Genomic DNA, 52752 nt, shown 5'->3' with positions numbered 1-52752 from the left:
GGGGGCGCCGCGTGAGCGCCACCCCGGATACGGCGGTCCTGGAAGAGGCCGCCGGCTGGCTGGTGCGCTTCCAGTCGGAGACCCTGTCGGCCGCGGACCGTGCCGCCTTCGAGCGCTGGCGCGGCCGCAGCGCGGCGCATGCCGCCGCCTGGGCCCGGGTGGAAGACATGCTGCGCAGCTTTGGACAGGTGCCGCCCGATCTGGGCGCGCGCACGCTGCGGCAGCTGGAGCGGCCCGGCCGGCGCCAGGCGCTGCGCAGCGGGGCGGGCCTGCTGCTGCTGCTGGGGCCGGCGGCCTGGCTGGCCTGGCGCGAATTGCCGTGGCACGAATGGAGCGCCGACGCGCGCACCGCCACCGGCGAGCAGCGCCGCATGCAACTGGCGGACGGCACCCGCCTGCTGCTGAACACCGCCACCGCCGTCGACATCCAGTACACCGCCGAGCAGCGCGTGATCTGGCTGCGCGCGGGCGAGATCCTGCTGACCACCGGCAAGGACCCGGCGCCGGTCCATCGGCCGTTCATCGTGCGCACCGCGCAGGGCTCGGTGCAGGCGCTGGGCACGCGCTTCATGGTGCGGGACGAGCGCGACGGCATCCGCGTCGCGGTGTTCGAGGGCGCGGTGGCGATCCGGCCGGCCGCCAGCGACGCGCAGCGCGTGTTGCGGGCGGGGCAGCAAACCGTGTTCGACGCGCAGCGGATCGAGCCCGAGTCGGCCGTCGATACCGCCCTGGTGTCCTGGGAGGACGGCATGCTGGCCGCGCGCAACTGGCGCCTGGCCGACCTGGTGGCGGAACTGGCGCGCTACCGCCGCGGTTTCCTGCGTTGCGATCCGGCGGTGGCCGAGCTGCGCGTGTCGGGCGCCTTTCCCTTGAACGACATCGACGCCGGCCTGCGCCTGCTGGAGAAGACGCTGCCGGTGCGGATCCAGCGCATGACGCCGTACTGGGTCACCGTCGCGGCGCGCTGAGGGCGCGGCCGTTACAAATTAATCGCCGAGTCCCTGACACTTTTTCGGCCTTCGTTCGGTGTACCGGGTGAATCGTCGCGGCGCGACCGCGATGCCCCGCCCACGAAGGATCCCTCATGGCAAGCCGTTACTCCCGTTCCCTGTCTGTCCGCCGCGCGCGGACCTCATCGTCGTCCACGCGGGCCGCGGTGCGCGCCCTTGGCCTGGGCGTGGCGCTGGCGCTGGCGTCGGCGGCCGCGCAGCCGGCGCGCGCCGCCGATGCCGTCAGCGCGGCGAGCGGCAAGCCCTATGCGATTCCCGCCGGCCCGCTGGGCGACACGCTGGCCCGCTTCGCCGCCGCCGCCGGCGTGCCGCTGTCCTTCGATCCGGCCCTGCTGGCGGGTCAGCATAGTGACGGCCTGAACGGCGTCTACACGGTGCGCGAGGGCTTCGCGCGGCTGCTGTCGGGCTCCGGCTACGCGCTGGCGGAGCAGGGCGGCGGCGCCTATTCGCTGCGCAAGCTGCCGCCGCAGGGCGAGACCACGCTGCTGCCGAACGTCGTGGTGACGGGCGCGGACGCGCATCCCTCGGCGTTGCCGGCCAGCTACACGGGCGGCCAGGTGGCGCGTGGCGGCCGCCTGGGCCTGCTGGGCAACCGCGATGTGATGGATACGCCGTTCAGCGTCGCCAACTACACCTCGGACCTGCTGGCCAACCGCCAGGCGGTGACGCTGGCCGACGCGCTGAACGTCGATTCCTCGGTGCGCTTCACCGGCCAGATCGGCGGCGTGACGGACTCGTTCTACATCCGCGGCTTTCCGATAGGCGAAGGCAACCTGGGCGAGATCGCCTTCGACGGCGTCTATGGCGTGGCGCCGAATTACCACGTGTTCACCGACTACATCGAGCGGGTCGAGGTGCTGAAGGGGCCGGCCGCGCTGCTGTACGGCATGTCGCCCAACAGCGGGGTGGGCGGCGTCATCAACATGGTGCCCAAGCGCTCGCTGCCGCAGGACCTGACGCGGGTGTCGGCCGATTACGCGGGGGCGTCGCAGTTCGGCGGCCGCGTCGACCTGAGCCGGCGCTTCGGTGACGATGGCGCCTGGGGCGTGCGGGTCAACGGCCTGCACCGCCAGGGCGACACGCCGCTGGACAACCTGCATTCGCGCACCGATCTGGGCGCGCTGTCGCTGGACTACCAGGGCGAGAAGCTGCGCGCCTCGCTGGACCTGCTGATCCAGAACGAGAAGGTCGACGCGCCCACGCGTCCGTTCCTGGTGGCCACGGGCCTGCGCGTGCCCGACGCGCCGGACGGCCGCCGCAACGCGACGCAGCCGTGGGGCTGGTGGAAGTCCGAAGGCGAATCCGCGCTGCTGCGCGTCGAGTACGACATCAGCGACCGCCTGACGGTGTTCGCCGACGCGGGCGGCTCGACCACCACCATCAACCGCCTGTCCGACCAGACGCCGACTATCGTCAACGCCGCCGGCGATACGCTGGTGACCCCCCAACCATTTCAAGTTCCAGGTCGATCGCAGCACCTACAACGCCGGCCTGCGCGCCAAGCTGGACACCGGTCCGGTGCGCCATGCCATCACCTTCATGGGCACGCTGTACAGCGACCGCAATGCCCAGGCCAGCGTGAACGGCACGCCGCTGTCGTCCAACATCTATCACCCGGTGACGCGGCCCCGGCAGGACATCGCGGCACCCGCCAGCGTGCCCAAGGTGTCGTCCTCGGACCTGAGCGGCTTCGCGCTGGCCGACACGCTGAGCGTGCTGGACGAGCGGGTCCAGTTGACGCTGGGCGCGCGCCAGCAGCGGGTCGAGTCGCGCAACTTCAATGGCGTCACGGGCGCGCGCACCCTCAGCTACGACGAAAGCGCGATTACGCCTCTGGCCGGCCTGGTGCTCAAGCCGTGGCGGAACGTCTCGTTCTATGGCAACTACATCGAGGGCCTGAGCAAGGGCGACGTGGCGCCGGCCACCGCCACCAACGCCGGCCAGGTGTTCAAGCCGTACAAGTCCAAGCAGAAGGAAGTCGGCGTCAAGGTCGATTTCGACAGCGCCATGCTGACCCTGAGCGCCTTCGAGATCACCAAGCCCAGCGGCCAGCTGACGGGGGGCGTGTATGCGGCGGACAGCGAGCAACGCAACCGCGGCCTGGAACTGAACCTGTCGGGCGAGCCGCTGCGCGGCCTGCGCCTGCTGGGCGGCGTGACCTTCCTGGACGCCGAGCTGACGCGCACCAGCAACCCCGCCACGCGCGGCAACCAGCCCGTGGGCGTGCCGCGCTTCACCGCCAACCTGGGCGCGGAATGGGATACGCCCTGGGTCGCCGGGCTGACCCTGACCGGCGGCGTGATCCACACCGGCAAGGAATACGTCAATCAGGCCAACACGCAGTCGGTGCCCTCGTGGACCACGTTCGACCTGGGCGCGCGCTACGTCACGCGCATCGACGGCAAGGAAGTGACCCTGCGCGCCAATGTCGTCAACGTGTTCAACCGCGCCTATTGGTCGGGCGTGGCGTCCTACGGCACCATCTCGCAAGGCGTGCCGCGCACGCTGATGCTGTCGGCGTCGATGGACTTCTGAGGGGCCGGCGGCGGGCCGCCAGGCGGCCCGTGCGTAGTGGCTTGATCCGCCGGCGGCCTAGGTTGTCAGGATGCCGCGGATGCGCGCCAGGTTGTCGAGCGTGCTGCGCAGGTGGCGGGCCAGCGCCTCGGCGGCCGCTTCGTTGCGTTCGCGCTCCAGCAGGTCGAGGATTTCCAGGTGCTGCTCGCAATGCTGGCGATAGCGGCTGCGGTCCTGCATCGAGCGGTACGACAGCAGCCGCCGCACGCGGTTGACGCGCTTGATGGTGTCGATGAAGAACGGGTTGCCCGAGGCCTCCACCAGCGACTCGTGGAAGCGCACGCCGCGTTCGTGCAACTGGTCGGCGCTGTCGCTGTCGATGCCGCCGTCGAGCAGGTGCCGCTCGGCGGCGCGGCAGCGCGCCAGCACGGCCTTGTCGATGCGGTAGGTGGGTTCGAGCAGCGCGGCCGGTTCCAGCGCCAGGCGCAGGCGATACGACTGCAGCAGGCTGTCGGGCGTGGTCATCATCGACGAGAATTCCCAGCCGTAGCCGGGGCGCCGCTGGGCCCAGCCTTCCTGCGCCACGCGCGCCAGCAGCGCCTGGGTCTGCGCTTGCGTCAGGCCGTAGCGGGCGCGCAGCAGCGCTTCGCTGCACTGCATCGGCAGCGCGCCGCGCAGCAGTTCGTCGGCCAGCCGGAAATAGCTTTGCGTGACGATGTCCTCGGCGGCGGGCGGCGCCAGCTCGGCGGACGTGCGCGCCAGCGCGTCGTGGTCCAGCTGCAGGAAGTAGCCGCGGTTGGGCTTGCGCGCGACGATGCCGTGCGCTTCCAGCAGGCCGAGCGCGTCGTTGACCGGCGAGCGCGACAGGCGCAGGCGGTCGGCCAGTTTCTGCGCGCTCAGGTGCGCGCCGCCGGTCAGGCGGTCTTGCCGGATCAGCTCCAGGATCTTGCTGGCGGTATGGGTCTGCGCGCTCATGGGGGATGCAAAGTGGGACTCAGCCCGGCGGGGCCGTCTCGGACGGCGCCGAGGTCGCGGCGCCAAGCGTATCCGCGAGGATAGCCGGAATCACGCCGCCCATCCGCAGCAGATGCAGTTCCAGTTGCGTTTCCACGGCGGCCGTGGCCTGCAGGGCCTGCTCGCGGCCGTCGGCGCGCAGCAGCCGCACTGCGACCGGCTGGCGTGGCGCCAGGCGCTGCGGCGGACAATCGATCTCGAAGCGGTCGCCCGGCTGGATCGCCAGGCTGTGTGGCGTGACGCCCGCCGGCAGGCGCAGCGGCAGGATGCCCATGCCGATCAGGTTCGAGCGGTGGATGCGCTCGAAGCTGACCGCCAGCACCGCGCGGATGCCCAGCAGGCGCTGGCCCTTGGCGGCCCAGTCGCGCGACGAGCCGGTGCCGAAGCGCTCGCCCGCCAGCAGCACCACCGCGTCGTCGTCGCGGCGATAGTGTTCCGCCGCTTCCCAGATCGGCTCGATGGCGCCGCTGGGCGCGTGCAGCGTATGGCCGACCGGGGCGTCCGGGCACAGCAGGTTGGCCAGGCTCTTGCTGTAGAAGGCGGCGCGCATCATCACCTGCCAGTTGCCGCGGCGCGAGGCGAACACGTTCAGGTCGTCGCGGTCGTCGCCCTGCGCCACCAGGAAATCGGCGATCAGGCTATCGGGCGGTATGGCGCTGGCCGGCGACAGATGATCGGTGGTGACGTCGTCGCCCAGCACCAGCAGCGGATAGGCGGCGTAGCGGCCCAGCTGGCTGGCGGGGCCGGCGCTGGCGAACGGCGGCCGCCGCAACGCCGTCGAGGCCGGGTTCCAGGGAAAGCGCGGCGTGTCCGGCGACGCCAGCGCCTGCCACTCGGGGTTGGCGGCGGCGATGCGGAAGGCGCGCTGGAAATCGTCGGCGCGCAGGCCCTGTGCCAGGGCCGCGTCGATCTCGTCCGCGCGCGGCCACAGCTCATGCAGATGCACCGCGCGGCCGTCCGGCGCGATCTGCACGGGCTCGCGGCTGAAGTCGCGCTCGGCGTCGCCGGCCAGCGCGAAGGCGATGACCAGCGGCGGCGACATCAGGAAGCCCAGGTCCAGATCGGGGTGGATGCGGCCGGTGAAATTGCGGTTGCCCGACAGCACCGCCACCGGGTGGATGGCGCCGGCGGCCATGGCCGCGCGCACCGCGTCCGGCAGCGGTCCGGAATTGCCGATACAGGTGGTGCAGCCGTAGCCGACGATGCCGAACCCGACCGCCTGCAGGTCGTCTAGCAGGCCGGCGCGTTGCAGATAGTCGGCGGCGGCGGGCGAGCCGGGGCCGAGCGAGGTCTTGACCCAGGCTGGCACGGTCAACCCTGCCTGGCGCGCCTTGCGCGCCAGCAGCCCGGCCGCGACCAGCAGGCGCGGATCCGAGGTGTTGGTGCAGCTGGTGATGGCGGCGATGGCGATGGCATGGCGCGGCAGGGGCGAGTCGGCCTTGGGCGTGAACGCCAGGCTGGCGAGGAGCTCGCGGGTCTGGCCATAGGGGCGCAGGTCCTGCGGCCGCGTCGGGCCGGCCACGTGCATGTGCACCTGGTCCAGCGCGATCTCGATGACCCGGGTGTAGCGCGGCGTGGCCGCCGGATCCAGCGCCAGGCCGGCGCTGGCGGCATAGGCGCCGACCCGCGCGACGTGGGCCGGGTCGCGGCCGGTCTGGCGCAGGTAGTCGAGGGTGGCCTCGTCGATCGGGAAGTAGCCGGTGGTGGCGCCGTATTCGGGCGCCATGTTGGCGACCACGCAGCGGCTGCCGGCCGACAGCGTGGCGACGCCGGGGCCGAAGAACTCCACGAACTCGCCCGACACCTGGATCGCGCGCAGCCGCTGGGTGACGGTCAGCGCCAGGTCGGTGGCGGTGACGCCGGTCGAGAGCGCGCCGCTCAGGCGCACGCCGATCACGTCCGGAATGCGCAGCATGGTCGGCATGCCGAACATCACCGTCTGCGCTTCCAGGCCGCCCACGCCCCAGCCGAGCACGCCGATGCCGTTGATCATCGGGGTGTGGCTGTCGGTGCCGATCATCATGTCCGGATGCAGCGCGCCGTGGTCATCGCACACCACCGTGGCCAGTTGCTCCAGGTTGATGGTGTGCATGATGCCGGTGCCGGGCGGATGGATGCGCACGTTCGACAGCGCCTTGGAGGCCCAGCGCAGGAAGCGGTAGCGCTCGGCGTTGCGGCGCAGCTCCAGGGCCAGGTTGCGCGCCGCCGCGTCGGGCTGCGCATAGGCCTGCACCGCCAGCGAGTGATCCACCGAGACGTCCACCGGCAGCACCGGATTGAGCGCGCGCGGATCCACCCCGGCCTCGTCCAGCGCGTCGCGCATGGCGGCGATGTCGACCAGCGCCGGGGTGCTGGTGGTGTCGTGCATCAGCACCCGGCCGGGCTGGAAGGCGATCTCGGCTTCGCTGGTGCCGTCGGCCAGCCAGGCGAACAGCGCGGCCACGGCGGCGTCGCGCTCGGCGCCGCGCATGTTGCGCAGCGCGTTTTCGAGCAGCAGCCGCAGCACCACCGGCAGGCGGTGGTAGTCAGGGCCGTACATGCCGGCCATGTCGATGTGGGTGTAGGCGGCGCCGTCGAGCGTGAAGCTGGCGTGGCGCAGGGCGGGGGCAGGTTTTTCCATGGCTGCTAGTTTTGCATATTGAATATGTAAAATGCAATCTAGAAAAACGGGTCGATCCGCCAGGCGATGCGTTATCCGGGGACGGACCGGGGGGGGCGTCCAGGGGTAATTCCAGGCCACGGCGTTCGCCGTCGCGCACCCGGCTGACGGCGTGGCGCAGGGTGGCGCGGTAGTCATCGCGCGCGCCCCGGATGGGGCGGTGGGCGCAGGCGATCAGGGCGGCGTCGCCCAGGCCCAGCGGCAGCACCAGGGGGGCGGGACTGCTGGCGCGGGCGTTGCTCGGTCATGACGAACTCGCCGCCGCTGAAGTCGTGGGCGGGATCGGACAGCAGCGCCACCAGCAGGATGGGAAACGCCGTGTCGTCGTGCGCGTGCCGCAGCGCTTCAAAGCCGTCCTGGCGCAGGCGGGTGAGGGCGGCCGGCTCGGCGTGCGGCGCGGCCCGCCCGGCATCCGGGTCCGGCGGATAGCGGATGTCGCGGCCCAGCCGCTGCGCCCAGGACTGCGCCAGCGGCGCCAGCCGCGCATACAGGGCGCGCGGCAGGTCGCGCAGCAGCGGTGGCGCGGGCAGGCGCAGCGCGCGGCGTTCGTCGCGTTCGCCGCCGATGCGCACGGCGGCCGGGTCGTCGAAAGCCTGCGCCAGCGCGCGCCTGCGGCGGGTCGAACAGCGCGGGCAGCGGCGCCCAGCCTTCGGCGTCCAGCTGGCCCAGGATCCGGGTCCAGTCGTAGCGGTCCAGCGGATGGCCGGCGGCGTTCATGGCGTTGTCGCCGGCGCGGCGGGCAGGCGCCACAGGTACCACGCCGCGATCGTGCGGTACGGGCTGAAGGCTGCGCCGATGGCCCGCATCTGGGCCGGCGACGGCGCCTTGTCCAGGCGCTTCAGGCGGCGGTAGCCCTCGCGCACGCCATAGTCGTCCACCGGCAGGATGTCCATGCGTTCGAGCGTGTAGATCAGCAGCATCTCCACGGTCCAGCGGCCCACGCCGCGCAGCGCCACCAGGCGTTCGATCAGGGCCTCGTCGCTCATCGCCAGCGCTTCCTCGCGTTCGGGGATCACGCCGTCCAGCGCCGCCTGCGCGATGCCGCGGATGGTGGCCAGCTTGGACGCCGAAAAGCCGCAGGCGCGCTGGAGCTCGGGATCGGTATCCAGCAGCGTGCGCGGCCGCGGAAAGGACTGGCCGGGATACAGCGCCAGCAGGCGGCCGAGGATGGCGTCGCCGGCGCGCGCATGCAGCTGCTGGTAGGCGATGGCGCGCACCAGCGCTTCGTAGGGCTCGCGCGCCGGGCGCGAGGCGTGCAGGCAGGGGCCGATGGCCTGGACGTGGCGGGCCCAGTCGGCGTCCAGCGCGGCCAGGTGGCGGGCGGCGCGCTCGAACAGGGCCGGCGTCGGCGGGGTTGCCGGCGCGGCGGCCTTGCGGGGCCGGCGCCGGGCGGCGGTCGGGGCGGTATCGGGTGGCGTCATGGAGGGCGGGAAGCGGTGGACAGGGCGGGGCGCCGGCGAAGGACAGCATAACGGCTCGCGCGGCCGCGGGCACTCCGTTGCTTGCGGCCGCGGCGCGCGCCCGTGGCCGGGGCGGGGATGGGCCGTGCAGTATGCTTGTGGGCTTCATGGACCCCTTTCCCGCTGCCTGCAATGACTGATTTTCCCTTTGACGCCGTGCTGTTCGACTGTGACGGCGTCCTGGTCGATTCCGAGCCGATCACCGCCCGCGTCCTGACCGAGATGCTCAACGAACTGGGCTGGGCGATCACCTTCGAAGAAGCCACCCGCATCTTCACCGGCAAGGCGGTGCGCGACGAACTGCCGCTGATCCAGGCGCGCACCGGCGTGGCGCTGTCGCCCGACTGGTTCGCGCAATTCCGCGAGCGCCGCAATGCCGCGCTCGACCTGGAACTGCTGGAAATCCCCGGCGCGCCCGACGCGGTGCGCGCCCTGCACCGGACGCTGGACGGCCGCATCGCGGTGGCCTCGGGCGCCGACCGCCGCAAGGTCGAGCTGCAGCTGGCCAAGGTCGGCATCGCCGACTGCTTCAGCGAACGCGTCTTCAGCGGCCACGAAATGCCGCGCAGCAAGCCCTATCCCGATGTTTATCTGGCCGCCGCCAGCGCGCTGGGCGTGGACCCGCGCCGCTGCGCCGTGGTCGAGGACACCGTCACCGGCGCCACCGCCGGCGTGGCGGCGGGCGCCACGGTGTTCGGCTACAGCCCCAGCGACAACGGCCACAGCGGTCCCGAGGCGCTGCGCGACGTCGGCGTGGCCCACGTCTTCACCGACATGGCGCAGTTGCCGGCGCTGCTGGCCGGCTGGGCCGCGGCGCGCTGACGCCGACGGGTCAGCGGCCGGCGTACTGCTCGCCGCCGTCCAGGTCGATCACCGTGCCGCTCAGGTAGCCGGCGCGCGGCGAGGCGCCGAACACCACCATGTCGGCCACCTCGCCGGCTTCCATCAGGCGGCCGAAGGGCAGGTCGTGCAGGGTTTCCTGCCAGCGCGATTCATCGCCCCAGCGGGCCTGCGCGCGCTGCTTGGCCAATGTCAGCACGCGGTCGGTGCGGGTGCGCGACGGATTCACGCCGAACACGCGCACGCCATGGCGCGGCCCGTCGCCGCCCAGGGCGCGCGTGAACGCGATCAGGGAGGCGTTGGCGGCCGCGCCGCAGATGTAGTCGGCGTGCGGCGCCGCGCCGGCCATGCCGATGATGTTGGCGATGACGCCGTTGCCGGCGGTCCGCATCAACGGGTAATAGTGGCGCGCCAGGTCGATGTAGCCATGCACCTTCAGGTCCCAGCCGGCGCGCCAGCGTTCGTCCTGCACCTGGTCCAGCGCGCCGCCCGGCACCGCGCCGGCGTTGTTGACGAGGATGTCGATGGCGCCGGTGTGTTCGACCACGCGCGCCGCCGCGCCCGGCTGCGCCAGGTCGACCGCCAGCGTGCGGGCCTGCCGGCCGGTCTGCGCGGCGATCGCGGCGGCGGCGGCCTGCAGCGCCGCGTCGTCGCGCGCCGCCAGGATCGGCTCGGCGCCTTCCCGCGCGAACGCCATGGCACAGGCCAGGCCGATTCCCTTGGACGCGCCCGTGATCAGTACGCGTTTGCCCTCCAGCTGCAGATCCATCCCAAGCTCCTCGCGATCGCGTCCGTCGTAGCGCGGACCAGGATGACGTTGTAAACCAGATGGCCGGCGCCGCGCCAGCGCCGGCCTGCTATGCTGGACGCGCACACCCTGCACGCGGGAGACGGCGATGGCGGAAATCTGGCTGGAAGTCTGGAGCACCTTGCGCAGCGAATTCGCCGACATCCCCGATGTCGGCGAGGCCACCCGCATCGTGCTGCGGCTGGGCATGGCGGTGGTCCTGGGCGGCCTGCTCGGCTACGAGCGCGAACGCAGCGGCAAGGCCGCCGGGCTGCGCACCCACATGCTGGTGGCGCTGGGCGCGGCCATCTTCGTGCTGGTGCCGCTGCAGAACGGCATGGAGGTCGGCGACCTCAGCCGGGTGCTGCAGGGCGTCATCGCCGGCATCGGCTTTCTCGGCGCCGGCGCCATCATCAAGCTCAGCGACGAACGCGAGATCCGCGGCCTGACGACCTCCGCCAGCATCTGGATGACCGCCGCCATCGGCGTGGCCGCCGGCATGGGCCGCGAGGCCACCGCCGTCGCCAGCACGGCGATGGCGTTGTTCGTGCTGGCGGTGCTGCGGCGGGTCGAGGCGCGCATCGCCGCCAGGAGCGAGAAGCGGCTGATCGGGCCCGACCGTTCCTGAACCGGCTTCAGATCCAGACGTCGTTGGGCGCGCTGCGCTCGCCGCCCTGGTCGCCGGTATTGCGCACGCCGCGCGGCTCGATCAGCATGGCGTGCACCTCGTGTTCGGCACAGGGCTTGTGCTCGACGCCCTTGGGAATCACGGCCATCTCGCCAGGGCCCAGGTCGATGTGGCCGTCGCGCAGCTCGATGCGCAGCCGGCCTTCCAGCACGATGAAGGTCTCATCGGTGTCGGCATGGGCGTGCCAGACGAATTCGCCGTGCAGCTTGACCAGCTTGAACTGGTAGTCGTTCATCTCGGCGATGACCTTGGGCTGCCAGGGCTCCTGGATCAGCGAGAGCTTGCGGGCCAGGTTGATGGCGGTGGCGGACATGGGGGCTCCTTTGGGGGGCGATGGGAAACCCCCAGCTTAGGCGCGCGCCAGCCGGCCGTCTTGTACGTTTGTGCGGCGCGCGGTTGCGTCGCGGGCCACGGGGCGGGCGGACTACGGCTTGCTCTGCACCAGCACGAACTCGTTGCCGTACAGGTCGATGAAGTGCGCGTACACGGCGTTGCCGTCGTCCACCGGTTCCTTGGTGAAGCGCACGCCGCGCCCGGCGAAACGGGCATGGTCGCGGGCGACGTCGTCGGTGTAGAACACGCCCACCGGCTGGCCGCCGGTCTGGTCGCCGACGCGGTCGCGCTGGGCCTGGGTCTGGGCCTGCAGCAGCCAGACGCCCACCGAAGGCTGCTCGTGCAGGCGCAGGTGCACATAGCGTTGCTGCCCCACGGCCATGTCGACGAACACCTCCATGCCCAGCTTGTCCTGGAAGAAGGCGATGGCGGTGTCGTAATCGTTGACGAGCAGGACGAGGCGGCCCAGCGAATGCATGTCGAGACTCTTTTGAAAGTTTTGCTTGCGGCTATGCTAACCGGTCTACGTTAATCCACTTCGCGCAGCAGCCGGAATCCGACCAGCGGATAGCGCGTTTCCACCGTATTCCAGTTGCGGTAGGCCGAGCGCACGTACAGCGCCCAGGTGTGCCAGGAGCCGCCGCGCCGCACTTTGACGTTGCCGCTGGCGGGGCCTTGCGGGTCATCCTGGGGCGAATGCGCGTAGTAATCCTCGCCATACCAGTCGGACACCCATTCCCAGGCGTTGCCGTGCATGTCGTACAGCCCGAACGCGTTCGGCGCGTAGCTGGCCACCGGCGCGGTGAAGGCATGGCCGTCGCGGCGCGCGGCGGCGAACGCCTGCCACTTTGGCCACAGGGGCGCGGCGTCGGCGTCGAACGTGTTGGCCACGTCCGGCAACGCGGCCGGATCGTCGCCGTTCTGGTAACGGCCGCGGCCGCCGGCGCGGGCCGCGTATTCCCATTCGGCCTCGGTGGGCAGGCGGTAGACGCGGCCTTCCTCGCGGCTGAGCCAGCGCGCCATCGCGGTGGCGTCGTTCCAGCTGACGTTGACCACCGGATGCGCGTCGGTCTGGGCGAAGCCGGGGTTGCGCCACGAATAGCGGCGATCACGCCCCTCGAAGGCGTCGCCGCGCTCGCTGGCCTCGGGGTCGTAGGCGGCGTTGTAGCCGTAGCCGCCGGTGCCGTCGGCTTCCGATTCCGGCACGTAGCCCGAGGCCTCGATGAAGCGCCGGAACTGGCCCACGGTGACTTCCGTGCGCGCCATCAGAAAGGGGCGGGTGATGCGCACCGTATGCACCGGCGCTTCGTCGAACAGCTGCGCAAAGCGTTCCTTCGGGTATTGCGGATAGTCGCGCGCCAGCGCTTCGGGCGTCTCGTCGCTGCCCATCTGGAAGGCGCCCGCCGGCAACGGCACCAACACCATGCCAAGCGAATTCTCGATCGGTGTCGGCGGTTCGGCGGCCGCGACGGACAGGCTGGCCAGCGTAGACAGCAGGGCGAAGGCAAGGCGCATGGAATTCCTGGGAAGGGCGCGAGGGTGCCCGATAGTAGGGCCGCCGCGCGGCCGCCGCCAGTTCTGGGGAACCCGCATGGCGGGCGGCCTCAATCGTCCGGTCGTTCCCGCCAGGCGCGCGGCGAGGCGCCCAGCTTGCGGCTGAAGGCGCGCGACAGCGCCGAGGCGTTGGCGTAGCCCAGCTCGGCCGCGATCGACTTGACCGGCCGCCCTTCGCGCAGCCGCGCCTGGGCCAGCGCCAGGCGCCAGTCCGCCAGGTAGTCGGCCGGCGGCTGGCCGACCGTTTCGTGGAACGCGGCGGCGAACGCGCTGCGCGACATGCCGGCCTCGGCGGCCAGCGCGGCCAGGCTCCAGGACGCGCCGGGCGCCTGGTGCATGGCGACCAGCGCGCACGCCAGCCGCGGGTCGGCCAGGCCGGCCATCAGCCCGGCCTGGATGCCGGCCTGTTCGGGATGGTCGATGAGCCAGCGCAACAGCTGGATCAACACCACCTCGAACAGCTTGTCGGCCAGCAGGCGCTGGCCGCAGCGCACCGATTCGGTCTCGGCGAACAGCAGCGCCAGGGATTGTTCCAGCCCCTCGACCCGCGCCAGCGGCAGGGCGATCAACGGCGGCAGCGCGCGCACCAGCGGATTGCGCGCGCCGCCGTCGAAATCGAGCGTGGCGCAGGTGAAGTCCGAACCGTCCCGCGGCGGATTGTGGAAGTCGTGCCGCGCCGGCCGCGGATAGAACAGCAGCGTCGGCTCGGCCAGCGCCAGCCGCCGCGGCAGGCCGCCGCCCGGCGGATGGCGCACCTCCATGCGGCCGCGCCGCAGCACGTGCAGAAAGCCCCGGCCGGTTTCCGGCGGGAAGCGGGTCAGGCCGCACATGGCGCCGCTATGGAACAGCCGGGCGCGGGCGCGGAACTGCTCCAGCAGGGAAGACAGGCGGTCGACGGGAGGCGTCATGGCGGGCTTGGACGATTGGATATGTTTGATGGACGTTGAGTATCCAATGGTACTGCGGGAAGGGGAATACTGGGTGCCAGGCGCCGGCCGTCTGTGCCGGTGTCCCGCCCACTTCCCTTCATTCAAAGGAAACCATCATGTCCCGCGTTCCCCTGCTCGATTCCGCCTCCGCCCCGGCCGCCAGCCAGGACCTGCTGCGCCAGATCCACGGCGCGTTCGGCGCCACGCCCAACATGTTCCGCGCGGTCGCCAATTCGCCCGCGGCGCTGGCCAGCATGTGGGCCGCCTTCGGCGCCCTGGGCGGCGGCACGCTGTCCGCGCAACTGGGCGAGAAGATCGCCGTGGCCGTGGCCGACAGCAACCGCTGCGAATACTGCCTGGCGGCGCATACCGCGCTGGGCCGCAAGGCCGGCGCCAGCGCCGAGGAAATGGCCGCGGCCCAGGCCGGCCGCGCCGATGACCCGCGCACCGCCGCGGCGCTGGCGTTCGCGCTCAAGCTGGTGCGCGATCGCGGCCAGGTGGGCGATGCCGATGTGGCCGCCTTGCGCCAGGCCGGCTTCGACGACGGCCAGATCGTGGAGCTGCTGGCGCACGTGGCGCTGAACCTGTTCACCAACTACGTCAACGTCGCTTTCGACGTGCCGGTGGACTTCCCCAAGGTGGCGTTGCGCGCCGCCTGAGCGGCGGCCGGGGCGGCCTGGGTCGCCTCAGCCCGCCTTGCGGATGGTGAAGTTGATCCGCACGCTGCCCAGCGTGGGGTGGGGGGCGGTCTTTCAGCGGCAGCACGCCGTGATAGCGCAGGCGGTCGACGCCGCCCCACACCACCACGTCGCCATGGAACAGCGGCACGTGCACGGCCTTGTCGCCGCGCTCGTGGCCGCCGAACAGGAACACCGCCGGCATGCCCAGCGACACCGAGACGATGGGCGCGTCGTAGTCGCGCTCGTCCTTGTCCTGGTGCAGCGACAGGCGCGAGCCAGGCTGGTAGCGGTTGACCAGGCAGGCGTCCGGCGCGAAGCCGGGAAAGTCCGCCGCCAGCGCGGCCTCGCGCGCCAGCGTGTCGAAGGCCTCCGGCATCGCCGGCCACGGCTGCCCCGTGCGCGGGTCCTCGCGGGTGTAGCGGTAGCCGCGCTCGTCGCTGGTCCAGCCGAAGTCGCCGCAGTTGGTCAGCGCCACCGACATGGGCAGGCCGCCGGGCGTGACCATGTGGCGAAAGGGCGCCTCCCGGCGCACCGCGTCGACGCCGGCCAGCAGCGCCCGCGCCGCCGGCAGCGCGAAACCGCGCAGCACCACCGACTGCGCGCCGATGCGCTCGCGGCCGGTCTGCGCGGTTTCCTCGTCGTCAAACAGGTTCAGGCTGGTTCCCATGTCAGGTCGCGTCGTGGAAGATCACGCCGAGCGTGTGGCGCTGGCCATCGCGCAGCGCGCTGACGCCGTGGCGCATGGCCACGCGGCGCCAGCCGCGCGCGCCGGCGACCGGGCGCTGGTTGACGGTGAAGACCAGCGCGTCGCCCTGGCGCAGCGGCAGCACTTCGGCGCGTTGGCCCGCGCTGTCGGTCTCGGTCATGACGAACTCGCCGCCGCTGAAGTCCTGGTCCGGCCGCGACAGCAGCACCGCCACTTGCAGCGGGAATACGTGTTCGCCATACAGGTCCTGGTGCAGGCAGTTGTAGTCGCCCGGCCCGTAGCGCAGGATCAGCGGCGTCGGCCGGCGCTGGCCGGCCTGGTGGCAGCGCGCCAGGAAGTCGGCATGCGCATCCGGGTAATCCACCGCGATGCCCATCTGCCGGTTCCAGCGGTTGGCGATCGGCGCCAGGCGCGGATACAGCGCGGTGCGCAGGTTGTGCAGCAGGCGCGGCAGCGGATAGGCGAAATACTTGTATTCGCCGCGGCCGAACCCATGGCGGCTCATGACGATGCGGCTGCGGTAGCGGTGCTCGTCGTCGTAGCCGGCGGCCAACGCCTGGCATTGCGCCGGCGTCAGCAGGCCGGCGGCCACGGCGTGGCCGCGCGCGTCCAGGTCGGCGGCGATGCGGGTCCAGTCCAGGGTGTCCAGCTTGCTCATGGGGGGCGATGCGCAAAAAAAAGGCGACAGGGTCCAGTCTAGCGCCATCGGGCCGGCGCCGAACTCCGTAAGTTGCCGCAGCCTACAACAGCGATTCGATCGGCAGCAACGACACGAACCACACCGAAAAGCGCTGCCAGGCGGTGGTGCCCGGTTCGGTGTCGTGGCGGATCGTGCGGCCGTCGCGCTGTTCCAGCCAGTAGAGCCGGCCCTTGTCGTCCAGGCAGACGCGATAGGCGCTGCGCGGGATGTCGTGCTCGAAGGCGTCGGCGATGTGGCGCGCCAGGGTCGGGCTGTCGATCACGAAGCCCAGCTCGGTGTTCAGCCGCGCCGAGCGCGGGTCGAAATTGAACGAGCCGACGAACACGCTGCGCCCGTCCACCGCGAAGGTCTTGGCGTGCAGGCTGGAGCCGGAGCTGCCGAACGGCCCCAGGCTCTTGTTGCGCTCGACCTCGGCCGCCTGGCGCTTCATCTCGAACAGTTCCACGCCGGCGGCCAGCAGGTCGTGGCGGCGCGAGGCGTAGCCCGAATGCACCACGGCCACGTCGGTGGCCTCCAGGGCATTGGTCAGCACCCGCACTTTGACGCCGCCTTGCGCCATGCGCGCAAAGGCCTCGGTGCCGCTGGCGGTGGGCACGAAATAGGGCGAGACCAGCTCCAGGTCGGTCGTCGGCGCGCCGACGATGTCGTGCAGCTGGTGCGGCAGCATGGCCTCGGGCGGCGCGGTGCCCAGCGTCTTGCGCGGATCGTCGCTGACCATGCGCGTATCGGCCCACTCCAGCGCCAGCTCGCCGCGCAGCAGTTGCTGGATGAACGGCAGCGCGCGCATCGCCTCGGCGTAGGCGGCGGCCTCGGGCGACTGTTCGACGGCGCTGGCCTTGCGTTCCAGCGCGGCCAGCGCATCGGGGCCGGCGGGTTTGAGCAGCGCGGCTACCGGATAGGCCGACTCGCTGGCCCAGTAGCGGTCGAAATCGGCCGAGACGTCCGGCACCACGGCGCCCACGGCCAGCACGTCCAGGTCGGTGAACAGCACGCCGTTGGTGGCGCCGAAGTATTCGTCGCCGATGTTGCGGCCGCCGACGATGGTGGCCTGGTTGTCGGCGGTGAGCGACTTGTTGTGCATGCGCCGGTTCAGGCGGCGGAAGTCGGTCAGGTAGCCGATGGACTTGGGCCAGCGCACCACGAATGGGTTGTACAGGCGCACCTCGATGTTCGGATGCGCGTCCAGCGCCGCCAGCACCGTGTCCAGCCCGGCGGTGCCGTTGTCGTCCAGCAGCAGCCGCACGCGCACGCCGCGGTCGGCCGCCGCGTGCAGCGCCTCCAGCAGCATGGTGCCGGTCATGTCGTCGTGCCAGATGTAGTACTGCACGTCCAGGCTGCGCTGGGCGGCGCGCACCAGCATCATGCGCGCGGCGAAGGCGTCGTGGGCGTCGGCCAGCGGGTGGATGCCGGATTTGTCCGGGTGCCGCGCCGCCAGCGGCGCGATGGCGCGGCCCAGCGCCGTGTCGCGGGCGACGTCGGGCGCCAGCGCCTGCGAGGCATTGCGCGATTCCAGGGGCGGCAGGCTGCAGCCCGTCAGGATGCCCAGGCAGAGGACGGTCATGGAAACGAATCGGGCTGTGTGCATACGCCGTATTGTGCCGAATTGCCGGCGGCAGCGTCGGGGTGCGGGAACGCCCGGGGTGATTGATGATTTTCCATATTTGAGATAAATTCTCTCATATGGAAAATTCATCCGCTCCCGATATCGACCTGGACCAACGCCTGGCCGGCCGCCTGAAGGCCTTGCGCACCGAGCGCGGCTGGCCGCTGGACGAACTCGCGTCGCGCGCCGGCATCAGCCGCGCCACGCTGTCGCGCCTGGAAAACGCCGAGGTCAGCCCCACCGCCAGCGTGCTCGGCAAGCTCTGCGGCGCCTATGGCATGACCATGTCGCGCCTGATGCGCATGGTCGAAGACGACTTCGCGCCGCTGGTGCCGGGCGCGGCGCAGGCCGTGTGGGTCGATGGCGCCACGGGCTTCCGGCGGCGCTCGGTGTCGCCGCCGTCGCAGAAGCTGGCCGGCGAAGTGCTGGCCTGCGAATTGCCGGCCGGCGCCCATATCGAATACGAACAGTCGCCGCGCGCCGGGCTGGAACACCACCTGGTGATGCTCGAAGGCGAGCTCTCCATCCGCGTCGACGGCCAGGCCCATGCGCTCGGGCCGGGCGACTGCCTGCGCTACCAACTCTATGGCGCCAGCGAGTTCGATACCCCGCCGCACAGCGGCGCCCGCTACCTGTTGTTCATCGTCTGAGTCCGCCATGTCCATCGAAACCCCTGCATTGACCGCCGTTACCGCCGATGAGGCCCACGCCCTGCTGCCCGGCCTGGGCGACCTGCTGCATGCCTGCGTGCAGGACGGCGCCAGCGTCAGCTTCGTGCTGCCCTTCGGCCCCGAGGCGGCGCGCGCGTTCTGGCTCGACAAAGTGCTGCCGCCGCTGGAAAGCGGCGGCCTGGTGCTGTGGGTGGCGATGCGCGAAGGGCGGGTGGCCGGCGCGGTGCAGCTGGACTGCGATACGCCGCCCAACCAGCCGCATCGCGCCGAGATCCGCAAGCTGCTGGTGCACCCCGACTTCCGCCGTCGCGGCATCGCCCGCGAACTGATGCAGGCGGCGGAGGCCACGGCCGTGGCCTCCGGCCGCAGCCTGATCGCGCTGGATACGCGCACCGGTGACAACGCCGAGCCGCTGTATACCTCGCTGGGTTACCGCACGGTGGGGGTGATTCCGGGATTCGCCCGGGATGCGCGCGATCCGAACCGGCTGGACGGCACGACCATCATGTACAAGCCGTTGTAGCCAGGCCCGGCGGGCGCCGGGCGGGCAGGGCCGCTCAGGCGAGCGGCTTCAGGCCCACGCTGTAGGGCGGGGCGTTGCCGCGCGCGGGGGCCTTGATCTTCAGCATCGAGCCGCCCGGCGTGAATTCGAATTCCTGGAACGGCACTTCGAACCATTGGTGGAAGCTGGTGCGCGAGAACTCGGGCACCCAGACCTTGGGGCGCTTGCTGTCACAGTGGAACTCCACCAGGGTGCAGTCGATGCCCAGCGGCCGGGTGTTGCCGATGCGGTAGCTGGCGCGCAGTTCGGCGCTCTGGGTGCGGCCGGGCTGCCAGGTCAGGCCGATGGATACCATGAAGTGTTCGATCGCCTCAATGCCGCGATACATAGCTGACTCCGAATGCTGCCGGGCGCGAACGCCCGCAAGAAGCCGCCGCGAGGGCGGCGGGAAATACCGCGATTATCCGCCATTCCCCGTTTTCCTGCCGGGCGCCGCGCCGGCCCGTCAGCGCGCGGCGGGCCCGTCCGCGTGGAATTTCAGCAGCGCGGCGGCCACCGCCTGCGGCGCTTCGCGCTGCGGAAAGTGGCCGACGCCATCCAGCACCCGCCGTTCATAGCCGCCGGTGAAATAGTGCTCGCGGCCTTCTGACGTCGCCGGCAGGTTGCAGGTGTCCGCGCCGCCGTGCAGCACCAGCGTGGGCAGCGCCAGTGTCGGCGCGGGCGTGAGCCGCGCGCTGTCCTCGGCGTAGGCCGGGTCGCCTGCCTCGAAGCCCCAGCGCTGGCGGTACGAATGCAGCACCACCGCGGGCCAGTCGGGGTTGTCGAAGGCGCGCGCGGCCTCGTCGAATTCGTCCGGCTGGTACCAGCCGGGCGGCGACCAGGTGTCCCACAGATAGCGCGTGAAGGCCCGGGCCTGCCCGCGCACGGCCGCCGCGCCGCGCGGCGTGGCCATGAACCAGTGGTACCAGTAGTTGCGCGCCTGCGGCAGCGGCAGGGCCTGCGCCGGGTCGTTGGTGCCGTAGCCGACCGACAGCAGCGCCAGGTGCGAGGCCACGCCGGGTTGCAGGCCGCAGGCGTTGGCGGCGGCGCGCGCGCCCCAGTCGTGGCCGACCAGCAGCGGCCGGCGCAGCCCGAGCGCGGCGATGAAGTCCAGCAGATCGCGGCCCAGCGCCGCCAGTTCGCCGCTGCGCGGCGTCGCCGCGTCCAGGAAGCGGGTCGGGCCGAAGCCGCGCAGCGCCGGGCACAGCACGCGGTAGCCCTCCGCCGCCAGGCGCTGCGCCACCGGGCGCCAGCATTCGGGGCTGTCGGGCCAGCCGTGCAGCAGCACGGCGACGCGCTCGCCGCCGGGATTCCATTCGAGGTAGGCGATCTCCAGCCGGGGCGTGCGGAGGGTGGCGTAGGCGGTCATGGTCGTGCGTCCTTGCGGTATCGGGAAAGGCCACGATAGCGGCGCCGGCAATCACGATTGGTGAATAATGTGAAGTTATTATCAATGAATCACGTATTGAGGAATCGCCCATGGACACCCCCGCGGCGCCGGCCGGCGCGGTGCTGGACCTGACCCTGCTGCGCACCTTCCTGGAGGTCGTGGACCATGGCGGCTTCGCGCTGGCGGCCGATGCGCTGGCGCTGACGCCGTCGGCGGTCAGCGGCCACATCAAGCGCCTGGAGTCGGCGGCCGGCGCCGTGCTGCTGGAGCGCACCACCCGCAGCTTCGAGCTGACCGCGGCGGGCGAGACGCTCTACGCCTACGCGCGCAATATCGTCGACCTGGAACGCGAGGCCCGCGCCCGCCTGCGCGGCGCCGGCCTGAAGGGACGGTTGCGCATCGGCTCCTCGGAAGACTTCGCCGGCGCCTGGCTGGCCGAGGTGCTGCGGGCGTTCCATCGCGCCCATCCCGGCGCGTCGATCGAATTGAAGGTGGGCGTCACGGCCGACCTGCTGCGCCAGCAGGAACGCGGCAAGCTCGACGTGGTGTTCGGCAAGCGCTGCGCGCGCGTGCACGATGACGGCGAACTGCTGTGGGAAGAGGAACTGGTGTGGGCCTGGGGCGAGGACAAGCCGTGGAAGCCGGGCGAGCGCGTGCCGCTGGCGGTGTTTCCCGATCCCTGCGTCTATCGCGAGGCCGCGATCGCGGCGCTGGGCAAGGCGCGGCGCGCCTGGCTGCCGGCGTTCGAAAGCGCCAGCATGGCGGGCTGCCTGGCGGCGGCGCAGGCCGGCTTCGCGGTGGCGCCGGTGGCGCGCAGCCAGTTGCGCCAGGGCCTGCGCGCGCTGTCGCGCGAGGACGGCATGCCGGCGCTGCCCAACGCGCGCTTCTACGCCTTTGCGCGCTCGGCCGAGCCAGCGGTGCGGGCCTTGGTCGCGGCCGTGCGCGAGACCGGGCAGCGGCGCCGGTTCGCGCGCTGAGCCGCGGGCTTGCGTTGTTTCAATCGCCCTGATTGAGGAAACCAAATGGACGCGTGGCGCCGCGTCCCGCACGATGGTGCCCATGTCTTCTATAAGACCGGCGCAGCCGCCGCCGGTCCAGGCATCTGAATCCAAGGAATCATCATGGCAAATTTCCTGCTTGCATTGGTCACCGCTGAACTCTCCCTCTTCGGCGTCGACGCCGCCGCCGCGCCCGTGGCCGCCGCCCCGGCCGAGGCGCCGGCCGCCGACACCTCGCCGCGCTTCGACAGCGAGCACTACCGCAGCGCGCTGGGCTGAGGCGCAAGGCTGTAGAAATAGGCAGGTTTCACGCAAGAACGAGCCTGTACGCTGCACCACGCGATTCTTAATATCCCTCTCACGCCCGGGGTCGATGGTTTCCGCGTGAATCCATGGACGACGGCGGGTCGCCGGCGTGTTGCCGGCGGCTGCAAGCAGAGGGAGATCGCATGAGCACCGAAAAAATCTGGTTTGTCACAGGCGCCGCGGGCGGCCTGGGTCTGGCGCTGGTCAGGATGCTGCTCGATCAGGGGTGCCACGTCGCGGCCACGGCCGACGATGTGGATGTGTTGATGGAGGCCGTGGGCGCCAAGCTCGAAGGCCGCTTCCTGCCGCTGGAAGTGGATCTGGCCGATGAAGGCAACGTGCGCCGCGCGGTCGACACCGCCATTGCCGCGTTCGGCCGCATCGACGTGGTGGTCAACCACGCCGGCCACGGCCTGTCCGGGCCGCTGGAAACGCTGTCCGACGACGCCTTGCGCGGCAGCTTCGATGTCAACGTGTTCGGCGTGCTGAACGTGGTGCGCGCGGTGATGCCGCGCCTGCGCGCCCAGCGCGCGGGGCACGTATTCAATATCTCGTCGATCCTCGGTTTCGATGGCGGCCGCGCCGGCTGGGGCGCCTACAGCGCCGCCAAGTTCGCGGTCAGCGGCCTGACCGAGGCGCTGGCGCTGGAAGCCGCGCCGCACGGCGTGCGGGTGTCGCTGGTCTACCCGGGCGCGATGCGGGCGGGGGGCCGACGAGCGCGGCGACCATCCCGAAGCGGGACAGGCCGCGGCGGCGGGATATCCGGCCGCCGGCGATCCGGCCAAGGCGGCGCGCGCGCTGATCCAGGCGGCCGACGGGCAGTACGCGCCGCTGCATCTGTTCCTGGGCCGCGACGCCTTCGACCAGGCGCGCGGCAAGATCCAGTCGGTGCAGCAGGAGCTGGCGCGCTGGCGCGAGATGTCCGTGTCGATCGGCTTCGTCGACGAACGGCGCATGGCGGCCTGAGCGCCGGGCGGCGCCTACCCGGCCAGGCCCTGCGCCACCTGGTAGGCGCCCAGCAGGGCCAGGCTCACCATGAAGCATTGCTTGAAGGCGCGCGGCGACAGCCTGTCGCGCAGCCATTGTCCCAGCGCCATGCCGGCCAGCGCCGGCAGCAGCATCAGCACCGAGGCGCCGGCCGCGTCCGGGCTGTAGCTGCCGGTCAGCCACAGGCCCGCCGCCAGCGCGACGGTCGAGACCGTGAACGAAATCCCCATGGCCTGGATCAGCCCATCCTTGCCCAGGTTCAGCGCCTGCAGATATGGCACGGCGGGAATCACGAAGACGCCGGTGGCGGCGGTGATGAGGCCGGTGACCACGCCGACCGCCGCGCCCAGCGCGCCCTCGTGGCGCGCCGGGACCGCGGGCGGCTTGCCGAACAAGCCCCAGGCCGCGTAGGCCACCAGGGCGACGCCCAGGCAGACGCTGGCCCAGTGGCCGGCCGGCGCGCCCAGCCAAAGCGCGCCGCCGATCGTGCCCGCGCACACGCCGAGCTGCATCGCGCCGATGCGGCGCAGCACCCGCATCAGCGTCGGCCACGGCCGCGCCTGCCAGAGATTGGTGATGAGCGACGGCACGATCAGCAGCGCGGCGGCCTGGGCCGGCGCCATCACCAGCGCCAGCATGGCCATGGAGATGGTCGGCAGGCCCAGCCCCACCACGCCCTTGACCACGCCGGCCAGGACGAACACGGCGGCGGTCGCCATCAGCAGCGCCGGCGTGGCGATGCCGGACAATTCGTGCAGGTTCATGCGGCCTCGCAATGCGCGGTGAGCGGGTCGCGCGGCCGGCCGAACAGGGCATAGGCGACGTCGTCGGCGCCGCCCTGGCTGGCGGCGCGCAGCAGCCACTGGCGGCCTTCGCACAGGTCGGCGGGCTGGCTGGCGCCATACAGCGCGGGGCCGCCGATCAGGGCGATGCCGAGCATGCGCTGGGCCGGCGCATGGCCTTCGCGCGCCGCGGCCCGCAGCCACGTCAGCATGGCGGGATAGTCGCCCTGGGTCTGGGCCTCCAGCGCCAGGGCGTATTTCTGCACCGGGGTGGCGTAGGCCGACAGGCCGTTGCTGGCTTCGGCGCGGCCTGAGGAGTGCAGCGCCAGCGCGATCAGCAGCGCGGCCGGCCAGGCCACGGCCATGCGCCGCGTGAGGGAGTGGTTCATGGAAATTCCCCGTGATGGATGATCGACAGCCCGATTCTGCGCGCGGCGGGCGATGAACCCATATCGGGATCTCGCTGAGTCTGCCTATGGAACAGCCTGAGCCTGGCGTGCTACGCTTTTCGCATGCGCTTCGACCTGACCGATCTGCGGCTCTTCCTCAATGTGCAGGAAACCGGCTCCATCACGGCGGGCGCCCGTCGCTCGCACATGACGCTGGCGTCCGCCAGCGAACGCATCCGCGGCATGGAAGAGACGCTGGGCGTGCCGCTGCTGCTGCGCGAGCATCGCGGCGTGCAGGCCACGCCCGCCGGCCGCACGCTGGCGCATCACGCGCGCCTGGTGCTGGCGCAGATGGACCGCATGCGCGGCGAGCTGGACCACTACGGCCAGGGGCTCAAGGGCCACGTGCGGGTGCTGTGCAACACCACCGCGCTCAGCGAGTACCTGCCGCAGGTGCTGGGCGCCTTCCTCAAGGACCACCCGCGCGTCTCGGTCGACCTGGAAGAACGCCTCAGCTACGAAATCGCCGACGCCCTGCGCGCCGGCACCTGCGACATCGGCGTGCTGGCCGATTCCACGGATCTGCACGGCCTGCGGGTGCTGCGCTTTCGCCATGACCCGCTGGCGCTGGTGCTGCCGCCAGGCCATCGGCTGGCGGGGCGCGAGACGGCGCTGCTGGCCGACGTGGCGGACGAGGAATTCGTGGGGCTGGTGGAAGGCAGCGCATTGCAGGAGCACATCGCGCACCATGCGCGCCGCGGCGGCAAGGCGCTGTCGTACCGCGTGCGGCTGCGCAGCTTCGACGCCGTCTGCCGCATGGTGGGGCAGGGCGTGGGTATCGCCATCATGCCGAAGGTGGCGGCGGTGCGCTACGGCCGCGCGGCCGGCGTGCGGCGGGTCGCGCTGGTCGACGACTGGGCCGTGCGCGACCTGGTGCTGTGCGTGCGCGGCGAGCTGCCGGTCTATGCGCAGCAGCTGGTGGCCTACGCGCTGCGCGACGCGCCCAAGACCTAGCGGCCAGCGCGTGGCGCGTGTTGCCGTGAGCCAGCCCCGCGCGTCCTCAGCGTTGCGCCAGCCCGGGCTTGCGCAGGTGCCCCCGCTCGAACCATGAGCCCGACGCCACGGCGGTCAGGATGACCAGGCCATACAGGCACATGGCGGCCGCGGCGATCAGGAAGAACAGCGTCAGCGATCCGGTCAGGTGCAGCGCCACGCCGCCGATGCCCGCGCCCACCGCCAGGCGCAGGAAGCCGGCCCACAGCGGCCATTTCAGGCGGCCCGCGCCCTGCGAGGCGAAGTACATCGAGAACCCAAGCGCGAAGAAGCCGTACACCGGCCCGACGATGCGCAGATAGGCGCTGCCGGCTTCCAGCATGTGGTCCTCGGCGCCGAACAGGCGCAGCCACACTTCGGGAAACAGCGCCGCCGCCAGGCCGAGCGCCTCGGCCAGCGCGAACGCCATCGCGCCGCCCGTGAGCGCCACGCGCAGGGCGCGTTCCGGCTGGCCGGCGCCGATGTTGGAGCCGACCATCGCGACCATCGGCGCGCCCAGGCCGAACGCCAGCGGCATCATCAGGTATTCCAGCCGCACCGCGATGCCGTAGCCGGCCACCGCGGCGGTGCCGGCATAGGCGCCCACCAGCGCCGCCGTCAGCGCCACCAGGCCGTTGGTCAGCAGCGGATTGAGCGTGGCCAGCGCGCCGACGCTGAGGATGTTGCGCATCAGGCCCAGGTGCAGGCGGCAGCGGGTCAGGCGCGCGGCGTTGCGGCCGCTCAGGCAATAGCCGCCCAGCACCAGCGTGCCGACGGCGTAGTAAGTGACCAGCGCCCAGCCGCCGCCGGCCACGCCCAGCGCCGGGAACGGGCCCCAGCCGAAGATCAGGCACGGCGACAGCGGCACCAGCAGCAGCGCGCCGCCGCAGATCACCGCGCCCGGCACCAGCATGTTGCCGGTGCCGCGGATGACGCTGGCGAACGCGTTCATCAGCCACATCAGCACGATGCCGCCGAAGATGACGTTGGAATAGGCCAGTGCCGCCTCCAGCGCGGCGCCTTCGGCGCCCAGGGCGCGGTACAGCAGCGGCCCGAAGGCCAGCAGCAGCACGCAGAACAGCAGGCCCAGCGCGGCGTTCAGCACCACCGCGTGCAGCACCAGCTGGTCGGCCTCCTGCTGCCGTCCGGCGCCCAGCGTACGCGCCACTGCGGCGGAGATGCCGCCGCCCATGGCGCCCTGCGACATGTTCTGCATCAACATCAGCACCGGCACCACCAGCGCCACGCCCGCCAGCACCGGCGTGCCCAGCCGCGCCAGGAACCAGGTCTCGATCAGGCCGGTGGCGGACTGCGCCAGCATCATCAGGATGTTGGGCCACGCCAGCCTGGCCAGCGTGGGGGCGATCGGCGCGTGCAGCATGGCCTGCAGGCGGGCATTGGCGGGGCGGGGCGCGGAAGAGGCGGACATGGCGGACGGCCGGAGGGGGAGTCCGCAAAATTTACGTGCATATGCCAATATCTGTCAAGATTGCGCTAGACTCGAACCCGGCGCGGCAGTAGCGTTATGGGCTCGCCAGCGGCCCCTTTCCTGGCCGCGCCGGCGCGCGCCGCCCCGGCGTACCTTTTTCCCTTGCCGTCCGAAGCCATCATGTCCGACGCCGATTCCTCCGCCACTCCCCAGGACCCGCTGGTCTGCAACGGCGCCGCGCTGCGCAAGGCGACCCGGCGCGTCTCGCAGCTGTACGACACGGTGCTCGCGCCCTGCGGCCTGAAAGTGTCGCAGCACTCGATCCTGGTGCACATCGCCCGCGCCGGCTCGCCGTCCATGACCGACCTGGCGCGCGCCATGGTGCTGGACCGTTCCGCGCTGGCGCACAACCTCAAGCCGCTCGAGCGCGATGGCTACGTCCACATGGCCTGCGACGAGCGCGACGGCCGCAGCCGCCGCGTGGCGCTGACCGACGCCGGCCGCGACAAGCTGGCCGAATCCAAACGCCTGTGGAAGGACGCGCAGCGCCGCTTCGAGGCCGCCTACGGCGCCGAGCGGGCCGCGGCGTTGCGGACCTCGCTGGCGGACATCTTCTCCGACGAGTTCGCGCTGGCGTTCAGCCGCGGCTAGCGCGCGCGGGCCAGCACCAGCACCGCGCCCAGCACGCAGGCCATGCCGGTCAACTGGCTGACCGACAGCGCCTCGCCCAGCAGCAGCGCGGCCAGCAACACGGCCGAGACCGGCGCGATCGCGGTGAACAGCGCGGCGTCCGAGCCGCTGACGCGTTCGGCGCCGGCGTACCACAGCACGAAGCCGCCCACGGTCGGCGCCAGCGCGTAATAGGCCACGGCCAGCAGCGCGTCCACCGGCACCGGCCGCGTCCAGGGCGCTTCGGCGAGAGCCGCCGGCAGGCACACCGCCAGGCCGATGGCGACCATCAGCGTCGACAGCGCCAGCGGCGGCACCGGCGCCCGCAGCCGCTTGTGCAGCAGGATGAACAAGCCCTCGCACAGCACCGCGCCCAGCACCAGCGCGTTGCCCGGCAGCGTGCCGCCATCCTGCGCCACGCCGCTTCGCGTCATCAGCCAGACGCCCCCCGCCGCCACCGCGATGGCCAGCAGCGTGGCCTTGCCGGGCCGCTCGCCCAGCAGGGCGATGGCGATGCCGGCCGACACCAGCGGCAGCGTGCCCAGGATCACGCCGCCGTCCACCGCCGACGTGCGCTGCAGGCCGACGATCAGCAGCGTGGTGTAGCCGACGCTGCCGGCGATGGCCTGCGCCGCCAGCAGCAGCCAGTCGCGCCAGGCCAGGCGCGGCAGGCGCGCGCCAGTCAGCTTCCACAGCACGGCGAAGCAGGGCAGCGCCAGGGCGAAGCGCAGCGCGGTGGCGCTGAACGGCGGCAGGCCGGCGGCGATGATCTTGCTGGCGACGACGGTGCTGCCGACCAGCGCCATCGCGGCGGCCAGGCAGCAATAGCCTTGCAGGGTACGGTTCATGAGGATGCGGCCATGACGGAGAAGGCCGCAGCGTAGGCGCGGACAGGGGCCGCGGTCTTGAACGAAATTGCGCGGCGCCGACTCAGCCGGCGGCGGCCAGCGCGTAGCGCCCGGGCGAGACGCCGTAGGCGCGCGTGAACAGCCGGGTCATGTGGCTCTGGTCGGCAAAGCCGGCGCTGGCGGCCGCGTCGGCCAGCGCCATGCCCTGGCGCAGCAAGCGGCGCGCCAGCAGCAGCCGGCGCTGCACCTGGTAGGCGTGGGGCGTCATGCCGGTGGCGCGGCTGAAACCGCGCAGCACCTGGAAGTGGCTCAGGCCGCAGGCCTGGGCCAGGTCGGCCAGCGACAGCGCGGCGGCCGGGGCGTCGTCGATCAGGCCGAGGGCATGACGGATGGCGGCGGGCGCGCCGTCATCGGCCGGCGCGTTTCGCGCCAGGCCGCCGGCGCGCGCCAGCACCCGCGCCAGCAGCACGTCGCGCGCCAGCGCGTCGCCGCCCATCACGGCCAGCGCATACAGCGCCAGCAGGTCCGCCGCCAGCGCCGGGGCGTCCATCACCGGATGTTCGAATTCAAAACCGCGGGCGGCCGGCAGCGCGTCGGCCGCGCCCGCCACCACCGCGGGATCCAGGTACAGCATCTGCCAGGCGCGTTCGCCGCCGATCGGCGCGCCGTCATGCACCTCGCCGGGATTGACCGTGATGACGTGGCCCGGGCCGGCCTCGACCTGGCCGCGGCCGCTGTGCGACACCTGCGCCCCGTGGCGGATCACGCCGATGCCGTACTGGTCGTGCGTATGCCGCGCGAAGGCCCGCCCGCTGCGCGCGGCCACGGCCTGCACGCCGGCAAGGGCGCTGCGCGACATGACGAACTGGCTGGCGGGCATGGCAGGGCTCCGGGTTGGCGGCGGGATCAGGGCCGCCCGCCGCGGCTGAAGACCTCGCGCAGCGCCGCCGCGAACAGGGCGTCGACGTTGCGGCGCAGGCCGTCGGCGCGGGTGAACAGCGAGATCGGCGGCAAGGTCCAGTCGAAAGAATACGGCACGATCGCCGCGCCGGCGATGCGCGCCAGCTCGTCGGCGATGTCGGCCGGCAGGATGGACACGGCGCGGTCGCTGGCGACGATCATTTCGCCGATCAGCTTGGACGAATCGCTCTGCACCGAGGGCGTGGGCGGCGCCAGGCCGGCGCGCAGGAAGATGTTGGCCACCTGTTCGCGGATCGGGCTGTCCGGCGTGCCCAGGATCCAGTCCAGATCGGCCAGCATGTTCCATTCCAGCCGGGCGCGGCCCAGGCGCGCCGCCAGGCGGCGGCTGGCGATCAGGCGCGGCGGCTGGTGGTACAGCACCTCGAAGTCGATCTGGCCCAGGTCCACCGACGGCGTGGCCCAGCCCGCCACTACGTCCAGCGTGTGGTCGCGCAGCTGGCGCAGCAGCGCGGGGCCCTGGCCCTCGTGGATGGTGGCGGTGATGCCGCGCCCCTGCGGCATGGTGCGGGCGATGGCGGCCGACAGCATCTGCCCCGAGACGAACGGAATCACCCCGATGTGCAGGTGGGCGGCCTGGCCGGCGGCCACGGCCTCCATTTCCTGCACCAGGTGGCCCAGGTCGTGCACCAGCGCCCGGGCCCGCGCCAGCACCACCGCGCCCAGGGGGGTGGGGGGTCATGCCGCGCACCGAGCGTTCGAACAGCGGCACGTCGAACATGCTTTCCAGTTCGGCCAGCGCGTTGGTCACGGCGGGCTGGCTGGTGGCCATGTGTTCGGCCACCCGCGTCAGCGAGCCGTGCTGCTCGATCTGCAGCAGCAGCATCAGGTGCCGCATCTTCAGCCGCGAGGTCAGTTTCCGGAGCACCTCATCCGGGGAAAACGGTGTCATAGACAAGGCATAAGATAAAAGTGATGTGACAATATTAAATCTGAATGAACACCTTATGCCTGCGGCCCTAGAATTTTCCCTATTCAAGACTAGGAGGCGCCGCCCCATGAATTCGCAAGCAGACCGCCAGGCCGCTCTGGACTACCACGAGTTTCCCACCCCGGGAAAGATCTCCGTCGTGGCGTCCAAGCCGCTCACCAACCAGCGTGACCTGGCCCTGGCGTACTCGCCCGGCGTGGCGGCGGCCTGCGAAGAAATCGTGACGGATCCGGCCAATGTGTTCCGCTACACCGGCCGCGGCAACCTGGTCGGCGTGATCTCCAACGGCACCGCGGTGCTGGGCCTGGGCAACATCGGCGCGCTGGCCTCCAAGCCGGTGATGGAAGGCAAGGCGGTGCTGTTCAAGAAATTCGCCGGCCTGGACGTGTTCGACATCGAGATCAACGAAACCGATCCGGACAAGCTGGTCGAGATCATCGCCGGCCTGGAGCCGACCTTCGGCGGCATCAACCTCGAAGACATCAAGGCGCCCGAGTGCTTCACGGTCGAGCGCAAGCTGCGCGAGCGCATGAAGATCCCCGTCTTCCATGACGACCAGCACGGCACCGCCATCACCGTTTCCGCCGCGTTCATCAACGGCCTGAAGGTCGTGGGCAAGCAGATCGACAAGGTCAAGGTCGTGACCTCCGGCGCCGGCGCGGCCGCGCTGGCCTGCCTGGATCTGATGGTGGACCTGGGCCTGCCGCTCGAGAACATCTGGGTCACCGACATCGAGGGCGTGGTCTACGAAGGCCGCACCGTGCTGATGGACCCGGACAAGGCGCGCTTCATGCAGAAGACCGACGCCCGCAAGCTGGCCGAGGTGATCGAGGGCGCGGATGTGTTCCTGGGCCTGTCGGCTGGCGGCGTGCTCAAGCCCGAGATGGTCGCCAAGATGGGGCCGCGCCCGCTGATCCTGGCGCTGGCCAACCCCACCCCGGAAATCCTGCCGGAAGTGGCGCACGGCGTGCGCGACGACGTCGTCATGGCGACCGGCCGTTCGGACTACCCGAACCAGGTCAACAACGTGCTGTGCTTCCCGTACATCTTCCGCGGCGCGCTGGATGTGGGCGCCACCACCATCACGCGTGAAATGGAAAAGGCGGCGGTGTATGCCATCGCCGAGCTGGCCGAGGAAGAGCAGAACGAAGTGGTGGCCGCCGCCTACGGCACCTACGACATCTCGTTCGGCCCCGAGTACCTGATTCCCAAGCCCTTCGATCCGCGCCTGATCGTGCGCATCGCGCCGGCGGTGGCCAAGGCCGCCATGGAAGGCGGCGTGGCCACGCGTCCGCTGGCCGACCTGGAAGCCTACGAAGAGCAGCTGCAGCAGTTCGTGTACCACTCCGGCGCCTTCATGAAGCCGCTGTTCTCCGCGGCCAAGCGCATCGTGCGCAACGGCGGCAAGTCGCGCATCGTCTTCACCGAGGGCGAAGACGAACGCGTGCTGCGCGCGGTGCAGGTCATCGTCGACGAAGGCGTGGCCCGCCCGATCCTGGTCGGCCGTCCCGCCGTGCTGCTGTCGCGCATCGAGAAGTTCGGCCTGCGCCTGCGCCTGGGCGAGGATGTCGAGGTCACCAACCCGGAATACGACGAGCGCTTCCACCAGTACTGGACCACGTACTGGGAACTGATGTGCCGCCGCGGCATCACCAAGGAAATGGCGCGCGTCGAAATGCGCCGCCGCCTGACCTTGATCGGCGCGATGATGGTGCACCTGGGCGACGCCGACGGCATGGTCTGCGGCACGGTCGGCGCGTACCACGACCACCTGCGCTTCGTCGACGAAGTGATCGGCCGCCGCCCCGGCGCCAACGTCTACGCCGCCATGAACATCCTGCTGCTCAACGAGCGCACGGTGGTGCTGGTGGACACGCACGTCAACGACGAACCCACCGCCGAGCAGATCGCCGAGTTCACCATCGCCGCCGCCCGCGAAGTGGGCCGCATGTTCCTCGCGCCGAAGGTGGCGCTGCTGTCGCGCTCGAACTTCGGCTCGGGCAGCTCGGCTTCCGGCGCCAAGATGCGCCGCGCGCTGGAACTGGTGCGCGAAGCCGCGCCGGAACTGGAGATCGATGGCGAGATGCACGGCGACTGCGCGCTGGACGAAGCCCTGCGCCTGCGCATCCTGCCGTCCTCGACGCTCAAGGGCGAGGCCAACCTGCTGGTGTGTCCGAACGTGGATGCCGGCAACATCGCCTACAACCTGCTCAAGACGGCGGCCGGCGGCAACGTCGCGGTCGGTCCGATCCTGCTGGGCGCCAACGCGCCGGTGCACATCCTGACCTCCAGCTCGACCGTGCGCCGCATCATCAATATGACGGCCCTGACGGTGCTGGACGCCAACCGCGTCGAAGCCTGATCGCCGCGCGGTCGCGCGCGACCGCAAGGCAAAACGCCCGCTTCATCGCATGATGAAGCGGGCGTTTTTCATTGCCGGCAAAGCCGGCCGGCGGCTCAGTTGGCGCTGGCCTTCCAGGTGCCGTCGGGCTGCTTGCAGAACCAGAACTTCCAGGTTTCGGTGGTGCTGGTGCGCGCGAAATCGCCTTCCAGCAGGCGGCAGGTGCGATCGCCCGCCGTGCTGGTCTGCAACGGCGTGATCTTGGCCGTGATCGGCGCGGCCTTGCGCTTGGGCGTGCTGGACCAGTTCACGCTCTGGCCGTCGGCGGCGCTGTTCAGCGCTTGCGCCACCGCCTCGTGGAAGGCCGGTTTGTCGGCCTTTGAGATCTGCGTGATGAGGGCGTTGTTCAACATGACGGCGGGCGCCGCCAGGACCGGCCCGGACGCGACGCCGGCGGCGAGTGCGAAAGCGATGAGACGGATGGTTTTCATTGCGGACTCCCTCGTTGTTGTCAGGGCCGCGCGGGCAGCCCATTGATGGTCAGGACCGATGGTACGCGAAGCGTCGGTGTCTTGTCTCGATTCGCCCGCGGCCAGGGGGCGCGGCTTGCGCACACGCAAAAAAAGCCGCCCGGCAGGGGCGGCCAAGGTACAACAAGGGGAGGGGTAAATCGATCGGCGCCGACTCAGTTGGCGCGGTGGTAGGCGCCCGAGAACGGCATGTCGTTGGGTTCGACGTTCGAGACCTGGCCGGCGGCCTTGGCGGCGGCCAGTTCGGCTTCCACCTGGGCGCGGGTCACGCCCGATTGGGGGGGGGCGCCGTACACGCCCTGGAACGGCATGTCGTTGGGTTCGACGTTCGAGACCTGGCCAGCGGCCTTGGCGGCGGCGAGTTCCGCCTGCACCTGGGCACGGGTCGGGCCTTCATACGGGGTGCCGTAGACGCCCTGGAAGGGCACGTTGTTCGGTTCGATGTTCTGCGAGGCGTAGGCGCCGGCGCTCAGGGCGGCCAGGGACATCAGCAAAGCGGTGGCAAGGGTCTTTTTCATGGTGAATCTCCGATTTCAGAAGCCGGGGAGCGAATCGGCGGCCTATCCGTCGTAGTTCGTTGTTGTTTCCCGATGGCTCTATAGTGCGCCGGATATCACTAGGGATAAACCCGTATATCGGTAAAAGATCTTTCCATAAATGGAAGGAATAATTAATTTCGAGCAATTAGTCGCCATCAATGGCAGCGATAGCCGGCGCAACGCCTTGCTGGAGCGCGGCGTGGAGAAGGGGGGAATGGCACGATGCCGGCAACAGGCGGCAGGCGATCCGGGCAGGCCGGGCGAGCTGTGGCGGGTGGGGGCGTTGGGGCGGACGGGAGCGACGGGACGCCCTGGAGCGGCCGGGCGGCCGCCCGCGGCCGGGGTCAGTAATGCGGCGGCAGTTCGTCGCGCAGGCTGCGGAACGGCGCCGCGCCCTCGGGCGCCTGCTGGCGCAGGTCGGCCACCTCGCGTTGCAGGCGGTCGATCTGTTGTTGCTGGCGCACGATGATCTGGTTCAACTGTTCCAGCAGGTCGTCGGCGAAACTGGCCTTGACTTCCAGGTCCAGCAGCCGGCGTTCGATGTCTTGCGAGTTTTCCATGGGAGTATTAGAACCCATTCCCCGCGACCCGCGCGCAAGGAGATCCGATTGACCGACGCACGACGCCGCCGTGGCGTGTTGGCCCGCCCGATCCTGCACAGCCTGCTCGGCATGGCGCCGGCCGTGGCCGCCATGGCCGAATCGCAGGCGCCGCAACTGGCGCCGGTCGTGGTGAGCGGCACCCGCCTGGGCGCGTCGCCCCTGGAAACCCCGGCCTCGGTGGACATCGTCGAGGGCGCGGAGATGCGCCGCGCCCAGCCGGGCATCAACCTGTCCGAGGGCCTGGCGGGCGTGCCGGGCCTGCAGATCCAGAACCGGCAGAACTACGCGCAGGATCTGCAGCTGTCCAGCCGCGGCTTCGGCGCGCGCTCCACGTTCGGCGTGCGCGGGGTGCGGCTGTATGTGGACGGCATCCCGGCCACCATGCCCGACGGGCAGGGCCAGACCTCCAACATCGACATCGGCTCGCTTGGCCGGGTCGAGGTGCTGCGCGGCCCGTTCTCGGCGCTGTACGGCAATTCCTCGGGCGGCGTGATCCTGGCCTATACCGAGGACGGGGCGGTGCCGTCCGAAATCGGCGCCTCGGCCTGGGCCGGCAGCGACCACACCTGGCGCTACGGCGCCAAGGCCTCGGGCACGTCCGGCGACCTGGACTACGTGCTCGATCTGTCGCGCATGACCACCGACGGCTACCGCGACCACGGCGCGGCGCGCAAGAACCTGGGCAACGCCAGGCTGGGGGTGCGGCTGGACGACGCCAGCCATTTGACGATCGTGGCCAACAGCGTCGACCTGACGGCGCGGGACCCGCTCGGCCTGACCTACGCGCAGTTCCAGGACGCGCCGCGCAGCGCCGACCTGGCCGCGCAGTACGACACCCGCAAGACCGTGCGCCAGACGCAGGGCGGACTGGTCTACGAACGCCACGTCGACGGCGCCAACACCTTGCGCCTGATGCTGTACTACGGCCAGCGCGACACCACCCAGTTCCAGGCCATCCCGCCCGCGGCGCAGGCGGCGCCGACCCAGGCGGGCGGCGTGATCGACCTGCGGCGCCGCTATGGCGGCGCCGATCTGCGCTGGACCTCGGAGCTGGGGCCGGCGCAGCGGCCGCTGACCCTGGTCGGCGGCTTTGCCTACGACACCATGCGCGAGAACCGCAAGGGCTACCAGAACTTCACGGGCGAGGGCGCCAGCCGCCAGCTTGGCGTGCAGGGCGCGCTGCGGCGAGACGAAACCAACACGGTCTACAACGCCGATCCCTACCTGCAGGCCTCGTGGCGGGTCGCGCCGCGCTGGACGCTGGACGCCGGCCTGCGCTACAGCACGGTGGACTTCCGCTCGCGCGACCACTATGTCGCGCCCGGCAATGGCGATGACAGCGGCGACGCGCGCTACCGCCGCGCGCTGCCGGTGGCCGCGGTGCGCTACCAGCCCGATGCGCGGACCAGCCTGTATGCCTCGTACGGCCGGGGTTTCGAAACCCCGACGCTCAATGAACTGTCGTACCGGCCGGGCGGCCTGCCCGGCCTGAATTTCGCGCTGGCGCCGGCGCTCGGCACCCATGCCGAAGCCGGCGTGAAGACCGGCCTGGCCGGCGGCCAACTGACCGCCGCGGTGTTCCATGTGTCGACCGAAAACGAAATCGTCTCGGCCGGCAGCACGGGCGGCCGCGCCACGTTCCGCAACGCCGGCCGCACGCGCCGCGACGGCGTGGAGCTGGGCTGGTCCGCCGGGTTCGCCGGCCATTGGCGCGCGCAGCTGGCGTACACCTGGCTCGATGCGCGCTATCGCGATGACGGCGGCGGCGACATCCGCGCCGGCAACCGCATCCCGGGCATCGCGCGGCAGTCGGCCTACGCCTCGGTCGGCTGGGCGCCGCCGCAGGGGTGGCAGGCGGGCATCGAGGCCCGCTACCTGAGCCGCCTGTGCGCCAACGATGCCAACGACGCGGTCGCGCCGGGCTATGTCGTGGCGGCGTTGTCCGCCGGCTACGTGAAACAGGCGGGGCCGTGGGAATGGCGCGCCCATGCGCGGGTCGACAACCTGTTCGACCGGCGCTATGCCGGATCGGTCATCGTCAACGAGAGCAACGGCCGCTACTACGAACCGGCGCCGGGACGCGGCGTGGGCGTGGGGCTGGGGGCGACGTATCGCTATTGAGGCAGGCGCTGGCGCGGGACGCCGCGGCGCGCGGATGCGAGGAGAGCGGGTCTGACGCCGAAATGTCGGACGGTTTGCCGGGTCGAGGCTTTAGGGGTGACCGATAAAATAGTTTTTACATTCTGATCATCCGGGAGCATCGATCGTGGCTGCAAGACTGAAGGGGCCACGCGCCTGGATCGCGGGGCTGGTTGCTGTCCTTGCGCTGTTGCCGAGGCTGGGGCATGCGCAAGCGGGTGTGCAAGGATGCAGATTGCTCGATGGTGGCGACACCGTGACGTTCCAAATACCGCCGTCGGTCAGTTTCGATCTTGATCGCCAGTTGCCCGGCGGCTCCATTATTTACATCAGCAAGAGCTATGAGTTCAGGTATCGCTGTTTCAACAATGCCACGACTCCGAAGCGGGTGGCGCTCGTGGTCCTTGGCGACTATGAGCCGATCAGGAACTCCCTGAGAGAAGCCTCGTTGAGGCTGTCAATCGTTTACGACAGCCTTTTTAAGGGGCAATGGAGCCCGGATCCCTTGTATCCGACGTACTTACCCTACTTCAGTGTCGATGAGCCTTACCTGGGGGATACCGGCGAACGCATCGGGCGCATCCTCATGGTTCTGAATTTGGAACAGAGGGTCTTGAAGCCCCTGCGTGCGTTCCTACCCGCCACGCATGCGTTCAAGTTGGTCGCGGATGAAAGCTCCTTGACGGCGCCTGGCATTTTCTTGAACACCACGCCCTCGCGTTTCCAGTATGTCCCCTCCTGCGTCGGCTCGGTCAATGTCGATAACACGGTCACATTCGACACGGTGTTGACGACGGCAAGCTACAACGGCAAGTTGCCGCAGGCCAAGCCGTTCAATCTGACGGCGCGCATCAATAGTCCGGCGGTCTGCCCGGGGTTGGAGTCGCTGACAGGCCCGCCGGCTTCCAGCAATCCCCTGGACGGGTTCTTCTTGCCTACTGTCGTGTCATTCCTGCCGCAAAGCGGCGAACGCACGGATATTTTCGACCGGGAGATTTTCCTGAAGAATGCCAATGGTCAGGAGAACGGCCTGAAACTGAGCATCACCAATGCCGCCAACCAGCAGGTCAAGTTCGGTCCCGTTCCGATGGATCAGTACGGCATATCAGATGTCCGTTACGTCGGCAATGCAGGCCCGACACTGTACGGCACCAAATTGTCAGCGACCCAGGCGTACACGGCGCATCTCGAACGGACTGGCGCCGAGCTGAAGACCGGTAGCTACAGCGCGCAGGTGCTCGTCAAGCTAACCTGGTTCTGAGCCGGCGCAGGGCGCAGGCGCCGCGCGCCCTCAAGCGCCGGCTCAACGCGGGCCGCCATCCCCATAGCAGAACCCATGGTCCTCGCAGTCCGCACAGCCGGGCGCGGCGGCGGCGGGCTGGCCGGCATGCTCGAACGCGGAATACGCCAGGAACTTCTTCCAGCGCAGATTTTGCGTGTTGCGCGCCACCAGGCCGGGATAGTGGCGCGTCAGCAGCGCGGTGACGTCCTCGCGTCCGTTCAGGCCCAGGTCGCGCCACAGGTGGTCGGGGCGCAGGCAGGCTTGCGCCAGCACGCTGGTGACCCAGGCGGTGGTCGAGGCCTGGCCGCTACAGGCGTCGAGCAGCACGCGCAGCAGCCGCGTGAAATCCGCTTGCGGGCTGGCCAGGCCGCGCGCCGCGTAAGCCAGCAGTTGCGCCCGCAGGTTGGCATAGGCCGGCGCGGAGCCGGCCTGCGCGCCAGGGAACAGGTTGGCCAGCACTTCGGCCAGTTCGGTCGGCGACAGGCCGGTGCGGGCCAGGTCGCGATGCGCCAGGCTCTTGCCGATCACCGTCGCGAAAAAGCGGGTGTCGGGATGGCCGGGCACGGCCTGCTCCAGCAGGCTACAGGTCAGGGCATCGATGTCCCGGGCGGGCGGGGCGGCGGTCAGGACGGCATCCATGGCGGTTCAAGGCAAGATTTGAAGGAATCGTTATATGCTGAAATATATAACGAAGGGGGGATGACCCTTTCTGCGATGTGTCAAAGCCGCCGGCATCGGGCGCGGCGGCGGACAGATGGGGCGGTATCATCGGCCCGCTTCCCATTACAGGTCCCCACGATGTCCCGTCTTGCCCCTCTTGCGGTTCCCCGCCGTTTCGGCGCCGTTGCGCTGGCGCTGGCCGGCCTGTTCGCCATGTCCGCGCCGCCGCCCGTCGCGGCGCACGACATCGGCGCCGCCATCGAGGCCATGCGGCTGGGCCGCTATCCGCTGCGCGAGCCCGAGCGCCGTGTCTGGGGCACTGAAAATGCCAAGGACGCCTTGCTGGTCGGCCAGCTGGAAAACCGCCTGTTCCTGTATCGCTATCTGCGGCCGGGCGGCGCGGGCTCGCCGTCCGAGCTGGCGTTCCGTTCGCGGGCGCTGGTGATCGACCCGGCGGCGTGGCGCGCCGACCGCGCGGAAAATGTCAGTGTCACGGCGCCCCGCGACGGCCAGGTCTTCTATTGGGTGACCTACACCTATCCCGATGCCGCCGAGGGCCGCGCCGATGGCTTCCTGGTGGATGCCTCCGGGGCCGTGATCCGCGTGCAGGCCGATGCCGCACGGGTGGTGGCGACGGCCGACCAGCCCTGGGACGAGACGCGCCGCGCGCAGGCGCTGGCCACGCTCAAGCCGGCGCTGGCGGGGTATCCGAGCCGCTTGCCGGCGTGGCCCGCGGACGTGCGCTTCGAGACGCGGCCGGCGGGCGATGTGCCGGTCGCGTTTCGCGCCTTGCACCAGGCGGTGCGCGCCATCCCGCGCGCCAAGGCCGCCGAGTTCGGCCGCGCGCTGGCGGACCTGCGGCGCTTCATGCTGGAACACGACTATCGCGAGATCGACCCGGCGGGCAAGGACGCCGAGGCGCTGACCGCGTTGAACGACTATGGCTTCTGGCTGGGCGAGTCGGGCCGGGGCGGCGAGCTGGCCGAAGCGGAGCGGGTGCTGGGCGAGGTGCTGCGCCGCGACCCGGCGCGCACGCCGGCCTACCTGAACCGCGCCGATGCGCGCCTCAAGTTGCGCGACCGGCAGCGCGAACTGCGCGACTATTACGAGACGCTGGCGCGGGAGGACTTCCGCCAATACTGCTCGCGCCGCCTGGCGGCGGGCGAAGCGATGCCGGCGAACGTGGCCGCCCGTATCGGCGCTGCCCTGGACGCCAGGACGCTGGATGCCGCGGCGTGCCGGCCGCGGCTGGCGATCTTCGAGGCCATCCGCGCGGGCGACCTGGACGCGGTGCGCGCCGAACTGCGCGGCGGCCAGGATCCGAGCGGCGTCAACGAGTACGGCGTGTCGGCGCTCAGCGCCGCCACCTATGGCCGCCAGCCCGGGATGGTGCGGGCGTTGCTGGCGGCCGGCGCCAAGGTCGACGGTCCCAATCGCGGCGCGCCGCTGCTGGCCGCGGCCCTGCCGCCGTCGGGCGACAGCCGCCCGGCGGCCGAGCGCTATGCGTTGGCCGACGTCCTGATCGCCGCCGGCGCTTCGCTGGAGGCGCCCGACTCGAATGGCACGCCGCTGCTGCTGCGGCGGGTGTCGTACTCGGCCGAGGACAAGGACACGCTCGACTACCTGCTGGCCAAGGGCGCCAACCCGAACGGCCGCGACAAGAGCGGCCGCTCGGTGCTGCACGCGGCCATGGGCAGCCCGTCGAAGTTCTGGTTCGCCGACAAGCTGCTGGCCAAGGGGGCGGACATCAATGCCGTCTACATCCGCATGTATTACGGCGACCAGGCCATGTGGGAAACGCCGTTGCTGGAAGCGCTGCGCGAGTCGCCCAGCGGCGAGCTCTCGCCGCAGACCGTGTATCCGGTGTCCGAGCGCGTGGCGTTCGCGCTGGCGCACGGCGCCGACCCGACGGTGGGCGGCTATGGGCCGAAGGGCGGCCAGCAGCGCGCCGGCATGGACGAGGCCCTGAGCCTGGCGGCGCGGCAGATGTCGCCGGAACTGGTGGACCGCCTGGCGCAGGCCGCCGCCGGCAAGCCGCGCGCGCCGCTGACGGCGGCGCCGCTGTCGAGCCTGCTGCGGCAATGGAACGAGGTCGAGAACCGCGCCGACGCGCAAGGCAATGGCCCGCAATGGGATGGCCTGCGCGCGCGCTTGCGCGCCACCGCCGAGCGGCTGCTGGCGGCGGGGGCGCCGCTGGCCTATGACGGCAACCCCTCGGGCGTGACCCGCCGCGATGTCGCGCCGTTGTCGCTGCCCTGGCTGCCCGACGATCTGTACCTGGCCTGGTTGCAGGCGGGCGCCAATCCGTCGGATCGCAGCGACGGCGACCTGCGGCTGCGCGGCGTGGTGGACGCGGACGCCTTGCCCCTGGTCATCATGCTGCGGCTGGGCAACGATGCCAAGGCGCGCATGCTGCTGGAGCACGACGCCGGCCTGTACGCCACGCCGGCGCGCTGCGGCATGGCGGTGGCGGACATGCTGGCCTGGAAGCTGGGCGACAACGGGCCGCTGGGGCCGTCGGCCGCGCGGGCCTTGCGGCAGGTGCTGGATGGCGCGGCCCGGGCGCCGGCCTGCGACCTGGAGCAGGGCGCGCGGGTGCAGCCGTTCGTCGGGGTCAGCGCGCGTGAACTGGCGCAGCGCGCCGGCGTGACGCTGACGGTGAAGGCGCCGGACTGAGCCTCGGGCCATGTCCGCCCGGTTGCGGGCGCGGCCCGCCAAAAAAAAACAGGCGCCTCGCGGCGCCTGTCTGTCGTCATCGGATGACGGGTCTTACATGGCGTGGCCCATGTTGACGTTCATGTTGTACAGCACCCAGGCCGAACCCCCGACGATGATGGCGATGATCATCACGGTGAAGACGAACGTGGCCAGGTTGTCGCGGGCCGATTTCGAAGCGCCCATGTGCAGGAAGTACACCAGCTGCACCAGCAGCTGGAGCACGCACAGCGCCACCACGCCGATGATGGTGATGGTGTGGGATAGCGCGCCGCTCATCACCAGGCCGAACGAGCCGAAGGTGAGCAGGAGCGAAAGCACGAAACCGATGATGTAGGACTTCACGGTGCCGTGGTCGGCGGCGTGATCGTCGTGGCCGTGTGCGGCCGCAGCGGAGTGCGACATCAGAGGGCTCCCAGAAGATAGACGAAGGTGAAGACGCAGATCCAGACGATGTCCAGGAAGTGCCAGAACAGGCTCAGGCACGCCAGACGACGCTTGTTGATCGAGTCCAGGCCATGGCGGCGGATCATGTCGATCATGACGACGATCCAGATCAGGCCGAACGTCACGTGCAGGCCGTGCGTGCCGATCAGCGTGAAGAACGCCGACAGGTAGGCGCTGCGGCCGGGGCCCGCGCCTTCGGTGATCAGGTGATGGAATTCATAGACTTCCATCGCGATGAAGCCCGCGCCGAACAGGAACGTGACCATCAACCAGCCGATTGCGCGGCTCTTGTTGTTGGCGTGGACGTTCAGGTTGGCCATGCCGAAAGTGAAGCTCGAGAACAGCAGCAACAGGGTTTCGACCAGCACGAACTTCAGGTCGAACAGTTCCTTGCCGGTGGGGCCGCCCGCGGTGGCGTTGGCCAGCACCGCGAACGTCGCGAACAGCACCGAAAAGATCAGCAAGTCGCTCATGAGGTAGACCCAGAAACCGAAAACGGTCTTGGATCCATCGTCATGGTGCGCGTGATCGTCGTGACCCGCGTGGGGGTGAGTGGCTACGGCTTGAATCATGGCTCAGGCGGCCTTCTGCATTTTTTCAAAGTGGGCGTTTTCGATGCGTTCGACTTCCGCGGCCGGGACCCAGTAGTCGACGTCGCGGTCATAGGCGCGGACGATGAACGAACCGATCATGCCGACGAAACCGACGATCGACAGCCACCGGATGTGCCAGATCAGGGCAAAGCACATGACCAGGCCGAACGCGCCGATGAAGACGCCGGCGGCGGTGTTCTTCGGCATGTGGATGTCTTCGTACTTGGCCGGGCGCTTGTAGGCCTTGCCGCTCTGCTTGTCTTCCCAGAACTGGTCCAGTTCATCGACGTGAGGAACATGGGCGAAGTTGTAGAAAGGCGCGGGCGACGAGATCGACCATTCCAGGGTGCGGCCATCCCAGGGATCGCCGGTGATGTCCTGGTTCTGCTTGCGCTGGCGCACGGACACGAACACTTGTTGCAGCAGGAACCAGATGCCCAGCATGATCAGCGCGGCGCCGGCCAGCGCGACCAGCAGGTAGGGCTGCCATTCGGGGTTGTCGTAGTGGTTCAGGCGACGCGTCATGCCCTTGAAGCCCAGGATGTACAGGGGCATGAAGGCCAGGAAGAAGCCGACGAACCAGCAGTAGAACGAGTAGCGGCCCAGGCGTTCGTTCAGCTTGAAGCCGAAAGCCTTGGGGAACCAGTAGGTCATGCCGGCGATGCAACCGAACACCACGCCACCGATGATGGTGTTGTGGAAGTGGGCGATCAGGAACAGGCTGTTGTGCAGCACGAACGACACGCCGGGGATGGCCAGCATCACGCCGGTCATGCCGCCGATGACGAACACCAGCATGAAGCCCAGCGTCCACAGCACCGGCGTGGTGATGCGCAGGCGGCCGCGGTAGATGGTGAACAGCCAGTTGAAGATCTTCGCGCCCGTCGGGATCGAGATGATCATTGTGGCAATGCCGAAGAACGCGTTGACGTTGGCCCCCGCGCCCATGGTGAAGAAGTGGTGCAGCCAGACCAGGAACGACAGCACGCCGATGGCGGCCGTGGCGTAGACCATGGACTTGTAGCCGAACAGGGTCTTGCGGGCGAACGTGGCGACCACTTCGGAGTACACGCCGAAGGCCGGCAGCACCAGGATGTAGACCTCGGGGTGGCCCCAGATCCAGATCAGGTTCACGTACATCATGACGTTGCCGCCCATGTCGTTCGTGAAGAAGTGCGTGCCCAGGTAGCGGTCGGCGGTCAGCAGCGCCAGCGTGGCGGCCAGCACCGGGAAGGCGGCCACGATCAGGACGTTGGTGACCAGCGAGGTCCAGGTGAAGATCGGCATCTTCATCAGGGTCATGCCCGGCGCGCGCATGCGCAGGATGGTGACGATGAAGTTGATGCCGCTGAGTGTTGTACCCAGCCCGGAGATCTGCAGCGCCCAGATGTAGTAGTCGACCCCGACACTTGGGCTGTAATCGAGCCCGGACAGCGGCGGATAGGCGAGCCAGCCGGTCGCGGCGAATTCACCGACGAACAGCGAGATCATCATCAGCGCGACGCCGGCGCCGAACAGCCAGAAGCTCAGCGAGTTCAGGAACGGGTAGGCCACGTCGCGGGCGCCGATCTGCAGCGGCACCACGATGTTCATCAGCCCGGTGATGAAGGGCATCGCCATGAAGAAAATCATGATGACGCCGTGGGCGGTGAAGATCTGGTCGTAGTGGTGGGGCGGCAGGAAGCCGGCGGAGTCGGCCGAGGCGACGGCCAACTGGGTACGCATCATGATGGCGTCGGCGAAGCCGCGCAGCAGCATGATCAGCGCGACGATGATGTACATCACGCCGATGCGCTTGTGGTCGACGGAGGTCAGCCATTCCGTCCAGAGGTACTTCCACTTGCCGAAGTAGGTGACGGCGCCGAAGACCGCCAGGCCTCCCAGGCACACGGCGGCCAGCGTAACCATGACGATGGGTTCATGGTACGGAATGGCCTCTAGGGTGAGTTTCCCGAACATTATTGATTCAATCCTGCGACAAGATTATTCGACGTGGGGGTGCACGTGGCATCGTCGACGCCGGCCATCTTGGACATGGTGCTGCCCAGGATGTAGTCGAACATGGACGGCGGCACCGAGGCGTACTTGACGACCGGGTTGCGCTCGCTGCGCTTGGTCAGTTCCTGGTACACCGCCGGAGTCAGCGAGGCGCCCGAAGCCTTGGCTTCCTTGACCCAGTTGTCGAAACCTTCCTGCGACGTGGCGATGGCCTTGAAGCGCATGCCGGAGAAGCCGGCGCCGCTGTAGTTGGCCGAGATGCCGGCGTAGGTGCCGGGCTCGCGCGCGTTCAGGTGCAGCTTGGTCTCCATGCCGGCCATCGAGTAGATCTGGCTGCCCAGCTGGGGAATGAAGAACGAGTTCATGACCGAGGCCGAGGTGATCCGGAAATTGACCGGGACGTCGACCGGGAACGCGATCTCATTGACCGTGGCGATGTCGTACTCGGGGTAGATGAACAGCCACTTCCAATCCAGCGACACCACCTCGATGGTGACCGGCTTGTGCTCGGAGACGAGCGGCTTGTAGGGATCGAGCGCGTGCGTGGAGCGCCAGGTGATCACGGCGAGGATCGCCACGATGATACATGGCACGGTCCAGACCACGACTTCGATCGCCGTGGAGTGGGCCCACTTGGGCTGGTAGTCGGCTTTGGTATTGGATGCGCGGTATTTCCAGGCAAACGTCAGGATCATGATGATGACCGGGGTCACCACGATGAGCATCAGACCGGTTGCCGTGAACAGCAGGGTCTTTTCCTGAGCGCCAATGTCTCCCTTGGGGGAGAGGATTTCCATGTTGCAGCCGCCAAGCAGCATGACCGCGCCGACGCCGAAAATGCGCGTAAGGGTCGCAAGGAGGGGGTGTTTCACGTACAGCCTTGGATGGATGGTGGGAAATGCTGCGGAGCAGCAGACTGGAATGCTGCTAGGCAGCAACGTCCATCCTATCGGGTTGATTTGGGTCAAGGCTGCGACGAATGGTCGCATTGCCCGGCAGGCTTTTGCCCCCAAGGCGCCGTGTTAAGGGTTTTCCCAGGCGGGAGCGAGCTTTGCGGGGAGGGTGGGGGTGCGACGATATGTCGCACCTGCACAAAAGGGGATTGTTGCGATGTGTGGCATCCGCGCCAATCAGTCGACCAGGACTTCGCGTTCCGGCCCCGGTTTCTTGGCCAGCTTGCGCTGCAGGGAGCGCCGGTGCATGCCCAGCAGGCGGGCGGCGGCCGAGACGTTGCCGCCGGTCTCGTGCAGGGCCTGGTGGATGTGCTCCCATTCTAGGCGGTGCAGCGGCGTCATGGTGCTTTCGATCGTAACGCTTTCCGGCTTCACCAGGCCCAGGGTGCGCAGGATCATCGGCGCGGTGGCGGGCTTGGGCAGGTAGTCGTCGGCGCCGCGCTTGATGGCCTCGACCGCGGTGGCGACGCTGGCGTAGCCGGTGACCAGCAGGATGCGCATGTCGGCGCGCAGGGCGCGAAGGGGACGGATCAGGGTCAGGCCGGAGTCTTCGCCCAGGCGCAGGTCGACCAGCGCGAAGGCCGGGCGGATCTCTTCGGCCACGCGCAGCGCTTCGGCGATGCCGGTGGCGGTTCGGGTTTCCAGGCCGCGGCGCGACAGGCTGCGCTGCAGGGTGCGCACGTAGAGCTCGTCGTCGTCGATCAGCAGGCCAAGATCGGTGGGATTCAACATATCAGGTCCCGGGAGTGCCGAGAGGCAAATAGAAACGGATGCGGGTGCCGCCACCATCGGCGGCGGTCATGGTCATTTCACCGCCCATCTGCTCGACGGTGGCGTGCGACAGGGCCAGGCCGACGCCCAGGCCGCCCGGCTTGCCGCTGTTGAACAGGCTGATGGCCGGCAGCAGCGTGTGGTCGGGGTCGAAACCGCCGCCGTAGTCGCGCACTTCGCCGCGCAGGGCGCCATAGCCGTACTCCAGATGCAGGTCCACGCGCGGCTCGCTGGCGGCTTCGCCGGCGTCGGCCGCGTTGTTCAGCAGCGCCTGCAGCAGGTGGGCGATGGCCGGATCGACCCGCAGGCTGGCCGGCAGGGTGCCCGAGCGCTGCAGGTCGATGGTCGGCCGGATCAGGCGCCATTGCCCCACCACGCGCACCAGGTCCGCGGCGGTTGGGACCGCCAGATTGCGGATGCGTTCCCGGCACAGGGCCAGCAGCTGGCTGAGGGTGGCGACATCCTGCTTGAGGTCGGGCTCCTTGACCTCGGCGGCGATCTCGTCGGCCAGCAGGGTCATGGTGGCCAGCGGGGTGTTCAGTTCGTGCGCCATGGCGGCGGCGTGGGTGGCCAGGGCGACGATGCCCTCGTTGCGGGTGAAGCGCTCGCGCAGCCGCGCCAGTTCGCGCTCGCGCGCCCGCAGGTCGGCGGCCAGGCGGGTGGTGAACACCAGCACGACCACCACGGAAATCAGGAAGTTGGCGCCCAGGCCCCACAGCAGCAGGGTGTGGGTGTTGACGTCGCCGCGCAGCGGCTGGCCGAAGATGGCGGCGGCGAAATAGCCGGAGATCCCCGCCAGCGCGGCGGCCAGCGCCCAGTTGCGCGGCAGCGCCAGCGCCGCCAGGGCGGTGAGGATCAGGAACATCATGCCGAACGGATTGCTCAGTCCGCCGCTCCAGCCCACCATCCAGGCCAGCACGGCCATGTCCACCAGCAGGTGGCCGAAGGCGGTGGCGTGCGACAGGTCGCGGCTGTGGCGCAGGCGCAGGCTGGCGTAGACGTTGAAGCCGATCAGCACGCCCACGCCGATCCATAGCGGCTCCAGCGGCAGGGCCAGGCCCAGCACGCTGCTGGCCACCAGGATGGTGGCGGCCTGGCCCGCGATGGCGAGCCAGCGCAGGCTGCAGAGGGTACGCAGGAAGGAAAAGGCGGAACTACCGGGCATATCCAGACACAGAGTTGCCGGTCTATCGCCGGCGGATCAGGCGTCCGGCTGCGCGGAACGCTGGCATCCGGCGCGGCGTGGGGCGCCGCGCTGCCGCCGGGCCCCGCGAGGCCGCCGGCGGCGGATGTGTGCTGGCATTGTATGAGGAATCAGGACGGGCCGCAGGTTGCGGTGTGTCCCTGTTATTGAATGGCGGACGTACCGCTATGGGCCATCGGCACCGGCGGATAGCTTTCCTGGTCGGACGCCATCTGGCCCTGCATCTCGGCGGTCTGCAGTTCCTGTTCGACCTGGGCGCGGCTTTCCCCGGGGCCGTTCGAGGCGACGGCGGGCGGATAGTCTTCCTGGCCGAAGGTGTACTGGCCGTCGGCCTTGGACTGGGCGAGTTCGGCGGCGACCTGGTCCGAGGTCTTGGCCGTGGGCGCCGGATAGCTGACACGCCAGTCGCCGTACAGGTCACGCTTGTACTGGGCGGTCGGGGCCATGGTCTGGGTTTGCTGGGCCTGTACCGCCGCGGTGGCGGTGAGACCGGCGCAGAGCAACAAAGTTACTGTCAAGGTCTTCATGAAACGCTCCTGGCAATCAAAGCAAACGGCCTGGGGGCAGGCCGCGCCGTCGTCTCCGGTGCGGCATGGGGACGATTTCCTGAGAGGCGGGGAATGCGGTGGATGCGTAGGAAAACGGCGCACCCGGTGTTCTTGATTCGACCGGGCGCGCGTCTTGGCGTTGCAAAAAACGCGGGTTGTGAGGCAAACAGCTATTTCAAGCTTGAAATACAGGTGTCAATGCGCTTGCAATGACACGGTCCCTGTTAATCAGTGTCCATGCTTGGCGGCGGGGGGGCCGCGCCGCCCGCCAGCGGCCGCGCGGTGGCGGTCACCGGCACGCGGCGCTGCTGGCCGTTGGCGTCTTCCACCACCAGCGTCAGCGCCACCGGGTCGCCCGCCGACACCTGTTTGGCCAGGTCGATCAGCATGACGTGGTAGCCGCCCGGCTTGAGTTCCACCGGCTGGCCGGCGGGCAGGTCGAGGGCGGGGATCTGGCGCATTTTCATGACGTTGTCCTGCATCGCCATTTCGTGCACCTCGACGTGCTTGGCGGCGTCGGATTCGACGCCGACCAGGCGCGCCGGGGCGGAGGAGGTCAGGCGCATGAAGACGCCGGTGGCGTGCTGGCTGGGCACCGTGGCGCGGACCCAGGCGTCTTCCACCTTGAGGGTGGCGTCCTGCGCCAGGGCGGGCGCCTGGACCAGGGTCAGGGCGCCCAGGGCGACGGCGGCGGCGAGGGATTTGAAGGCGGTCATTTTCATGGGATTTCCTTGGATCGGGGGGCGGTTCAGATCACCGTGCGCAGGTCGGCGACGCATTCCTCGGCGCTCTGCTGGTGGCGCAGGGCCACGCGCAGCTTGCCTTCGGCGTCGATGATGTAGGTCAGCGCGGTGTGGTCCATGGTGTAGGACGAGCCGGTCGGGACCTTCTGGTAGAAAACCTTGAACGACTGCGCGGCGGCGCGGGTCTGCTCGGCGTCGCCGCGCAGGCCGACAAAGGCGGGGTCGAAGGCCTGCATGTAGGCCTGCAGGATCTCCGGGGTGTCGCGCTCGGGATCGACGGTGATGAACAGCACCTGCAGCCTGGCGGCATCGGCGCCCAGCAGGTTCTTGATCTCCAGCGCGCGGGTCAGCGCGGTGGGGCAGATGTCCGGGCATTGGGTGAAGCCGAAGAACAGCATCACGGTCTTGCCGCGGTGGTCGGCCAGCTGGCGTTGCCGGCCCTCGGTGTCCCGCAGCTGGAAATCGCCGGTGGGCATGCTGGTCAGGTCCATGCCGTTGAGCTTGGGGGCGTCGGGGCCGCAGCCGGCCAGCGGCAGCAGGGCCAGGGCCGAGAGCAGCCGGCGCCGGTGGCGGTCGGGCGCCGGCGCGGCGCCCGCGGGGGCGCGCGAAAGGGGGGAATGCATGAAAGCCTCGTCGGTTGACGGTTCGCAAGGGCGCGGCGGGGCCGCGCGGGAAAGCGGAGTCAGGCGGCGAGGGGCGGGGCGCGCGAGCCCAGCGGCGGCCCTTGGGCCGGTTGCACCGGCGCCGCCACGTGGGCGGGCGGGAAGGGGGCGGCGCGGGAGACGGCGAGCGCCAGCGGGGCGGTCTGCGCGGCGGGCGCCGGGGTGACGTGGGCCAGCAGGCCGAACGGGCACTGCGCGCCGGTGTCGGCGCTGGAGTGGCCGCCGCCGGACTTGCCGTCGGAAGAGAGCGCGATCTTGAAGGTGGTCAGGTCGCCGGCGGCCGAGCAGAAGGTCACTTCGAGCCGGCCGTCGTGCAGCGCGCGGGCGTCGGGCATGTAGCCCGTCGGCACCAGGGCGCGCAGCAGCAGCGCCAGGAACGCCAGCCACAGCACGCCCCGGACGCGCGGGGCGCCGGCGGTACGCGAGGGATGGGTCAGGGCGGACATGGAGCGATTGTAGGCCGAGCGGCCGGGGACGGTTTCAGGTGTCGGGATCGAGGCGCCGGATCAGGGCGATGTAGCGGCGCCGCGCCTGGTCGGCGGGCAGGCCGGCCAGCAGGCGCCAGGTGGCCAGCTCGACCTGTTCGCGCACGCCGGCGTCCGGCGCGTCCTGCGGCGGCGCATCGCCGCGCCGCGCCTGCTGCTCGTAGGCGTAGAGCCGGATGGCGACGCTGGTGGACGGCGCCTGCGGCAGGGCGCGCAACTCGATCACGGCAGCCTCGAACGCGTCCTCCAGGTCGTCGGCGCCGATCGCCAGCGTCTCCCGGTCCATCGCGTCGCCCTCGGGCTCCAGGCCGCTGGCGACGGCCAGCCGCCGCCAGAGCGCATCTTCGGTGGCCGGGTCCGAGGCCCGCGCGGTGACCTTGGCGATGGTGTTGTTGCGCAGGCGCAGGGTATGGGTGGAGGCGCCGCGGTAGCGGATGGGGCCGTCCTGCACGGAGAACGTCAGCGGCACCGCGATCGACCGCCCGGCTGGTTCCGGCGGGCCGACGCTGTCGACCGTGAAGGTGTTGCGCGAATAGTCCATCACGCGCGAGAACAGGTCGATCAGGCCGCCGCGGCCCTGGTAGACGCCGCTCAGGGGGGCTGTCGCCTTCCTCGTGCCAGGCGACGTCCTCGGCGAACAGCGGGAACAGGGTTTCGAACTGGCCCGACAGCATCGCGTCGCGGTAGTCGCCCAGGATGCGTTCGACCTCGTCGCCGCTCATCGCGGCGGCGCGGCCCGGGCGCGCGGTGGCCGGGCGCTTGTCCATGAATTGCAGGATGTCGGCGGCGACCCGGTCGCGGTCGTTGTCGACGCAGATCATGTGGTAGCTGTTGTCCAGCAGCACCAGCCGGCTGTCGGGAATGGCGTCGTTCAGGAAGTGCGCCGAACGCACCGAGGTCAGCTCGTCCTCGTGGGCGTGGATGATCAGGCTGGGGCAGCTGATGGCGTTCAGGCCGCGTTGCACCAGGCGGCGCAGGCGGTCGACTTCGCGCACACAGGCCAGCGGCACCCAGCGGTAGTGGAAATTCTCGCCGCGCTCGAACTTGGCCTTGACGATGGAGCGCACCAGTTCGTTCTTGATGCCGTAGGGCTCTTCCTCTTCGACCCGCATGCGCGCGGCCAGGCCGGGGATGCGGTAGACCAGATTGCGCAGGCCGCGGTACCAGGGCGTGCTCCAGCCGTCGATGAAGACCGGCGCGGCCAGGCTCACCAGCTTGCCCTTGCGGTGCTGCACGCGCTTGCACAGCTCCACCGCCAGCAGCGCGCCCGGGCACATGCCGACCACATGCAGCGTGTCGTGGCGCGCGGCCACCTCGCGGTACTTGGCGGTGACGGCGTCGATCCAGTCCTCGGCGCGCACCGGCAGCAGGTCCTCGGGCGTGGTGCCATGGCCGGGCAGCGTCAGCGTGTGGGTCTCGATGCCGGCGCGCTTGAGGATCTTGTGCAGCGAACCCAGGTCGTACTGGGTGCCGCCCAAGCCGTGGATGAGCAGGGCTCCAGTGTTAGTTGACATCTGCCTGCTCGACTTCACCCAGGCGCCACATGCCGGCCACGACGGCCACGCTGCCGTCGAAATCCTCCAGCGGCGAGCCGCGGTCGCTGACCACGCGCCAGCCGCCGCCGGCGTGCGCCATGCGGAACAGCAGCGGGGTGCGGTCCTGGGCGCCGGCGCGGCGCGCGGCCCAGTGCAGCGTCAGGCGCGCGCGGTCGTCGGGATGGGCCAGCGCCAGCAACGCGTCCAGGGTGGGAATGGCGTTGGCCTGCATGCCGAAGGCGCCCTGGAGGTCGCCGGCCAACTCGAGCGAGCCGTCGAACGGGTTGTAGCGGTACATCAGCTGGTGGCTGCCCGCCAGCGCCAGGTCGAAACGGCCGCGCCATTGCACGGCATTTTCGAGTTCCTGCGCGCGGGCGCCGCGCAGCGTGTTGACCAGCAGGATCAGCAGCGCGGTGACCACCAGGTAGACCTGGGTGGCCAGCAGCACGTGCCAGTGGTCGTTGGCCTCGACGAAGGGGCCCTCGCCCTGGGCGCTCTGGTAGAGCGCCATCAGGGTCAGCGTGACGACGCCCAGGGTGCCGCCCAGCGGGCCCCACACCAGCGCGGTCAGCACCGCGAACACCAGCGGCAGGTAGGTCAGCTCGAAGGTGACGACGTACGGCAGGTTCTTGATCATGTCGCCGTCGAAGGTCATGAAGGTCGACACGATCAGGCCGACGTAGGCGATGACGCCCAGCACCAGGTCGCGCCGCCGCGGACCGCCCGAACGGCGCGGGCGGAAATTGGCCCAGACCGTCAGCGCGGGCGCCAGGATCAGGATGCCCGCCAGGTAGGCCGCCACCCAGGTGCGCAGCCGCACCAGGGCATGGGCTTCCTGGGTCAGCCAGAGCCAGCCGCCGCCCAGTAGCGCGGACAGGCCGGCGCCGACCACCGCGCCGGCCAGCAGCGCCGCCACCAGGCCCACGCCGCCTTCGCGCGGGGTCAGGCGCTGCACCGTCCAGGCCGCCAGCAGGCTGGACAGGCTGGCGGTGATGGCGAACACCAGCGCCGTGGCGGGCTGGCCGCGGGTGAAGCTGGTGAGCGCCAGCTGGGCGCAGAAGAAGGCGGCCAGCAGCAGCGACCAGTTGCGGCGCTGCGTCAACAGATAGGCGCCCACCGCCACGCCGGGCGGCAGCCAGACGAACACGGCATGGCTCACCGGGTCGTTGAGCAGGCGCGAGAAGACGCCGCACAGCAGGTACGGGATGGCCCATAGCAGGCAGTACAGGTTCTTTCGCGGCGCTTGGGGCATTCCCATATTGTTCCTTGCAGACGCTGTGACACAGGGCGAGCTGGCGCTCGCGGCAATCAGCGGGTTATACACGGCCCGGCATGGTCCGCGAAAGTTGCCGGGGCATACCGCCGTCCGAAAATCTTGGTACCCTTGGACGCAGTCATTCTCCACTCCGTTCCAGGATTCAGTGCTCTCCTTGCCCGCCCAGACCTTGCCTGTTCCCGATTTTGCCGGCGTTTCCGGCGTCCTGCCGGCGCGGCCGCCGGCCCGCGGCGCGGTCCGGCTCGTCCGGCTGGCGTTGCTGGCCATGCTGCTGGCGCTGCTGGCGGCCTGCGGCACGACCAAGGTCCAGCCGGGCTACTACCGGGTGCAGTCGGGCGACACGCTGACGCAGATCGCCCGCAAGCAAGGCACCAGCGTATCGAACCTGGTGCGCTGGAACAACCTGTCCAACTCCAACTCGATCGAGGTGGGGCAGATGTTGCGCGTCGCGCCGCCCGCCGGCCAGGCCGCCGCCACGCCCGCCAAGCCGCGCGCCAGTTCCTCGGGTGGCAGCCGTTCGCCGGCGCCCGCCACTGGCAAGCGGCGCACCGCGCCACCGGGGGCGATCTCGCTGGTGTGGCCGGCGCAGGGCAAGGTGACCCGCGGCTACGACGGCTCGGGCTCCAATGGTATCGTCATTTCCAATTCCGCCGGCACGCCGGTGGTGGCCGCCGCCGCCGGCACCGTCGCCTATTCGGGCAGCGGCCTGCGGGGCTACGGGCACCTGGTGATCGTCAAGCATAACGCCAGCTTCCTCAGCATCTACGCCCACAACAGCAAGCTGCTGGTCAAGGAAGGCCAGCGGGTGAGCCAGGGCCAGAAGATCGCGGAAATGGGCAACAGCGACAGCAAGCAGGTCGGGTTGTACTTCGAGCTGCGCTACGACGGCCAGGCGGTCGATCCGGCAGGCTCCCTTCCCGGGAAGTAGGAGCCCCCACGCTGCGTGCACCGCGTGCGCTTGCTGCCCCCCGAGGGGGCTGCCCGGCCTTCGGGCGGCCGGGCGGCCGGGCGCCGCATCAACCGATCTGGCCGGCGTCCTGCGTCAGCGTCGAGATGAATGCCGCGGTGCGCGGGTCGCGTGGGCGGGTGAAGAGGTCGCGCGAGGCGCCGGATTCGACCACGTCGCCATCGAGCAGGAACACCGCTTCACGCGACACGCTGGCGGCCAGGCGCAGGTCGTGCGTGGCCATCAGCATGGTCATGCCCTCGGCGGCCAGCTGGCGCAGCACGTCGACCACTTCGGCCGCCAGGCCGGGGTCGAGCGCCGAGGTCGGCTCGTCGCACAGCAATACGCGGGGGGG

At 70.1% G+C, this 52752-nt stretch carries 50 protein-coding genes and 6 pseudogenes; 17 read left to right on the top strand and 39 right to left on the bottom strand.

The window, feature by feature from the left end:
• Nucleotides 1-11 precede the first annotated feature (11 nt).
• Nucleotides 12-968, top strand: coding sequence for a FecR domain-containing protein (locus AOZ49_RS26410; RefSeq protein ID WP_054478659.1), 957 nt, complete (start codon nt 12-14; stop codon nt 966-968).
• Between the two features lie 116 nt (nt 969-1084).
• Nucleotides 1085-3545, top strand: a pseudogene (locus tag AOZ49_RS26405) (TonB-dependent siderophore receptor).
• 57 nt (nt 3546-3602) lie between these two features.
• Here the strand turns inward: AOZ49_RS26405 and AOZ49_RS26400 are convergent.
• The 5 genes from AOZ49_RS26400 to AOZ49_RS26385 form a co-directional block, all read right to left on the bottom strand.
• Nucleotides 3603-4499 carry a GntR family transcriptional regulator gene (locus AOZ49_RS26400; RefSeq protein WP_054478657.1) on the bottom strand — a complete coding sequence of 299 codons (897 nt, stop codon included), beginning with the start codon at nt 4497-4499 and terminating at the stop codon, nt 3603-3605.
• Nucleotides 4500-4518: 19 nt separating this feature from the next.
• On the bottom strand, nt 4519-7158 hold the full coding sequence (gene acnA / locus AOZ49_RS26395) for an aconitate hydratase AcnA (RefSeq protein ID WP_054478655.1): 2640 nt from the start codon (nt 7156-7158) through the stop codon (nt 4519-4521).
• On the bottom strand, nt 7064-7405 hold the full coding sequence (locus AOZ49_RS33885) for a 2OG-Fe(II) oxygenase (protein WP_255353713.1): 342 nt from the start codon (nt 7403-7405) through the stop codon (nt 7064-7066). Before AOZ49_RS33885 ends, acnA begins: the two co-directional genes overlap by 95 nt.
• Nucleotides 7332-7769 (bottom strand): 2OG-Fe(II) oxygenase, encoded by a 438-nt coding sequence (locus AOZ49_RS33880; protein WP_054478653.1) that lies wholly within the window; start codon nt 7767-7769, stop codon nt 7332-7334. The genes AOZ49_RS33885 and AOZ49_RS33880 overlap by 74 nt, the downstream gene beginning before the upstream one ends.
• 141 nt (nt 7770-7910) lie before the next feature.
• On the bottom strand, nt 7911-8618 hold the full coding sequence (locus AOZ49_RS26385) for a DNA-3-methyladenine glycosylase family protein (RefSeq protein WP_231689735.1): 708 nt from the start codon (nt 8616-8618) through the stop codon (nt 7911-7913).
• A gap of 171 nt (nt 8619-8789) precedes the next feature.
• Between AOZ49_RS26385 and AOZ49_RS26380 the strand changes: the two genes are divergently transcribed.
• Complete coding sequence (locus AOZ49_RS26380; protein WP_054428675.1) at nt 8790-9479, top strand: HAD family hydrolase; 690 nt, start codon at nt 8790-8792, stop codon at nt 9477-9479.
• 10 nt (nt 9480-9489) lie between these two features.
• Here the strand turns inward: AOZ49_RS26380 and AOZ49_RS26375 are convergent, their stop codons facing one another.
• On the bottom strand, nt 9490-10266 hold the full coding sequence (locus tag AOZ49_RS26375; RefSeq protein ID WP_054478651.1) for a short-chain dehydrogenase/reductase: 777 nt from the start codon (nt 10264-10266) through the stop codon (nt 9490-9492).
• A gap of 127 nt (nt 10267-10393) precedes the next feature.
• Between AOZ49_RS26375 and AOZ49_RS26370 the strand changes: the two genes are divergently transcribed.
• Entirely contained in the window at nt 10394-10912 is a 519-nt protein-coding gene (locus AOZ49_RS26370) for an MgtC/SapB family protein (RefSeq protein ID WP_054428673.1), read from the top strand.
• A gap of 7 nt (nt 10913-10919) precedes the next feature.
• Here AOZ49_RS26370 and AOZ49_RS26365 read toward each other — a convergent pair whose 3' ends face one another.
• The 4 genes from AOZ49_RS26365 to AOZ49_RS26350 form a co-directional block, all read right to left on the bottom strand.
• Nucleotides 10920-11285 (bottom strand): cupin domain-containing protein, encoded by a 366-nt coding sequence (locus AOZ49_RS26365; RefSeq protein WP_054428672.1) that lies wholly within the window; start codon nt 11283-11285, stop codon nt 10920-10922.
• A gap of 111 nt (nt 11286-11396) precedes the next feature.
• Nucleotides 11397-11783: a VOC family protein gene (locus AOZ49_RS26360; RefSeq protein ID WP_054478650.1), complete on the bottom strand. Its 387-nt coding sequence runs from the start codon at nt 11781-11783 to the stop codon at nt 11397-11399.
• Nucleotides 11784-11833: 50 nt separating this feature from the next.
• Nucleotides 11834-12820 (bottom strand): formylglycine-generating enzyme family protein, encoded by a 987-nt coding sequence (locus tag AOZ49_RS26355; RefSeq protein WP_082380590.1) that lies wholly within the window; start codon nt 12818-12820, stop codon nt 11834-11836.
• An 89-nt stretch (nt 12821-12909) separates the two neighbouring features.
• Nucleotides 12910-13767 carry an AraC family transcriptional regulator gene (locus tag AOZ49_RS26350; protein WP_054478649.1) on the bottom strand — a complete coding sequence of 286 codons (858 nt, stop codon included), beginning with the start codon at nt 13765-13767 and terminating at the stop codon, nt 12910-12912.
• Nucleotides 13768-13904: 137 nt separating this feature from the next.
• Here AOZ49_RS26350 and AOZ49_RS26345 point away from each other — a divergent pair, with 137 nt between their 5' ends.
• Nucleotides 13905-14447, top strand: coding sequence for a carboxymuconolactone decarboxylase family protein (locus AOZ49_RS26345; protein WP_054478647.1), 543 nt, complete (start codon nt 13905-13907; stop codon nt 14445-14447).
• 27 nt (nt 14448-14474) lie between these two features.
• On the opposite strand, the pseudogene alkB reads toward AOZ49_RS26345, so the two are convergent.
• From alkB to AOZ49_RS26330, 3 genes and pseudogenes are all read right to left on the bottom strand, one after another.
• Nucleotides 14475-15135: pseudogene (gene alkB, locus AOZ49_RS26340) on the bottom strand (DNA oxidative demethylase AlkB).
• 1 nt (nt 15136) lies between these two features.
• A complete protein-coding gene (locus AOZ49_RS26335; RefSeq protein ID WP_054478645.1) occupies nt 15137-15832 on the bottom strand; it encodes a 2OG-Fe(II) oxygenase in 696 nt (231 codons plus the stop codon).
• Nucleotides 15833-15914: 82 nt separating this feature from the next.
• Nucleotides 15915-17435 (bottom strand): phospholipase D family protein, encoded by a 1521-nt coding sequence (locus tag AOZ49_RS26330; RefSeq protein ID WP_054478643.1) that lies wholly within the window; start codon nt 17433-17435, stop codon nt 15915-15917.
• A gap of 119 nt (nt 17436-17554) precedes the next feature.
• Here AOZ49_RS26330 and AOZ49_RS26325 point away from each other — a divergent pair, with 119 nt between their 5' ends.
• The gene (locus tag AOZ49_RS26325; RefSeq protein ID WP_054478641.1) at nt 17555-18127 is read left to right on the top strand and encodes a helix-turn-helix domain-containing protein; all 573 of its coding nucleotides are present in this window, start codon (nt 17555-17557) and stop codon (nt 18125-18127) included.
• Between the two features lie 7 nt (nt 18128-18134).
• Nucleotides 18135-18671 carry a GNAT family N-acetyltransferase gene (locus tag AOZ49_RS26320; RefSeq protein ID WP_054478639.1) on the top strand — a complete coding sequence of 179 codons (537 nt, stop codon included), beginning with the start codon at nt 18135-18137 and terminating at the stop codon, nt 18669-18671.
• A 34-nt stretch (nt 18672-18705) separates the two neighbouring features.
• On the opposite strand, the gene AOZ49_RS26315 is transcribed toward AOZ49_RS26320, so the two are convergent.
• Nucleotides 18706-19038: a hypothetical protein gene (locus tag AOZ49_RS26315; protein ID WP_054478637.1), complete on the bottom strand. Its 333-nt coding sequence runs from the start codon at nt 19036-19038 to the stop codon at nt 18706-18708.
• Between the two features lie 117 nt (nt 19039-19155).
• A complete protein-coding gene (locus AOZ49_RS26310; protein WP_054478635.1) occupies nt 19156-20058 on the bottom strand; it encodes an alpha/beta fold hydrolase in 903 nt (300 codons plus the stop codon).
• 110 nt (nt 20059-20168) lie between these two features.
• On the opposite strand from AOZ49_RS26310, the gene AOZ49_RS26305 reads away from it, so the two are divergent.
• The 3 genes and pseudogenes from AOZ49_RS26305 to AOZ49_RS34035 all read left to right on the top strand — a co-directional run.
• Complete coding sequence (locus AOZ49_RS26305; RefSeq protein WP_054478633.1) at nt 20169-21056, top strand: LysR family transcriptional regulator; 888 nt, start codon at nt 20169-20171, stop codon at nt 21054-21056.
• Nucleotides 21057-21200: 144 nt separating this feature from the next.
• On the top strand, nt 21201-21356 hold the full coding sequence (locus AOZ49_RS33105) for a hypothetical protein (protein WP_197286538.1): 156 nt from the start codon (nt 21201-21203) through the stop codon (nt 21354-21356).
• Between the two features lie 113 nt (nt 21357-21469).
• Nucleotides 21470-22045: pseudogene (locus AOZ49_RS34035) on the top strand (SDR family NAD(P)-dependent oxidoreductase); the annotation flags it as partial.
• A gap of 318 nt (nt 22046-22363) precedes the next feature.
• Here the strand turns inward: AOZ49_RS34035 and AOZ49_RS26295 are convergent.
• Nucleotides 22364-23134, bottom strand: coding sequence for a sulfite exporter TauE/SafE family protein (locus AOZ49_RS26295; RefSeq protein ID WP_054428659.1), 771 nt, complete (start codon nt 23132-23134; stop codon nt 22364-22366).
• Complete coding sequence (locus AOZ49_RS26290) at nt 23131-23541, bottom strand: SEL1-like repeat protein (protein ID WP_054428658.1); 411 nt, start codon at nt 23539-23541, stop codon at nt 23131-23133. The genes AOZ49_RS26295 and AOZ49_RS26290 overlap by 4 nt, the downstream gene beginning before the upstream one ends.
• A 123-nt stretch (nt 23542-23664) precedes the next feature.
• Between AOZ49_RS26290 and AOZ49_RS26285 the strand changes: the two genes are divergently transcribed.
• Nucleotides 23665-24555 (top strand): LysR substrate-binding domain-containing protein, encoded by an 891-nt coding sequence (locus tag AOZ49_RS26285; RefSeq protein ID WP_054478629.1) that lies wholly within the window; start codon nt 23665-23667, stop codon nt 24553-24555.
• Between the two features lie 46 nt (nt 24556-24601).
• On the opposite strand, the gene AOZ49_RS26280 is transcribed toward AOZ49_RS26285, so the two are convergent.
• Nucleotides 24602-26002 carry an MATE family efflux transporter gene (locus AOZ49_RS26280; RefSeq protein ID WP_054478627.1) on the bottom strand — a complete coding sequence of 467 codons (1401 nt, stop codon included), beginning with the start codon at nt 26000-26002 and terminating at the stop codon, nt 24602-24604.
• Nucleotides 26003-26182: 180 nt separating this feature from the next.
• On the opposite strand from AOZ49_RS26280, the gene AOZ49_RS26275 reads away from it, so the two are divergent.
• Complete coding sequence (locus AOZ49_RS26275; protein ID WP_054478665.1) at nt 26183-26653, top strand: MarR family winged helix-turn-helix transcriptional regulator; 471 nt, start codon at nt 26183-26185, stop codon at nt 26651-26653.
• On the opposite strand, the gene AOZ49_RS26270 is transcribed toward AOZ49_RS26275, so the two are convergent.
• The 3 genes and pseudogenes from AOZ49_RS26270 to AOZ49_RS26260 form a co-directional block, all read right to left on the bottom strand.
• A complete protein-coding gene (locus AOZ49_RS26270) occupies nt 26650-27519 on the bottom strand; it encodes a DMT family transporter (RefSeq protein ID WP_054478625.1) in 870 nt (289 codons plus the stop codon). The genes AOZ49_RS26275 and AOZ49_RS26270 overlap by 4 nt on opposite strands.
• 82 nt (nt 27520-27601) lie before the next feature.
• Complete coding sequence (locus AOZ49_RS26265) at nt 27602-28399, bottom strand: AraC family ligand binding domain-containing protein (protein WP_054478623.1); 798 nt, start codon at nt 28397-28399, stop codon at nt 27602-27604.
• A 26-nt stretch (nt 28400-28425) separates the two neighbouring features.
• Nucleotides 28426-29389: pseudogene (locus AOZ49_RS26260) on the bottom strand (LysR substrate-binding domain-containing protein).
• Between the two features lie 106 nt (nt 29390-29495).
• Here AOZ49_RS26260 and AOZ49_RS26255 point away from each other — a divergent pair.
• The gene (locus AOZ49_RS26255) at nt 29496-31790 is read left to right on the top strand and encodes an NADP-dependent malic enzyme (protein ID WP_054460425.1); all 2295 of its coding nucleotides are present in this window, start codon (nt 29496-29498) and stop codon (nt 31788-31790) included.
• A gap of 95 nt (nt 31791-31885) precedes the next feature.
• On the opposite strand, the gene AOZ49_RS26250 is transcribed toward AOZ49_RS26255, so the two are convergent.
• The 3 genes from AOZ49_RS26250 to AOZ49_RS26240 all read right to left on the bottom strand — a co-directional run bounded on the left by AOZ49_RS26250 (nt 31886) and on the right by AOZ49_RS26240 (nt 33398).
• On the bottom strand, nt 31886-32260 hold the full coding sequence (locus tag AOZ49_RS26250) for a hypothetical protein (protein ID WP_054428652.1): 375 nt from the start codon (nt 32258-32260) through the stop codon (nt 31886-31888).
• Between the two features lie 194 nt (nt 32261-32454).
• Nucleotides 32455-32817, bottom strand: a complete 363-nt coding sequence (locus tag AOZ49_RS26245; protein ID WP_054478621.1) for a DUF4148 domain-containing protein — start codon at nt 32815-32817, stop codon at nt 32455-32457.
• 365 nt (nt 32818-33182) lie between these two features.
• Nucleotides 33183-33398 carry a SlyX family protein gene (locus AOZ49_RS26240; RefSeq protein ID WP_006391018.1) on the bottom strand — a complete coding sequence of 72 codons (216 nt, stop codon included), beginning with the start codon at nt 33396-33398 and terminating at the stop codon, nt 33183-33185.
• A gap of 111 nt (nt 33399-33509) precedes the next feature.
• Between AOZ49_RS26240 and AOZ49_RS26235 the strand changes: the two genes are divergently transcribed.
• Both AOZ49_RS26235 and AOZ49_RS26230 read left to right on the top strand, forming a co-directional pair.
• Entirely contained in the window at nt 33510-35561 is a 2052-nt protein-coding gene (locus tag AOZ49_RS26235) for a TonB-dependent receptor (protein ID WP_054478662.1), read from the top strand.
• 145 nt (nt 35562-35706) lie between these two features.
• A complete protein-coding gene (locus AOZ49_RS26230) occupies nt 35707-36840 on the top strand; it encodes a hypothetical protein (RefSeq protein ID WP_156355754.1) in 1134 nt (377 codons plus the stop codon).
• A gap of 42 nt (nt 36841-36882) precedes the next feature.
• Here the strand turns inward: AOZ49_RS26230 and AOZ49_RS26225 are convergent, their stop codons facing one another.
• Complete coding sequence (locus AOZ49_RS26225) at nt 36883-37500, bottom strand: nitrogen fixation protein NifQ (RefSeq protein ID WP_054478617.1); 618 nt, start codon at nt 37498-37500, stop codon at nt 36883-36885.
• A gap of 159 nt (nt 37501-37659) precedes the next feature.
• On the opposite strand from AOZ49_RS26225, the gene AOZ49_RS26220 reads away from it, so the two are divergent.
• Nucleotides 37660-40197 carry an ankyrin repeat domain-containing protein gene (locus AOZ49_RS26220; protein WP_369815878.1) on the top strand — a complete coding sequence of 846 codons (2538 nt, stop codon included), beginning with the start codon at nt 37660-37662 and terminating at the stop codon, nt 40195-40197.
• A 93-nt stretch (nt 40198-40290) separates the two neighbouring features.
• On the opposite strand, the gene cyoD is transcribed toward AOZ49_RS26220, so the two are convergent.
• The 13 genes and pseudogenes from cyoD to AOZ49_RS26160 all read right to left on the bottom strand — a co-directional run bounded on the left by cyoD (nt 40291) and on the right by AOZ49_RS26160 (nt 51427).
• Entirely contained in the window at nt 40291-40641 is a 351-nt protein-coding gene (gene cyoD / locus AOZ49_RS26215; RefSeq protein WP_006391013.1) for a cytochrome o ubiquinol oxidase subunit IV, read from the bottom strand.
• Nucleotides 40641-41255: a cytochrome o ubiquinol oxidase subunit III gene (cyoC, locus tag AOZ49_RS26210; RefSeq protein WP_006387443.1), complete on the bottom strand. Its 615-nt coding sequence runs from the start codon at nt 41253-41255 to the stop codon at nt 40641-40643. The genes cyoD and cyoC overlap by 1 nt, the downstream gene beginning before the upstream one ends.
• Before the next feature lie 3 nt (nt 41256-41258).
• Entirely contained in the window at nt 41259-43235 is a 1977-nt protein-coding gene (gene cyoB, locus AOZ49_RS26205) for a cytochrome o ubiquinol oxidase subunit I (protein ID WP_054478613.1), read from the bottom strand.
• Nucleotides 43235-44146, bottom strand: a complete 912-nt coding sequence (gene cyoA, locus AOZ49_RS26200) for a ubiquinol oxidase subunit II (protein WP_054478611.1) — start codon at nt 44144-44146, stop codon at nt 43235-43237. Before cyoA ends, cyoB begins: the two co-directional genes overlap by 1 nt.
• A gap of 258 nt (nt 44147-44404) precedes the next feature.
• Nucleotides 44405-44959, bottom strand: coding sequence for a response regulator transcription factor (locus AOZ49_RS26195; RefSeq protein ID WP_369815877.1), 555 nt, complete (start codon nt 44957-44959; stop codon nt 44405-44407).
• 1 nt (nt 44960) lies between these two features.
• On the bottom strand, nt 44961-46163 hold the full coding sequence (locus AOZ49_RS26190) for an ATP-binding protein (RefSeq protein WP_054478609.1): 1203 nt from the start codon (nt 46161-46163) through the stop codon (nt 44961-44963).
• A 182-nt stretch (nt 46164-46345) separates the two neighbouring features.
• Nucleotides 46346-46729, bottom strand: a complete 384-nt coding sequence (locus AOZ49_RS26185) for a DUF4148 domain-containing protein (protein WP_054428644.1) — start codon at nt 46727-46729, stop codon at nt 46346-46348.
• A 245-nt stretch (nt 46730-46974) separates the two neighbouring features.
• Nucleotides 46975-47472 carry a copper chaperone PCu(A)C gene (locus AOZ49_RS26180; protein ID WP_197286782.1) on the bottom strand — a complete coding sequence of 166 codons (498 nt, stop codon included), beginning with the start codon at nt 47470-47472 and terminating at the stop codon, nt 46975-46977.
• 26 nt (nt 47473-47498) lie between these two features.
• On the bottom strand, nt 47499-48116 hold the full coding sequence (locus tag AOZ49_RS26175) for an SCO family protein (protein WP_054478607.1): 618 nt from the start codon (nt 48114-48116) through the stop codon (nt 47499-47501).
• A gap of 59 nt (nt 48117-48175) precedes the next feature.
• Nucleotides 48176-48601 (bottom strand): DUF2946 family protein, encoded by a 426-nt coding sequence (locus tag AOZ49_RS26170; RefSeq protein WP_054478605.1) that lies wholly within the window; start codon nt 48599-48601, stop codon nt 48176-48178.
• Nucleotides 48602-48635: 34 nt separating this feature from the next.
• A complete protein-coding gene (locus tag AOZ49_RS33705) occupies nt 48636-49181 on the bottom strand; it encodes an acyl-CoA-binding protein (protein WP_231690448.1) in 546 nt (181 codons plus the stop codon).
• Nucleotides 49182-49503: 322 nt separating this feature from the next.
• Nucleotides 49504-50154: pseudogene (locus AOZ49_RS33700) on the bottom strand (alpha/beta hydrolase); the annotation flags it as partial.
• Complete coding sequence (locus AOZ49_RS26160; protein WP_054428639.1) at nt 50144-51427, bottom strand: MASE1 domain-containing protein; 1284 nt, start codon at nt 51425-51427, stop codon at nt 50144-50146. The gene AOZ49_RS26160 and the pseudogene AOZ49_RS33700, both read right to left, overlap by 11 nt.
• 178 nt (nt 51428-51605) lie before the next feature.
• Between AOZ49_RS26160 and AOZ49_RS26155 the strand changes: the two genes are divergently transcribed.
• Nucleotides 51606-52379: a peptidoglycan DD-metalloendopeptidase family protein gene (locus tag AOZ49_RS26155; RefSeq protein WP_082380589.1), complete on the top strand. Its 774-nt coding sequence runs from the start codon at nt 51606-51608 to the stop codon at nt 52377-52379.
• Nucleotides 52380-52467: 88 nt separating this feature from the next.
• On the opposite strand, the pseudogene AOZ49_RS26150 reads toward AOZ49_RS26155, so the two are convergent.
• A pseudogene (locus AOZ49_RS26150) lies at nt 52468-52752 on the bottom strand (amino acid ABC transporter ATP-binding protein); the annotation flags it as partial.

Source organism: Achromobacter sp. 2789STDY5608615, from assembly GCF_001298995.1.
GTDB classification, from domain to species: Bacteria; Pseudomonadota; Gammaproteobacteria; order Burkholderiales; family Burkholderiaceae_B; genus Achromobacter; species Achromobacter insuavis.
This window is presented reverse-complemented; position numbering and strand designations above follow the sequence as displayed.

Bases quoted from the DNA above. Each gene is read 5' to 3' on its own strand.
- AOZ49_RS26400 (WP_054478657.1), bottom strand. From the start codon at position 4,499: ATGAGCGCGCAGACCCATACCGCCAGCAAGATCCTGGAGCTGATCCGG.
- acnA (WP_054478655.1), bottom strand. From the start codon at position 7,158: ATGGAAAAACCTGCCCCCGCCCTGCGCCACGCCAGCTTCACGCTCGAC.
- AOZ49_RS26385 (WP_231689735.1), bottom strand. From the start codon at position 8,618: ATGACGCCACCCGATACCGCCCCGACCGCCGCCCGGCGCCGGCCCCGC.
- AOZ49_RS26380 (WP_054428675.1), top strand. From the start codon at position 8,790: ATGACTGATTTTCCCTTTGACGCCGTGCTGTTCGACTGTGACGGCGTC.
- AOZ49_RS26375 (WP_054478651.1), bottom strand. From the start codon at position 10,266: ATGGATCTGCAGCTGGAGGGCAAACGCGTACTGATCACGGGCGCGTCC.
- AOZ49_RS26370 (WP_054428673.1), top strand. From the start codon at position 10,394: ATGGCGGAAATCTGGCTGGAAGTCTGGAGCACCTTGCGCAGCGAATTC.
- AOZ49_RS26365 (WP_054428672.1), bottom strand. From the start codon at position 11,285: ATGTCCGCCACCGCCATCAACCTGGCCCGCAAGCTCTCGCTGATCCAG.
- AOZ49_RS26360 (WP_054478650.1), bottom strand. From the start codon at position 11,783: ATGCATTCGCTGGGCCGCCTCGTCCTGCTCGTCAACGATTACGACACC.
- AOZ49_RS26355 (WP_082380590.1), bottom strand. From the start codon at position 12,820: ATGCGCCTTGCCTTCGCCCTGCTGTCTACGCTGGCCAGCCTGTCCGTC.
- AOZ49_RS26350 (WP_054478649.1), bottom strand. From the start codon at position 13,767: ATGACGCCTCCCGTCGACCGCCTGTCTTCCCTGCTGGAGCAGTTCCGC.
- AOZ49_RS26345 (WP_054478647.1), top strand. From the start codon at position 13,905: ATGTCCCGCGTTCCCCTGCTCGATTCCGCCTCCGCCCCGGCCGCCAGC.
- AOZ49_RS26335 (WP_054478645.1), bottom strand. From the start codon at position 15,832: ATGAGCAAGCTGGACACCCTGGACTGGACCCGCATCGCCGCCGACCTG.
- AOZ49_RS26330 (WP_054478643.1), bottom strand. From the start codon at position 17,435: ATGACCGTCCTCTGCCTGGGCATCCTGACGGGCTGCAGCCTGCCGCCC.
- AOZ49_RS26325 (WP_054478641.1), top strand. From the start codon at position 17,555: ATGGAAAATTCATCCGCTCCCGATATCGACCTGGACCAACGCCTGGCC.
- AOZ49_RS26320 (WP_054478639.1), top strand. From the start codon at position 18,135: ATGTCCATCGAAACCCCTGCATTGACCGCCGTTACCGCCGATGAGGCC.
- AOZ49_RS26315 (WP_054478637.1), bottom strand. From the start codon at position 19,038: ATGTATCGCGGCATTGAGGCGATCGAACACTTCATGGTATCCATCGGC.
- AOZ49_RS26310 (WP_054478635.1), bottom strand. From the start codon at position 20,058: ATGACCGCCTACGCCACCCTCCGCACGCCCCGGCTGGAGATCGCCTAC.
- AOZ49_RS26305 (WP_054478633.1), top strand. From the start codon at position 20,169: ATGGACACCCCCGCGGCGCCGGCCGGCGCGGTGCTGGACCTGACCCTG.
- AOZ49_RS33105 (WP_197286538.1), top strand. From the start codon at position 21,201: ATGGCAAATTTCCTGCTTGCATTGGTCACCGCTGAACTCTCCCTCTTC.
- AOZ49_RS26295 (WP_054428659.1), bottom strand. From the start codon at position 23,134: ATGAACCTGCACGAATTGTCCGGCATCGCCACGCCGGCGCTGCTGATG.
- AOZ49_RS26290 (WP_054428658.1), bottom strand. From the start codon at position 23,541: ATGAACCACTCCCTCACGCGGCGCATGGCCGTGGCCTGGCCGGCCGCG.
- AOZ49_RS26285 (WP_054478629.1), top strand. From the start codon at position 23,665: ATGCGCTTCGACCTGACCGATCTGCGGCTCTTCCTCAATGTGCAGGAA.
- AOZ49_RS26280 (WP_054478627.1), bottom strand. From the start codon at position 26,002: ATGTCCGCCTCTTCCGCGCCCCGCCCCGCCAATGCCCGCCTGCAGGCC.
- AOZ49_RS26275 (WP_054478665.1), top strand. From the start codon at position 26,183: ATGTCCGACGCCGATTCCTCCGCCACTCCCCAGGACCCGCTGGTCTGC.
- AOZ49_RS26270 (WP_054478625.1), bottom strand. From the start codon at position 27,519: ATGAACCGTACCCTGCAAGGCTATTGCTGCCTGGCCGCCGCGATGGCG.
- AOZ49_RS26265 (WP_054478623.1), bottom strand. From the start codon at position 28,399: ATGCCCGCCAGCCAGTTCGTCATGTCGCGCAGCGCCCTTGCCGGCGTG.
- AOZ49_RS26255 (WP_054460425.1), top strand. From the start codon at position 29,496: ATGAATTCGCAAGCAGACCGCCAGGCCGCTCTGGACTACCACGAGTTT.
- AOZ49_RS26250 (WP_054428652.1), bottom strand. From the start codon at position 32,260: ATGAAAACCATCCGTCTCATCGCTTTCGCACTCGCCGCCGGCGTCGCG.
- AOZ49_RS26245 (WP_054478621.1), bottom strand. From the start codon at position 32,817: ATGAAAAAGACCCTTGCCACCGCTTTGCTGATGTCCCTGGCCGCCCTG.
- AOZ49_RS26240 (WP_006391018.1), bottom strand. From the start codon at position 33,398: ATGGAAAACTCGCAAGACATCGAACGCCGGCTGCTGGACCTGGAAGTC.
- AOZ49_RS26235 (WP_054478662.1), top strand. From the start codon at position 33,510: ATGGCGCCGGCCGTGGCCGCCATGGCCGAATCGCAGGCGCCGCAACTG.
- AOZ49_RS26225 (WP_054478617.1), bottom strand. From the start codon at position 37,500: ATGGATGCCGTCCTGACCGCCGCCCCGCCCGCCCGGGACATCGATGCC.
- AOZ49_RS26220 (WP_369815878.1), top strand. From the start codon at position 37,660: ATGTCCCGTCTTGCCCCTCTTGCGGTTCCCCGCCGTTTCGGCGCCGTT.
- cyoD (WP_006391013.1), bottom strand. From the start codon at position 40,641: ATGTCGCACTCCGCTGCGGCCGCACACGGCCACGACGATCACGCCGCC.
- cyoC (WP_006387443.1), bottom strand. From the start codon at position 41,255: ATGATTCAAGCCGTAGCCACTCACCCCCACGCGGGTCACGACGATCAC.
- cyoB (WP_054478613.1), bottom strand. From the start codon at position 43,235: ATGTTCGGGAAACTCACCCTAGAGGCCATTCCGTACCATGAACCCATC.
- AOZ49_RS26195 (WP_369815877.1), bottom strand. From the start codon at position 44,959: ATGTTGAATCCCACCGATCTTGGCCTGCTGATCGACGACGACGAGCTC.
- AOZ49_RS26190 (WP_054478609.1), bottom strand. From the start codon at position 46,163: ATGCCCGGTAGTTCCGCCTTTTCCTTCCTGCGTACCCTCTGCAGCCTG.
- AOZ49_RS26185 (WP_054428644.1), bottom strand. From the start codon at position 46,729: ATGAAGACCTTGACAGTAACTTTGTTGCTCTGCGCCGGTCTCACCGCC.
- AOZ49_RS26180 (WP_197286782.1), bottom strand. From the start codon at position 47,472: ATGAAAATGACCGCCTTCAAATCCCTCGCCGCCGCCGTCGCCCTGGGC.
- AOZ49_RS26175 (WP_054478607.1), bottom strand. From the start codon at position 48,116: ATGCATTCCCCCCTTTCGCGCGCCCCCGCGGGCGCCGCGCCGGCGCCC.
- AOZ49_RS26170 (WP_054478605.1), bottom strand. From the start codon at position 48,601: ATGTCCGCCCTGACCCATCCCTCGCGTACCGCCGGCGCCCCGCGCGTC.
- AOZ49_RS33705 (WP_231690448.1), bottom strand. From the start codon at position 49,181: ATGGACTATTCGCGCAACACCTTCACGGTCGACAGCGTCGGCCCGCCG.
- AOZ49_RS26160 (WP_054428639.1), bottom strand. From the start codon at position 51,427: ATGCCCCAAGCGCCGCGAAAGAACCTGTACTGCCTGCTATGGGCCATC.